General features: G+C 65.3%; 54 protein-coding genes (2 of these 54 cut by a window edge). 35 read left to right on the top strand and 19 right to left on the bottom strand.

Annotation, left to right across the window (positions count from 1 at the left end; all coding sequences use genetic code 11):
• The 11 genes from HD883_RS16805 to HD883_RS16755 all read left to right on the top strand — a co-directional run.
• Positions 1-831, top strand: partial view of a fumarylacetoacetate hydrolase family protein gene (locus HD883_RS16805; RefSeq protein ID WP_179583453.1) — the 3' portion only. The gene continues 27 nt to the left of window position 1, outside the view; 831 of the gene's 858 nt are visible here — the last part of the coding sequence; its start codon lies beyond the left edge, outside the window; its stop codon occupies positions 829-831.
• A gap of 1 nt (position 832) precedes the next feature.
• Positions 833-1,681, top strand: coding sequence for a polysaccharide deacetylase family protein (locus tag HD883_RS16800; protein ID WP_179583455.1), 849 nt, complete (start codon positions 833-835; stop codon positions 1,679-1,681).
• Between the two features lie 115 nt (positions 1,682-1,796).
• Complete coding sequence (locus tag HD883_RS16795) at positions 1,797-2,768, top strand: tripartite tricarboxylate transporter substrate binding protein (RefSeq protein WP_179583457.1); 972 nt, start codon at positions 1,797-1,799, stop codon at positions 2,766-2,768.
• Positions 2,765-3,745 (top strand): Bug family tripartite tricarboxylate transporter substrate binding protein, encoded by a 981-nt coding sequence (locus HD883_RS16790; protein ID WP_179583458.1) that lies wholly within the window; start codon positions 2,765-2,767, stop codon positions 3,743-3,745. The genes HD883_RS16795 and HD883_RS16790 overlap by 4 nt, the downstream gene beginning before the upstream one ends.
• 44 nt (positions 3,746-3,789) lie before the next feature.
• The gene (locus tag HD883_RS16785) at positions 3,790-5,499 is read left to right on the top strand and encodes a CocE/NonD family hydrolase (RefSeq protein ID WP_257022264.1); all 1,710 of its coding nucleotides are present in this window, start codon (positions 3,790-3,792) and stop codon (positions 5,497-5,499) included.
• 26 nt (positions 5,500-5,525) lie between these two features.
• Entirely contained in the window at positions 5,526-6,320 is a 795-nt protein-coding gene (locus tag HD883_RS16780; RefSeq protein WP_179583459.1) for a helix-turn-helix transcriptional regulator, read from the top strand.
• A gap of 201 nt (positions 6,321-6,521) precedes the next feature.
• Positions 6,522-7,772 carry an aminotransferase class V-fold PLP-dependent enzyme gene (locus HD883_RS16775; protein WP_179583460.1) on the top strand — a complete coding sequence of 417 codons (1,251 nt, stop codon included), beginning with the start codon at positions 6,522-6,524 and terminating at the stop codon, positions 7,770-7,772.
• A gap of 22 nt (positions 7,773-7,794) precedes the next feature.
• Positions 7,795-8,268 (top strand): RidA family protein, encoded by a 474-nt coding sequence (locus tag HD883_RS16770; RefSeq protein WP_179583461.1) that lies wholly within the window; start codon positions 7,795-7,797, stop codon positions 8,266-8,268.
• An 80-nt stretch (positions 8,269-8,348) separates the two neighbouring features.
• Positions 8,349-9,344 carry a Bug family tripartite tricarboxylate transporter substrate binding protein gene (locus tag HD883_RS16765; protein WP_373563390.1) on the top strand — a complete coding sequence of 332 codons (996 nt, stop codon included), beginning with the start codon at positions 8,349-8,351 and terminating at the stop codon, positions 9,342-9,344.
• Between the two features lie 34 nt (positions 9,345-9,378).
• Positions 9,379-10,227 (top strand): transporter substrate-binding domain-containing protein, encoded by an 849-nt coding sequence (locus HD883_RS16760; RefSeq protein ID WP_257022263.1) that lies wholly within the window; start codon positions 9,379-9,381, stop codon positions 10,225-10,227.
• Positions 10,228-10,287: 60 nt separating this feature from the next.
• On the top strand, positions 10,288-10,809 hold the full coding sequence (locus HD883_RS16755) for a cupin domain-containing protein (RefSeq protein WP_179583463.1): 522 nt from the start codon (positions 10,288-10,290) through the stop codon (positions 10,807-10,809).
• Positions 10,810-10,815: 6 nt separating this feature from the next.
• Here HD883_RS16755 and HD883_RS16750 read toward each other — a convergent pair whose 3' ends face one another.
• Entirely contained in the window at positions 10,816-11,916 is a 1,101-nt protein-coding gene (locus HD883_RS16750; RefSeq protein WP_179583464.1) for a DNA alkylation repair protein, read from the bottom strand.
• Positions 11,917-12,075: 159 nt separating this feature from the next.
• Here HD883_RS16750 and HD883_RS16745 point away from each other — a divergent pair, with 159 nt between their 5' ends.
• Positions 12,076-12,450, top strand: coding sequence for a glutaredoxin family protein (locus HD883_RS16745; protein ID WP_179583465.1), 375 nt, complete (start codon positions 12,076-12,078; stop codon positions 12,448-12,450).
• Positions 12,451-12,603: 153 nt separating this feature from the next.
• Here HD883_RS16745 and HD883_RS16740 read toward each other — a convergent pair whose 3' ends face one another.
• The gene (locus HD883_RS16740; RefSeq protein ID WP_218863117.1) at positions 12,604-14,268 is read right to left on the bottom strand and encodes a carboxylesterase/lipase family protein; all 1,665 of its coding nucleotides are present in this window, start codon (positions 14,266-14,268) and stop codon (positions 12,604-12,606) included.
• A 135-nt stretch (positions 14,269-14,403) separates the two neighbouring features.
• Positions 14,404-15,357 (bottom strand): LysR family transcriptional regulator, encoded by a 954-nt coding sequence (locus tag HD883_RS16735; RefSeq protein ID WP_179583466.1) that lies wholly within the window; start codon positions 15,355-15,357, stop codon positions 14,404-14,406.
• Between the two features lie 231 nt (positions 15,358-15,588).
• Here HD883_RS16735 and HD883_RS16730 point away from each other — a divergent pair, with 231 nt between their 5' ends.
• Positions 15,589-16,929 (top strand): MFS transporter, encoded by a 1,341-nt coding sequence (locus tag HD883_RS16730; protein WP_373563389.1) that lies wholly within the window; start codon positions 15,589-15,591, stop codon positions 16,927-16,929.
• 75 nt (positions 16,930-17,004) lie between these two features.
• Positions 17,005-19,020, top strand: coding sequence for an AsmA family protein (locus HD883_RS16725; RefSeq protein ID WP_179583468.1), 2,016 nt, complete (start codon positions 17,005-17,007; stop codon positions 19,018-19,020).
• 67 nt (positions 19,021-19,087) lie between these two features.
• On the opposite strand, the gene HD883_RS16720 is transcribed toward HD883_RS16725, so the two are convergent.
• The 6 genes from HD883_RS16720 to HD883_RS16695 form a co-directional block, all read right to left on the bottom strand.
• Positions 19,088-20,068: a Bug family tripartite tricarboxylate transporter substrate binding protein gene (locus tag HD883_RS16720; protein WP_179583469.1), complete on the bottom strand. Its 981-nt coding sequence runs from the start codon at positions 20,066-20,068 to the stop codon at positions 19,088-19,090.
• Between the two features lie 38 nt (positions 20,069-20,106).
• Positions 20,107-21,309 (bottom strand): FAD-dependent monooxygenase, encoded by a 1,203-nt coding sequence (locus tag HD883_RS16715; RefSeq protein ID WP_179583470.1) that lies wholly within the window; start codon positions 21,307-21,309, stop codon positions 20,107-20,109.
• A 10-nt stretch (positions 21,310-21,319) separates the two neighbouring features.
• Complete coding sequence (locus tag HD883_RS16710) at positions 21,320-23,035, bottom strand: AMP-binding protein (RefSeq protein WP_179583471.1); 1,716 nt, start codon at positions 23,033-23,035, stop codon at positions 21,320-21,322.
• A 25-nt stretch (positions 23,036-23,060) separates the two neighbouring features.
• Positions 23,061-23,951, bottom strand: coding sequence for a VOC family protein (locus tag HD883_RS16705; RefSeq protein WP_373563388.1), 891 nt, complete (start codon positions 23,949-23,951; stop codon positions 23,061-23,063).
• A 22-nt stretch (positions 23,952-23,973) separates the two neighbouring features.
• Positions 23,974-25,251: an alpha/beta hydrolase gene (locus tag HD883_RS16700; protein WP_179583472.1), complete on the bottom strand. Its 1,278-nt coding sequence runs from the start codon at positions 25,249-25,251 to the stop codon at positions 23,974-23,976.
• Positions 25,252-25,409: 158 nt separating this feature from the next.
• Positions 25,410-26,165 carry a TetR/AcrR family transcriptional regulator gene (locus tag HD883_RS16695; RefSeq protein ID WP_179583473.1) on the bottom strand — a complete coding sequence of 252 codons (756 nt, stop codon included), beginning with the start codon at positions 26,163-26,165 and terminating at the stop codon, positions 25,410-25,412.
• 272 nt (positions 26,166-26,437) lie between these two features.
• Between HD883_RS16695 and HD883_RS16690 the strand changes: the two genes are divergently transcribed.
• The 14 genes from HD883_RS16690 (at position 26,438) to HD883_RS16625 (ending at position 39,341) form a co-directional block, all read left to right on the top strand.
• Positions 26,438-27,640 (top strand): ABC transporter substrate-binding protein, encoded by a 1,203-nt coding sequence (locus HD883_RS16690; RefSeq protein WP_179583474.1) that lies wholly within the window; start codon positions 26,438-26,440, stop codon positions 27,638-27,640.
• 42 nt (positions 27,641-27,682) lie between these two features.
• On the top strand, positions 27,683-28,555 hold the full coding sequence (locus tag HD883_RS16685; RefSeq protein ID WP_257022262.1) for a branched-chain amino acid ABC transporter permease: 873 nt from the start codon (positions 27,683-27,685) through the stop codon (positions 28,553-28,555).
• Positions 28,552-29,541, top strand: a complete 990-nt coding sequence (locus tag HD883_RS16680; RefSeq protein ID WP_179583476.1) for a branched-chain amino acid ABC transporter permease — start codon at positions 28,552-28,554, stop codon at positions 29,539-29,541. Before HD883_RS16685 ends, HD883_RS16680 begins: the two co-directional genes overlap by 4 nt.
• A complete protein-coding gene (locus HD883_RS16675; protein WP_179583477.1) occupies positions 29,538-30,293 on the top strand; it encodes an ABC transporter ATP-binding protein in 756 nt (251 codons plus the stop codon). Before HD883_RS16680 ends, HD883_RS16675 begins: the two co-directional genes overlap by 4 nt.
• Positions 30,286-31,014, top strand: a complete 729-nt coding sequence (locus HD883_RS16670) for an ABC transporter ATP-binding protein (RefSeq protein WP_179583478.1) — start codon at positions 30,286-30,288, stop codon at positions 31,012-31,014. The genes HD883_RS16675 and HD883_RS16670 overlap by 8 nt, the downstream gene beginning before the upstream one ends.
• A gap of 143 nt (positions 31,015-31,157) precedes the next feature.
• Entirely contained in the window at positions 31,158-32,627 is a 1,470-nt protein-coding gene (locus HD883_RS16665; RefSeq protein ID WP_179583479.1) for a 4-hydroxyphenylacetate 3-hydroxylase family protein, read from the top strand.
• 30 nt (positions 32,628-32,657) lie between these two features.
• Positions 32,658-33,194 carry a flavin reductase family protein gene (locus HD883_RS16660; RefSeq protein WP_179583481.1) on the top strand — a complete coding sequence of 179 codons (537 nt, stop codon included), beginning with the start codon at positions 32,658-32,660 and terminating at the stop codon, positions 33,192-33,194.
• 1 nt (position 33,195) lies between these two features.
• Positions 33,196-33,585 (top strand): cupin domain-containing protein, encoded by a 390-nt coding sequence (locus HD883_RS16655; RefSeq protein ID WP_179583482.1) that lies wholly within the window; start codon positions 33,196-33,198, stop codon positions 33,583-33,585.
• A gap of 63 nt (positions 33,586-33,648) precedes the next feature.
• Positions 33,649-34,281: a MarR family winged helix-turn-helix transcriptional regulator gene (locus HD883_RS16650; RefSeq protein ID WP_179583483.1), complete on the top strand. Its 633-nt coding sequence runs from the start codon at positions 33,649-33,651 to the stop codon at positions 34,279-34,281.
• A 74-nt stretch (positions 34,282-34,355) separates the two neighbouring features.
• Positions 34,356-35,081 (top strand): DUF2848 domain-containing protein, encoded by a 726-nt coding sequence (locus tag HD883_RS16645; RefSeq protein WP_179583484.1) that lies wholly within the window; start codon positions 34,356-34,358, stop codon positions 35,079-35,081.
• Between the two features lie 37 nt (positions 35,082-35,118).
• On the top strand, positions 35,119-36,459 hold the full coding sequence (locus tag HD883_RS16640; protein ID WP_179583486.1) for an amidase: 1,341 nt from the start codon (positions 35,119-35,121) through the stop codon (positions 36,457-36,459).
• 74 nt (positions 36,460-36,533) lie between these two features.
• Positions 36,534-37,001 (top strand): DUF4126 family protein, encoded by a 468-nt coding sequence (locus HD883_RS16635; RefSeq protein WP_257022261.1) that lies wholly within the window; start codon positions 36,534-36,536, stop codon positions 36,999-37,001.
• Positions 36,998-38,374, top strand: a complete 1,377-nt coding sequence (locus tag HD883_RS16630) for an FAD-containing oxidoreductase (RefSeq protein WP_179583487.1) — start codon at positions 36,998-37,000, stop codon at positions 38,372-38,374. Before HD883_RS16635 ends, HD883_RS16630 begins: the two co-directional genes overlap by 4 nt.
• A gap of 7 nt (positions 38,375-38,381) precedes the next feature.
• Positions 38,382-39,341: a LysR family transcriptional regulator gene (locus HD883_RS16625; protein WP_179583488.1), complete on the top strand. Its 960-nt coding sequence runs from the start codon at positions 38,382-38,384 to the stop codon at positions 39,339-39,341.
• Between the two features lie 49 nt (positions 39,342-39,390).
• On the opposite strand, the gene HD883_RS16620 is transcribed toward HD883_RS16625, so the two are convergent.
• The 4 genes from HD883_RS16620 to HD883_RS16605 all read right to left on the bottom strand — a co-directional run bounded on the left by HD883_RS16620 (position 39,391) and on the right by HD883_RS16605 (position 42,483).
• A complete protein-coding gene (locus HD883_RS16620) occupies positions 39,391-39,603 on the bottom strand; it encodes a hypothetical protein (protein ID WP_179583489.1) in 213 nt (70 codons plus the stop codon).
• 3 nt (positions 39,604-39,606) lie between these two features.
• Positions 39,607-40,587, bottom strand: coding sequence for a Bug family tripartite tricarboxylate transporter substrate binding protein (locus HD883_RS16615; protein WP_179583490.1), 981 nt, complete (start codon positions 40,585-40,587; stop codon positions 39,607-39,609).
• 104 nt (positions 40,588-40,691) lie between these two features.
• On the bottom strand, positions 40,692-41,570 hold the full coding sequence (locus tag HD883_RS16610) for a PhzF family phenazine biosynthesis protein (protein ID WP_179588513.1): 879 nt from the start codon (positions 41,568-41,570) through the stop codon (positions 40,692-40,694).
• Position 41,571: 1 nt separating this feature from the next.
• The gene (locus tag HD883_RS16605; RefSeq protein WP_373563386.1) at positions 41,572-42,483 is read right to left on the bottom strand and encodes a Bug family tripartite tricarboxylate transporter substrate binding protein; all 912 of its coding nucleotides are present in this window, start codon (positions 42,481-42,483) and stop codon (positions 41,572-41,574) included.
• Between the two features lie 301 nt (positions 42,484-42,784).
• Between HD883_RS16605 and HD883_RS16600 the strand changes: the two genes are divergently transcribed.
• Positions 42,785-43,594 (top strand): helix-turn-helix domain-containing protein, encoded by an 810-nt coding sequence (locus tag HD883_RS16600; RefSeq protein WP_257022260.1) that lies wholly within the window; start codon positions 42,785-42,787, stop codon positions 43,592-43,594.
• On the opposite strand, the gene HD883_RS16595 is transcribed toward HD883_RS16600, so the two are convergent.
• A complete protein-coding gene (locus HD883_RS16595; protein ID WP_179583493.1) occupies positions 43,591-44,400 on the bottom strand; it encodes an IclR family transcriptional regulator in 810 nt (269 codons plus the stop codon). The genes HD883_RS16600 and HD883_RS16595 overlap by 4 nt on opposite strands.
• A gap of 171 nt (positions 44,401-44,571) precedes the next feature.
• On the opposite strand from HD883_RS16595, the gene HD883_RS16590 reads away from it, so the two are divergent.
• From HD883_RS16590 to HD883_RS16570, 5 genes are all read left to right on the top strand, one after another.
• Complete coding sequence (locus HD883_RS16590; RefSeq protein ID WP_179583494.1) at positions 44,572-45,816, top strand: cytochrome P450; 1,245 nt, start codon at positions 44,572-44,574, stop codon at positions 45,814-45,816.
• A gap of 202 nt (positions 45,817-46,018) precedes the next feature.
• Positions 46,019-47,302 carry a homogentisate 1,2-dioxygenase gene (hmgA, locus tag HD883_RS16585; RefSeq protein WP_257022539.1) on the top strand — a complete coding sequence of 428 codons (1,284 nt, stop codon included), beginning with the start codon at positions 46,019-46,021 and terminating at the stop codon, positions 47,300-47,302.
• Entirely contained in the window at positions 47,299-48,588 is a 1,290-nt protein-coding gene (fahA, locus tag HD883_RS16580; protein WP_179583497.1) for a fumarylacetoacetase, read from the top strand. Before hmgA ends, fahA begins: the two co-directional genes overlap by 4 nt.
• Positions 48,589-48,618: 30 nt before the next feature.
• Positions 48,619-49,599 carry a Bug family tripartite tricarboxylate transporter substrate binding protein gene (locus tag HD883_RS16575; RefSeq protein ID WP_179583499.1) on the top strand — a complete coding sequence of 327 codons (981 nt, stop codon included), beginning with the start codon at positions 48,619-48,621 and terminating at the stop codon, positions 49,597-49,599.
• A gap of 149 nt (positions 49,600-49,748) precedes the next feature.
• A complete protein-coding gene (locus tag HD883_RS16570; RefSeq protein ID WP_218863119.1) occupies positions 49,749-50,405 on the top strand; it encodes a DUF4893 domain-containing protein in 657 nt (218 codons plus the stop codon).
• 30 nt (positions 50,406-50,435) lie between these two features.
• Here the strand turns inward: HD883_RS16570 and HD883_RS16565 are convergent, their stop codons facing one another.
• Positions 50,436-51,056: a TetR/AcrR family transcriptional regulator gene (locus HD883_RS16565; protein ID WP_179583501.1), complete on the bottom strand. Its 621-nt coding sequence runs from the start codon at positions 51,054-51,056 to the stop codon at positions 50,436-50,438.
• A 214-nt stretch (positions 51,057-51,270) separates the two neighbouring features.
• Between HD883_RS16565 and HD883_RS16560 the strand changes: the two genes are divergently transcribed.
• Positions 51,271-52,287: an MBL fold metallo-hydrolase gene (locus HD883_RS16560; protein WP_179583503.1), complete on the top strand. Its 1,017-nt coding sequence runs from the start codon at positions 51,271-51,273 to the stop codon at positions 52,285-52,287.
• A gap of 114 nt (positions 52,288-52,401) precedes the next feature.
• Here the strand turns inward: HD883_RS16560 and HD883_RS16555 are convergent, their stop codons facing one another.
• The 4 genes in view from HD883_RS16555 to HD883_RS16540 are tightly spaced (at most 12 nt apart) and all read right to left on the bottom strand, a layout consistent with a single transcriptional unit that may run on beyond the window.
• Positions 52,402-52,740, bottom strand: coding sequence for a DUF3325 domain-containing protein (locus HD883_RS16555; RefSeq protein WP_179583505.1), 339 nt, complete (start codon positions 52,738-52,740; stop codon positions 52,402-52,404).
• Positions 52,737-54,587 (bottom strand): PepSY-associated TM helix domain-containing protein, encoded by a 1,851-nt coding sequence (locus HD883_RS16550; RefSeq protein WP_179583507.1) that lies wholly within the window; start codon positions 54,585-54,587, stop codon positions 52,737-52,739. Before HD883_RS16550 ends, HD883_RS16555 begins: the two co-directional genes overlap by 4 nt.
• Positions 54,588-54,599: 12 nt before the next feature.
• Complete coding sequence (locus tag HD883_RS27725) at positions 54,600-54,995, bottom strand: iron transporter (RefSeq protein WP_257022259.1); 396 nt, start codon at positions 54,993-54,995, stop codon at positions 54,600-54,602.
• A 1-nt stretch (position 54,996) separates the two neighbouring features.
• Positions 54,997-55,774, bottom strand: the 3' portion of a protein-coding gene (locus tag HD883_RS16540; protein ID WP_179583509.1) for a TonB-dependent receptor domain-containing protein. It continues 1,337 nt past the right edge of the window; 778 of the gene's 2,115 nt are visible here — the last part of the coding sequence; its start codon lies beyond the right edge, outside the window; it ends in the stop codon at positions 54,997-54,999.

The raw sequence follows: 55,774 nt of genomic DNA, 5'->3' as shown, positions 1-55,774 counted from the left end.
GCAGGAGGTAAACCCCAGTGGGCGGTTGAACACAATGGCGAGTTGCGTGGGCTGGGAGACCACATTCCGGCGGGCACGCATGACACCGCCTGGGTTGACCTGATCACGCAGCCACTGAACGACACGTTGCTGTCCAAAACTACGCCACTGGACCGGAACGCGGTCCGTTGGGAAATGCCTGTTGCGCGTCCCGGCAAGATCATTTGCCTGGGCCTGAACTACGCGGCCCATGCGGCGGAAGGTGGCAACGCCGCGCCGGAATACCCAAGCTTCTTCTTTCGCGGCGCCACGTCCTTGATCGCGCACAACGCGCCGCTGATTCGCCCGCCGGTGTCCGACAAGCTGGACTTCGAGGCCGAACTGGCCGTGGTCATCGGCCGCAAGGCGCATCGGCTGACCGAGGCCAACGCGCTGGATGCCGTGGCCGGATACGCCTGCTTCAACGATGGCACCTTGCGCGACTATCAGCGCAAGACCAGCCAATGGACCATCGGCAAGAACTTCGATGGCACCGGCGCGTTGGGTCCGTGGCTGGTGCCGGCATCGGCATTGCCGCCGGGCGCACACGGGCTGAAGATCGAGTCGCGCCTGAATGGCGAGGTCATGCAGAGCGACAACACCGCCCACATGATCGTGACCGTGGCGCAAGCCCTGGTGCTGCTGTCCGAAGTCCTGACCCTGGAACCCGGCGACGTGATCGCGATGGGTACGCCCTCCGGTGTCGGCTATGCGCGCAAGCCGCCGGTGTGGATGAAGCCTGGCGATCGGATCGAGATCGATATCGAAGGCGTAGGTGTGCTGTCCAACCCGATCCAGGATGAGGAGGCCTGACATGGAACCCGTGATCACCCGTTTGCCCGACGACTTCCGCTGGCCCGGTGGCAAGCGCCTGGCTGTCATCTTCAACATTGCCTATGAAGCGTGGTCGGACGGCCAGGCCCCTGGCATCGGCCCGATGGGCAACGTGCTCAAGCCCGGCTTCTTCGATACCAATGCGCATTCGTGGGCGTCGTTCGGCCTGGTCCGCGGCATCCATCGCCTGCAGGCCATTGCCGACAAGCACGGCGTGCGCACCAGCGTCATGGTCAATGGCGTCATCTGCGAGCGCGACCCCGCCACCGTGCGGCGGCTGGCCGACGCCGGGCACGAGATCATCAATCATTCCTGGGGCATGGACGTCATCCCCGTGTATTTCGATGAAGCGGGCGAACTGGCCAACCTCAAACGCAATCACGATCTGCTGACCGAGACGGCAGGCGTCACACCCAGCGGCTGGATCAGCCCGCGCGGCACCGGCAGTCCGATCAGTTCGCGCTTGCTGGCCGAAGCCGGCTATCTGCACCATGGCGACGTCAACGATGACGACCGGCCCTACGTGATGGACTTTGGCGGCAAGCGGATCGTCGGCATCCCGCTCACCATGGACGTCAACGACCTGCCCACCTGCATCCGCTATGGCCAGGGTCCGCGCCACATGCTGGACACCTTTGAAGACACCTTTGCCGCCATGCGTGCCGAAGACGCCCCCCTGATGCTGGACGTGACCGCGCATACCCATGTGATGGGCCGGCCGTCGGGCGCTTGGGTGTACGAGGCCATCATGGCGCGCGTGAAGGAATCCGACGACGTGTGGATCTGCACGCGTGAAGAGATGGCGCGGCACGTGCTGGAATCGATCTGAGTTGGCCGGATCGTTCGACAGGTCGACCCGTCATGACGTTGACCCTTTGATGTAGCTGTTCCAGGCAGGGCCGCCACCAGAGCGGCCCGCCCATTCATAAAAAATGGAGACAAGCATGCCTCGCCGTTTATTGCCGTGCGTGACGATGGCTGCCGCCCTGGCGGCCGTTCCGCTGACCGGCTCTGCTCAGGATAGTTGGCCCAGACAACCGGTTCGTTTCGTGGTCGCCTTCGCGCCGGCGGGGCCGGCCGACATCATCGCGCGCCTGGTCGCGCAACGCCTGACCACCAGCCTGGGCCAGAGCGTGGTGGTCGAAAACAAACCTGGCGCCGGCGGCAGCATTGCGTCCGCCTACGTGGCACGGGCCGACCCCGATGGCTACACGCTGATGGTCAACACCAGTTCGTACGCCGTGAACCCCTACATGCAGCGCAACCTGGGCTTCGATTCGGCCAAGGACCTGACACTGGCCGCGCTGGTGGCCTCCAGCCCCAACCTGATCGTGACCGCGCCCAACCTGAAGGCGCATACGGTCAAGGAAGTCATGGCCGATGCCAAAAACGGATCCTACAACTACGGCACCGCCGGCGCCGGCACGACGCCGCACCTGACCGCGGAATACCTGTTCAAGGTGCTGGGCAAGGTGCCCGTCACCCACATCCCGTTCCAGGGCGCCGGCCCCGCGTTGAACGCGGTGATGGCGGGGCAGACGCAACTGGCCAGCGTCGCCTTGCCTGCGGCAGTCGAGCTGGTGAAGGCCGGCCGCGTGCGCGGCCTGGCCGTCACGGCCAGCGAACGTTCGTCCGCGCTGCCCGATGTACCCACGGTGGCCGAGTCCGGTTTTCCGGGCTTTGAAGACGTGACCTGGGTCGGCATCTTTGCGCCGTCCCGCACGCCCAACGCGATCCTGGAACGCATCAACACCGAGATCACACGCCTGCAGAAGGATCCGGATTTCCTGGCCAAGCTGTCCGCCGCCGGCTTCGAGCCGCTGGGTGGCAGCGTCGCGCAGGCCAAGGACTATCTGGGTAAGGAACTGGTCAAGTGGGAACGGGTGGTCAAGGAAACAGGAGCGCAACATCCATGATCTCTCGCAGACACTTCCTGACAGCTGCTGGCGCCCTGGCCGGCAGCCATGCACTGCCCGCCATCGGGCAATCCGACTTTCCCACTCGCCCCATCAAGCTGCTCGTGCCGTTTTCGGCCGGCGGATCGCCTGATGTGCTGGCCCGCGTGATCGGCGCCCAGGCCGGCAAACAAATGGGGCAAAGCATGGTGATCGAGAACCGGCTGGGCGCCAATGGCATCGTCGCTGCCGAGGCCGTGGCCCGCGCGACGCCCGACGGCTACACCTTGCTGGTGACCACCGGATCGCAGGCCATCAATCCGGGCATCTACAAAAGCCTGCCCTACGACACGCTGGCCGACTTTGCGCCGGTGGCGTTGTTCACGGTGGCACCCGCGCTGACGCTGGTCGTGCATCCGGACTCGCCGTTGACGACCTTCCAGCAGTTCCTGGACCAGGCCCGCAAGCCCGACGGCAACGTCAGCTTCGGTTCGCCAGGCACCGGCAACACGTTGCATCTGGCGGGCGAGTTGCTCAATGCCACGGCGGGCACCCGCATGTTGCATGTGCCGTACAAGGGTGCGGCGCCCGCCTTGGTCGCCGTCATGGGCAAGGAAGTCACTGCCTGCTTCCTGAGCACGACGGCGGCGGTCATGGCGGTCAAGGCCGGGCAGGTGCGGCCGATCGCGGTGACGAGCGCCAAGCGGATCGCAGCCTTCCCGGATGTGCCGACAATGGCTGAAAGTGGCGTGCCCGACATGGACTACAACGGCGGATGGGTGGGCGTGTTCGCTCCGGGCAAGACGCCGCCGGCCATCGTCAACAAACTGTCTGGCGAGATCAACAAGGCCATGCAGACGACGGAAGTGAAAGACAAGATGCTGGCCTGGGACAGTCCGCCCATGAACGTGACGCCTGATGAATTTGGCCGCTTCTTTCGCCAGGAAATGGAAAAGTTCGCGCGCATCACGAAGCTTGCGAACGTGCAGGCGACATGATGGCGGGCATGCAGATGGGCAGCACGACCTTACAGGACAACAAGATGATTTCGACAACTACCACCGTGGAAGACGGCATGGTGTTCGAGCGCGACGTCGCGCTGACCCTGTCGGATGGGGCCGTGTTGCGCGCCAACGTGTTTCGCCCCGAGTCGCCAGGGCAGTACCCGGTCGTCATGGCCATGGGCGCGTACGGCAAGGACGTGCATTTCGAAGATGCCTTCAATCCGCAGTGGCAGGTCTTGAAACGCATCTATCCGGAACTGGACAGCAACGGGTCCACCGGACGTTTCCTGCGATGGGAAGTCGTCGATCCCGAACGCTGGGTACCCGACGGCTTCGTCGTGATCCAGATCGATTCGCGCGGCACGGGCCGGTCCGAGGGCTATCTGGATCCCTTCGGTCCGGTCGAGACGCGCGACTACTACGAGTGGATCGAATGGGCCGGCATCCAGCCATGGAGCAATGGCAAGGTCGGCCTGATCGGCGTGTCGTACCTGGCGATCAAGCAGTGGCAGGTGGCGGCGCTGAATCCGCCGCATCTTGCCGCCATCGTGCCGTGGGAAGGATCCAGCGAATTCTTTCGGAACGGCGGCCATCACGGCGGCATCCTCAGCAACAGCTTTACGTTCGAATGGTGGCCGCGCCAGGTGCTGGCCAACCAGTACGGCAGCGGCGACAGCAAACATAGAGATCGAATCACGGGCGAGCGCACGACCGGGCCATCCCTCTCGTCCGAGATCCTTGAAGGCAGTCGCGCCGACCATCCGAACGACCGTCTGACGCATTCGCTCGACGATGCCTGGAACCAGGCGCGCGCGGCGAACCTGCCCGCGATCACGGTGCCGCTGCTGTCGGCCGCCAACTGGGGCGGGGCGGGCATGCATCTGCGCGGCAACTTTGAAGGCTTCCTGAGGACCGGATCCGCGCAGAAGTGGTTGTTCGCGCATATCGGCACGCACTACGAAAGTTTCTATCTGCCGCACTACGTGGCGATCCAGAAACGTTTCTTCAACCACTTCTTGCGCGGGGACGACAACGGCTGGGACCGCGAGCCCCCGGTGCAGCTGGCGATCCGCCATGCGGATGGCACGGCCGCGATCCGCAAGGAACAGGCGTGGCCGCTGGCGCGAACCCAGCGCGTGCCCTTGTACCTAAACGCGCGTGAAGGCGGGTTGCAGTCGACCGCGCCGTCCGCATCGGGCAGCGTGGACTTCCAGGCCATGAAGGGGGCCGTCAGCTTTACCACTGCGCCTTTTGACGCCGCCACGGAATTCACCGGGCCGGTCACGCTCACACTGTGGATCAGTTCCACGACACGCGATGCCGACATCTTCGCCGTGCTGCGGGTGCTCGATCCGGCGGGCGAAGAGGTCACGTATGTCGGCGCGCATGAACGCGTGCCGATGGCACAGGGCTGGTTGCGCGCGTCGCGCCGCAAGACGGATCCGGAACGCAGCACCGAGTGGCGTCCCTGGCATACCCATGATGACGTGCAGAAGCTGGAGCCGGGCCAGGTCTATCCGCTGGATGTCGAAATCTGGCCTACATCCATGGTGTTTCCCAAGGGATGGCGGCTGTCGTTGACCGTGCAGGGACACGACTACATCGTGACCGCGCCGGGCCGCATGCGGCACGATCATCCGGAGGATCGGCCCGCCGGGGAATTCGGCGGGGTGACGACGGTGCACACGGGCGGCGAGCATGCGAGCCATCTGGTGATGCCGTTGATTGCCCGGGAGCAGGAAGCCTGATCGTCAGTCACCCGTAGAATGCGTGGATGAGTCCACGCACCGACACCCCCCAAGCTGTTGCCGACGAGCCCCCACTGGCCACGAATGATCCTGCGCGCCTGGCGCACGAGCGCGCAATCATCCGTACCGCGATCACGGCGACCTTGCCGGCCATTGGCGCGATGGTCGGCAAGTTTGTCGAAGTCGTGCTGCATGATCTGGAGCGGCCCGATGCGTCGGTCGTTTACATCGTCAACGGTCATGTGACGGGCCGCCGGGTGGGCGACTCGCTGCTGGACGGGCCGAAAGATGACAAGGCCTTCCTGGCCGCGCGCAAGGAACTGGATCTCGTTGCTCCTCAGCCGCATTCCGTCATCGTCGGATATCCGACCGTGTCGCCGCAAGGCGTGCTGCTGCGATCGGCGACGGTGGTGTTTCGAGATGCCAGCGGCGCGCCGTTCCTGGCCTTGTGCATGAACGCGGATGTCAGCTTCCCGCAAGCGGCGTTGAGCTGGTTCGCCGGTTTTTTGGGCGACGATGCCGGCGCGGGGGAAACGGCGGTGCCTGCCCCTGCGCCCTCCGTGCCGGCCGCACGAGACATGCCGCAGACCGCGGACCTGGATGGCCTGGTCGACAGCATCATCCGCGATGCCATCGTGCGCCATGGCAAGCCGGTGCGCGAGATGACGCGCGAAGAAAAGCTGGACGCGCTGGAAGTGATGGCCGGGCGCGGGGTGCTGATGGTGCGCGGCGGCGTGGCCAAGGTCGCGCAGGCGCTGAGCGTGTCCCGCTACACCATCTACAACTACCTGGAACGGCTGCGGCAGCGCGAGGGTTTGTAAGGGGCCACAGGCTACGCCTGATGACGTTTCCCTTAAAGATCAACTTTTTGTTGAAATATTGCACGATGCTTGCATAATTGGAGCCGGTGCCTGGCTGCGCACGCCTCCGAAGACAGCCTTTAGCCGTCGGCGGCATGCGGCGCAACCCGGCACGCGCACGTCCATCAATTAAACAAAAAGTTGAAACCTCCGGGGGGTTCCATGGATATCGCACGTCGTGATTTCTTCAAACGGGCAGGGACGGCGACCGTTGCGTCCGCCTTCGCGTCGCAGCTGGCAGGCTGCAATGGCGGGGGCATGTCGGATGCCGTTGCATCCACCATCCTGCCGGCCAAGGCCATGTTCCCAGGCGTGGCGAACAAGGTCTTCCTGAACGGCGCGGCCGATCATCCGTGGAACCAGTACGCGGTGGATGCCATGAAAAACTATGCCGAGGCCAAGCTGTCGCTGGGCAGCGGCTCGGTCACCGCCACGGGCAAGTTCGCGACCCTGATTAATGCCGATGCCGACGAAGTCACGTATGTGCCGTCGACGTCGATGGGCGAGTATCTGGTCACCCAGGCGCTCGGGTTGCCGGAGTCGGGCGGGCGGGTCGTGACGGACGCCTTGCACTTCGTGGGCTCGTTCTACATGTACGAGCAGTACCGCAAGCAGGGCCTGGACGTCGTGACGGTGCCGATGGACAGCGACTACAAGATTTCGATGGCCGCGATGGATGCGGCGATCGTGCCTGGCACCAAGCTGGTGGCGGTGTCGCATGTGTCGCTCTACAACGGCTTTGAACATGACATGAAGGCGCTGTGTGACCTGGCGCATTCGCGGGGCGCCCTGGTGTTTGTCGACATCATCCAGTCGGCCGGCACGGTGCCGGTGGATGTGAAGGCGTGGGGCGTCGACTTCGCGGCGTGTGGCACCTACAAGTGGTTGATGGGGGACTTCGGCTTTGCGTTCCTGTACGTGCGCAAGAGCTTGCTGCCGCAACTGAAGCGGCCCTGGTATGGCTATCGGCAGACCCGCAATTTTGCCGCGCCTATCCTGCATGTGTACCCGCTCGATCCGGCCGGGACCGTGCCGTATGAAAGCGTGCAGATCGACAGCGTGGCGGGCTACTTCATGGGGTCCTTTCCCGCGGCCGCGATCGAGACGGCGTGCGCGGCGTCGATCGACTGGATCATGGGCGTGGGCGTGGCGGCGATCCAGGAGTATCGGCAGCCCATGCTGCAGGCCTTGCAGACCGGCCTGCGCGGGAAGGGCTTCCGGGTCGTGACACCCGCCAATTCGCGTACGCCGATCGTGACGGTGGCCTATGCGAACGCGGCCAGCCTGCAGCCCCGGCTTGCCGCGGCCAAGGTCGAGATCACGCTGCGCGCCAACCACGCGCGCGTGTCGCCGTCGGTCTTCAACGACATGAACGACATCAACGTCTTTCTCAACGCCATCGGCAATCCTTGATCCCTTACGCGGAGTTTCAACCATGCACGTCACTCTTTCCAAGCTGACCCTGGCCGTCCTGATTGCTGCGGGCGTGTCGGCCTGCGCCGGTCCGTCGATGGCGCCCGAGTACAAGAATTCCGGCAAGATCCTGCCCACGACGCTGCCCTTTTCCGAAGCGGTGCAAGTCGGTGGCCTGTTGCTGATGTCGGGCCAGATCGGCAATCTGCCGGGCACCTTGACCCTGGCTTCGGGCGGCATGCCTGCCGAAGCCACGCAGGTCATGGAGAACATCAAGACCACGCTGGAAGCGCATGGCTACAGCATGAACGACGTGGTCAAGTGCACGGCGATGCTGGCCGACATGAAAGAGTGGGGCGCCTTCAATCAGGTCTACGAAAAGTATTTCCAGAAGGGGCGCTACCCGGCACGCAGCGCGTTCGGCACGTCGGGGCTGGCGTTCAATGCGCGGGTCGAAGTCGAATGCATTGCGGCAAAGTCGTCACCCGCGACATAACTGCTATATCGGCGGCGCGGGGTGCGCCGTGGCCAGCGTGACTAGAATGGGTTCAACAAGAACACCCTCTGGAGACCATTGTGACCATCCGCCTTTCCCGCCGTGCTTTCACCACCACCTTTGCGGCCGCCGTGTCGGCGTCGCTGGTGGCCGGCCTGCCGCTGACCGCCCTGGCTCAGGCCTATCCTTCCAGGCCCATCTCCGTTGTCGTGCCCTATGCGGCCGGCGGCGGCGTGGATATCGTGACCCGCGTGGTCGCGCAGGACCTGGGCACCGCGCTGGGGCAGACCGTTGTCGTTGACAACAAACCGGGCGCATCGACCAACATCGGCATGGCGGCCGTGGCGAAAGCCGCGCCGGATGGCTACACGCTGCTGACCGCGTCGCCGACCCTGGCCAGCAATGGCGCGCTCTTCAAGCAGTTGGGCTTCGATCCCGCATCGGACTTCACGCCCATCGGCAAGATCGGCTATTCGCCGCTGGTGATCGTGGTCCCGGCCAATTCGCGCTTCAAGACGCTCAAGGAACTGATCGACTACAGCAAGGCGCATCCGGAAGAACTGTCGTACGGGTCGGCCGGCAGCGGCAGTTCGGGTCATCTGGCCAGCGCCCTGCTGATCCAGGAAACGGGTGCAAAGGCGATCCACGTGCCGTACAAGGGCGGCAGCCCGGCCATTACCGATCTGATCGGTGGCCGTCTGTCCTTCATGTCGATCAATCCGCTGGAAGTGCTGGCGCATGTGCAGGCCGGCAAGCTGCGCGCGCTGGCGGTCTATGGCACCAAGCCGACCGATGCCTTGCCGGAATTGCCGACGACCGCGTCGCTGGGCTGGCCCAAGCTGGATGCGACGGTGTGGTGGGGCTTGATGGGCCCGAAGGGCATGCCGAAAGACGTCGTGCAGCGGTTGAACAGCGACCTGCAGAAGACGCTGGCGCGCAAGGACGTGCAGGAAAAGCTGGCGGCGCGCGGCGCGATTGTCGAGACCGGGACGCCCGAGCAATTTGCGGCATTCAATACCGCCGAGATCACCAAGTGGCACAAAGTGATCAAGGACGCCGGCATCCAGGCCGACTGATGTCCACCTTGCGCAACGCGGTCAGGAGAAAAACATGAAGCGGCATCTGTGGGTGGTGGGGCTGGTCGGGACGGTGTTGGCCGGCTGCGGTCAGGCTCCGATGGGATCGGTTGGGCCGGGCGCGCAGCGCAGCGCGGCCGGTGCGGTCGGTGCAGTCCGTGCGCCGTCGTCATTGGCCGGCGAGCGGGCGACGTTGGCGCCCACCGGCGCCTTGCGGGTGGGCGTGTACCGCGGCAGCCCGACGTCCTTGCTGGTCGACAGCGCGGGGCAACGCACCGGTGTGTCGTATGAACTGGGCCAGTTGCTCGGGCAGCGTCTGCAGGTGCCGGTGCAGGTGGTGGAGTACAGCCGCGTGGCCGAAGTCATCGATGGCCTGAAGGCCAATCAGGTCGACTTCACGGTGACCAATGCGTCGGCTGCGCGTGCGCAGATCGTGGACTTCAGCAAGCCGCTGATCAATCTGGAGCTGGGCTACCTGGTGCCGGCCAAAAGCCGGGTGCAGGCGGTGGCCGATGTCGACGGATCGGGCATCCGGGTCGGCGTGACCGAAGGCAGTTCGTCGCAAGGCGTGCTCGGACGACAGTTCAAGAACGCGCGGGTGGTGCCGGTGCCGTCGCTGAAGGTGGCGGCCGACATGCTGCAATCCGGTCAGCTGGATGCGTTTGCGACCAACAAGGCGATCCTGAACGAACTGGCCGACACGGTGCCGGGCGCGCGGATCCTGGACGGCCGATGGGGGCTGGAGCACATGGCGATCGCGATCCCGAAGGGCCGCGAAGGCAGCCTGCCGCAGCTCGATACGTTCGCGCAGCAATTGCAGATGGACGGCACGCTGGCGGCAGTGATCCGGCGGGCGGGGTTGCGGGGGACGGCGGCGCCTTGAGGGTGGCGGCGGGCATGACGCTTGCGGCCGGTACGGCATGCCTTTGATTCCGGACCTGCCATGACTTCCCCCGACGCCTTCCTGCTTGCCGCCAACGATTGGGTGCCCAACAACGCGCGGCTGCCCGTGCTGCTGTATCGCGCTGCCATCGAACCCGATGCTGACGATCCCGCCGCGGCGTTTGAACGCGCGTTTGCCGCCAACGGCTGGCCGCCCGAATGGCGCGATGGCATCTTCGACTATCACCACTTCCATTCCACCGCGCACGAAGTCCTGGGCGTGTCGAAAGGCCGGGCCACCGTGATCCTGGGCGGGCCGGATGGCCGCAAGGTCGATATCGCGGCAGGGGATGTGATGGTGCTGCCCGCAGGAACCGGCCATTGCCTGGACCATGCGGACGGTGACTTCGAGGTGGTGGGCGCGTATCCCGCCGGGCAGAAGTGGGACATCTGCCGCCATGCGCTGACGCCCGATGCCCTGCGCAAGATGCTTGCATTGCCCATCCCCGATCAGGACCCGGTGGTCGGCAAGGGCGGTCCGCTGTGCAAGGCGTGGGACGAGCCGGGCAAGCAGATGTTGTGAGCCCCCTTATTTTTCCGTGAGTTCAAACCCTTCACGCGCCAGGCTTTCGCCGTTCACCAGCAGTTCCAGTTCGTGCCGTCCCGGCTGGTGCGTGCGGGTCGACAGGTTGCGGAAGGCCTGCTTGCGGGTGATTCGGATGGATCCATGGGCCGGCAAGGACAGGGACTTGAGCTTGAATACCTTGCCCGATGCCACGCCGGATTTCTTGACGTAGTGAACGCGGTAGTCGATCACCAGCGTCTGCGGCCGGTCCACCTGTGACGTCAACGTGAAGTCCATGACGACGGTGCCGCCAACGGCAATGGTGGATGGCGTCAACGAAAAATCGTGCACGACGACTTCGGGTGCGTCGCCCGCGCCGATCACCGCCAAGGCTCGCCTGTCACCTTGTTTAATCAGCGTGCGCAGCGCATGGCGTGCGATCCATGCCGTGCGGGCATCGTCCAGCGGCCAGCTTTCGATCCGGTCCAGCACCCAGGTAGGGTGCAGCTTGGTGACGTCGTTCAGATGATTGGCCACCGACTTGCGCACGTACAGGCTGTCATCCGCACGCAGCGTGTCCAGGATGGGGGCAGCTAGTTCCGGATCGTTGACGATTGCATCCAACCGGAATGACCACGGCAGGCGCGGGCGGCAGCCTTCGCTCGCCAGGCGCCGGACGTGCGCATTGGCGTCATGGGCCCAGGTCTCCATGATGGCCAGGGCACGTTGCGGGTCCGCGCGCAAGAATGGACGGATGCCGAATTCCGATGACCCGAAGGGTGTGAAGAAACGCAGTGCTTCCATGGACGCATCGAAGTGATCGAGGCCGTGACACGCCACGTAGTCCGGCAGGATCATCGAGACAAAGGCATGGTCGATGCGCGGCGCGACCGCTTTGAGGATCTTCAGCGCACTGAGGAAATCCTGCGGCAGGGTGGTATGCAGGCTGGTCGTTGTCTGCCGCAACCTTTCCATCAGGCTGAGCGCGTCCAGGTCCGTCGTGGCCAGGGCCAGGAAGCGCGCGGTATCGAAGCGCGGGTACACCGCCTTGACCTGCGCCGCGATGTGCTCGAGGCGGGCCTGATCGAACATGGCTTTGAGGGCAGGTGCGGGCGCGTCGGACATGGAATGGACCCAGGCAAGTCAGCGTGGAATGGCAGGATTTGAAACCAGCCAGTGCGAACAGCCACTGCCAGTCGGCCCTGCAGTGTAGACGCGGGTTATCCATGAGGCCGCCCGCAGCGGGTAGACTGGCGACCTTTCCGTGCTTTAGAGGTCGCCATCATGTTTGTCAAAGCCTTGCGTGTCGGTCTGGGTCAGTTGATCGTTCTTGGTGACGCGCTGTCGCGTCCGCGCCCCCAGAAGCGCTCGGCGCAGGGCCAGGCGCAGGTGGAAGCCGAAGCGGCCCGGCTGTCCTTGTACCAATTGCACGCCTGCCCGTTCTGCGTCAAGACGCGGCGCGCCGCGCATCGACTGAATGTGCCGCTGACCTTGCGCGATGTGAAGCGTGATCCGCAAGCGCGCCAGGAACTGCAGGCGGGCGGCGGCAAGATCAAAAGTCCGTGCCTGCGCATCGACGATGCCAAGGGCACGCGCTGGATGTACGAGTCCAAGGACATCATCGCGTACCTGGACCAGCGGTTCGGCCAGATCGCCTGATGGACGCAGCCGGCGCAACCTGCGCCGCGACTGCGCCGTCCTAGTCCCGTCCCAGCCGGGTCCCAACCGCGTCCTAGCTGCGTCCCACCCCCTCCTTTTTTCCTGCGTCCTAGTCGCGTCCCAGCGTAGTCCCAGACTCGTCCTACCCGCGTCCTACCCCAGGATGCCGGTCCACACCTGCAGCTGCGCCACCTTGGGCACTTCGGCCGTCACGACGTCAGCCGTGTCACCCACCCCGATCTGCACTGACCGGGCCTGCGCAGGCTGGTACGCTGGCCAGGTGCTGCCCGACGCAAAGACGGGATTGCCGTCCCGCGCGAAGCTGACCAGCGACGCCATCATGCGCTGCGACAACGTGGCTTCGGCGGCGCCAGCCCCCACCTTGGTCCGATAGAAGTCCAGCCCATAGGTGCCAAAGATCATCGGCAATTCCGCGCAGTGCGGCACGCCCCGGGCCGGCGCCTTGATGGCATGCGCATAGGTGCCGTAACGCACGTTCCGGCCGGCGGCGGCCAGCTGGTTGGCGTAGCGATAGCCGTCGTAGCGCAGCAGGCCATCGCCGTAGATCTCGACATACAGGTCACCCGGAAGGGTGGACCGGCCTTCCGCCGCGGCAGCCGTTTCGTACGCGGCCATGACCCGTTCGGCATTGGCGGGCGAACCGGCCAGCCCGGTGATGGCGGTCAGCACCGCGGCGCGGGTCGTGGGCAATTCAGCGGTGGCGCGGGTGTTGGTCAACACGTTGAACAGATCAACGAAGAAGGTGCCTTCGGTCAGCGTGTTCATGATCAGCACTGGCGTGGACGCGGGCCAGTCATTGCGGGTCCAGTCTGTCAGGTAGCTTTTGCCGTCGATGATCGGTCCGGCCTTGGCCCCGCGGCCTGAGGTGAAAGTGGTTGGCAATGGCAACTGGTTCAGTTCGGATTCGCCTTGCTGCACGGTGGCCGCGGGCAAGGATGCCAGGCCGGCCACCGTCGTGCCCAGCCGGGCCGCGAGCAGTTCGGTATAGGCGGCGGCGTCCGTCAGGGTAAAGGCGCTGGGGCTGGCGGACCGGGCCGGGCTGAGCAGCACGGCTTTCCTGACCAGGCTGCGGGTGGTCGGGTGCTGCGCCAGGATGGCTGCGCTGGTGCCGCCCGCCGACTGGCCGGCCAGGCAGATGTTGGCCGCGTCGCCGCCGAACTGTGCAATGTTGGCGCCGACCCATTGCAGCGCCGCCATCTGGTCCTGCAGCTGCCAGTTGGCCTGCATGCCGGTGTCGGGATCGGTAAAGGCCGGGTGGCTGAGTGTGGCCAGTCCGCCCAGGCGAAAGGTGACAGTGACCACGACACACCCCATCGATGCCAGCGCCTGGCCGTCGACCAAGGGCAAGGCCGACGACCCGGTGCGCCATGCCCCGCCGTGCAGGAACACCAGCACTGGCAGCTTGCCGCCTTTGTCGGGCGTCCAGACGTTCAGGGTCAGGCAGTCTTCGCTCATGGCTTGCGGCGGCGTGTAGATCCACTGCACATAGGGCGGCAGCGTCTGCAGGCTGGAGGGGCCGAATTGCGTGGCATCGGTGATGCCGGCAACGGGCCGCACGGCCTTCGGCGACTTGAAGCGCAAGGCGCCCACCGGTGCCTGCGCATACGGAATGCCCTTGAAGGACAGCACGCCTGCCTGGGACGATCCCCGGAAGCTGCCGGAGGTCGTATCGGCCACACGGTCATCATCGCTGTCCGATCCGCAGCCGGTCAGGGGAAGGGCGACCAGCAGGCCGGCCATCTGCACGAAGCGCCGGCGGGACACGGCGGGAAAGGAAGGATCGCTGGGCAAGGACATGCGGACTCCGTCGAAGAACGTTCCGGGGTGGAACGGTGCGACGTCGATGATAGGTTCGCGTGGCGCGGCGTGAACGTCCCGCTGGGACAACGCAACGTCCCGGAAAGGCAACGTATCGGACCCTGCCGGACCTGGCTAGGTCCCCGTCGGAATGTCGATCGACACGACGCGGCCGGGCCGGCCGTATGACTGCAGCCGCTGATGCAGCGCGTCGATGAAGAGCCGTCCGCCCGGCGTCAGATGCCGGCGCGACGGATAGATCGCGTACATGCCGATGGCCGGCGGCGTCCAGGCCTCCAGTACACGGCACAGGGCTCCGGTGGCCAGGTGGGAGATGCATGCGCCGGCCGGCAACTGCGCAATGCCCAGGCTGCGCAAGGCGGCATCGGCCACCAGCGCCAGGCTGTCGGCCTTGAAGCGGATATCGACGCGCGTGTGCGCCGTCTCGCCAGTGGCATTTTCAAACGACCATTGCTCGGGCGCATCGTGAAAGGTCCACCCGATGGCGGGCGCGCCATCCAGATCGTGCGGTGACGTCGCGTGGCGATAGGCCTCGGCAATGGCCGGGGCCGCCACCAGAATGTACGGAAAGTCGACCAGCTTGCGCGCGACGAAGCCCGCGTCCTTGAGCGGCCCGATGGCGGGCAGGATGACGATGTCGGCCGAGGCCTGCTGCGCCTCGGGACGGCCGCTGTAGGTCGACAGCGAAATATGCAGGCGCGGGTGCAGCGCCGCCAGTTCGATCGCCAGCGGGCCGACTTCGGCCACGGCCAGCGCGATGGGACAGGACACCTGCAAGGTACCGCCTGGCGATTCCAGGCTGTGCGCCGCGAAGGCAAAGGCGGCCTGCGCCTCGGCGCGGATCGCGCGGGCATGTTCGACCAGGCGTTGGCCCACCGCGGTCACGTCAAAGCGCCGCGAATTGCGCACCAGCAGGCTGACGCCCAGGCGTTCTTCCAGCGCCTGCACGCGCCGGCTCATGACGGATTTCGACCTTCCGGGGTTGCGGCTGGCGGCGCTGAATCCGCCGGCTTCGACCACTTCCAGCAGGATCATCAGATCGTCAATATGCTCGACGGGTGGGGTCATGGGCGGCTCGTGATGGAAGGGGCGAAGTGCACGCGTCGGATCACGGCAGAGTATCGGGTGGCGCGGGCTTTGTCCAAATCCGCAAGGTGCCCGGCATGAAATCCATTCATGGACAACCTCAACGAATGTCGTTTGCGGCGCTCAGCCGCGGCTCGCACACTTCGACCTGCATGCTCGCTGACAGGACCGCAGAGCCAGTTCACTGGCCGGTCCGGTGCGCAAGGAATTGCCGTGCAATCCGCAACCATCTCCCCGCCCGTGGACACGCCCTGGTATCGGGCATTGAGCAAGAAGCAGTGGCAGATTTTGATCGCATCCAACCTGGGCTGGATGTTCGATGGCTTCGAGAATTACGCCCTTATCCTGACCGCCGGTACGGTCATGCTGCAGCTGCTGCCGCCCGAACAGCACGCCTCGCTCTCGCTTTACGTGGGCGCGGCCATCGGCATCAATCTGCTGGGATGGGGGGTCGGCGGCATGCTGGGTGGCATCCTTGCGGACTACATCGGTCGCAAGCGCATGATGGTCATCGCCATCCTGGCCTATTCGGTGATGACGGGGCTATCTGCGTTCGCCTGGAACTTCTGGTCGTTTGTCGTGCTGCGGTTTCTGGTCGGTGTGGCGGTCGGATCGGAGTGGGCGACTGGCAGCTCGATGATGGCCGAGCTGTGGCCCGACCGCGCGCGGGGCAAAGGCGCGGGATTGATGCAATGCGGCCTGGGGCTTGGATTCTTCGTGGCCGCCCTGGCATGGTTGTTCATTGCCCCCATTGGCGAACATGCCTGGCGCGCCATGTATCTGCTGGGTGTGCTGCCGGCGCTGTTGACGCTGTGGATACGCCGCGCAATTCCTGAATCGGCGTTGTGGGAGGCCGTGAAGGCCAAGCGCGATGCGGCCCGTGAACGCCTGCGTAGCGGCAGTGCGCTGTCGACGTCCGACGAACAATTGACCCGCTTCACGCTGACCGATCTGTTTACCGACACGACGGTGCGGCGGCGCACGATCCTGGTGTTCCTGATGTCGCTGGCCACCACGGTGGGCTTCTGGAGCGTGTCGACCTGGGTGCCGCCCTTTATTGCGTCGGTGGCCGGACGGGCCGGACTGCCGGCAGCCAAGTGGGCAAGCTATGCCGGTATGGCGTACACGCTGGGGTCGATCACGGGCTACGTGCTGCTGGGCTTCCTGGCCGATGCATTGGGCAGGAAGCCGGTCACCATCGCCTTCTTTGTGCTGGCTTTCGTGATGACGCCCATCCTGTTTTTCACCACGACCAATCCCTATTGGCTGTTGATGCTGGCGTTCGTCAGCGCCATCTTTTCCAATGGCCAGTACACCTGGATGCCGGTCTGGCTGCCGGAGCTGTACCCGACCCGCATGCGGGCCACGGCCCTGGCGTTCGCCTTCAATGCGCCGCGCTTTTTGGCCTTTCTGGGACCCTTGCTGGCGGGGGCCATGATCGTGTCCTTCGGGGGCTACGGGCAGGCGGCAATGGTGCTGGTGTCGGTCTATGCGCTGGGCATTCTGGCCGCACCCTTTCTGCCAGAAACAAAGGGCAAGCCGCTGCCCGAATAACGCGCGCCACGGTTGTCGTGGCAGTTCGGCATGTTTGTTGCTACAAGCAATAAAAAACTGCGAGGCTGGACTGTCATGACGACCGCTGTATCCCGCTCGCTGAAGCGGCACCCCATCGCCTTGGGCGTGCTGCTGTTCCTGATCCTGCTGGTGCTGCTGTTTGACTGGAACTGGCTGCGCCATCCGGTCGAACGCTACATCTCGAACAAGACCGAGCGCACCTTTACCCTTGGCCATCTGGACGTCGACCTGGGCTTTCCCACGGTTGTGCGGCTGACCGACGTGTACTTCAGCAATGCGGACTGGGGCCGCAAGGAACCGATGGGCAAGGCTGGTCAGGTCGAATTTTCGGTGTCCCTGCCCAGCCTGCTGAGCGACAAGATCTTCATTCCGCGGCTGGCCGTGTCCGACGCGGAAGTGGTGATGGAACTGGCCAAGGATGGCCGGCGCAACTGGCGGCTGTCCGAGCCCGATGACACCAGCCCGGGCCGCGCCCGCATCGGGTCGCTGGCCGTGAACGACACGCGGCTGCGCTTCTACCACTACGGCAAGAACCTGGAAGTGGCGGTGGATGTGGACACCTTCGATCCGAAGGCGCAGGTCGAAACCCGGGATGCCGATGCCAAGCCCGAGAACGCGTCGTTCACCACTCGCTATGCGATCCACGGCAAGTACAACGATGCGGACTTTGCGGGCGAAGCGATCGCCGGCGACACGCTGACCTTCCAGGAATCCGGCACGCCGTTCCCGCTCAAGGGCTATCTGGAAGCTGGCACCACCCGCTTCGATGTGGACGGGCAGATCGCCGACGTGGTGAACCTGTCGGCCATCGATGCGCGCATGAAGATCCGCGGCGAGACCCTGGCCAATCTGTATCCCTTCATCCTGCTGCCGCTGCCCGCGTCGCCTCCGTATGCGCTGGAAGGCCATCTGAAGATGGACGGCAATCGCTACACGATGGACGAGCTGCGCGGCAAGATCGGATCGTCGGACGTGACCGGGAGCGGCACCTATGAGAAACGCGAACCACGTCCGTTATTGACGGCCAACCTGAACAGTGACCTGCTGGACGTGACCGACCTGGGGCCCCTGATCGGCGTGAGCAAGAAGCACGACGGCGCGACGCCGCCTGTCAGCCAGTCCGACACGCAGACCCGCGCGACCGCCAAGGCCAAGGACAAGGCAACCCAGACGCGGCTGCTGCCCACGCAGCAGTTCCAGCCCGAACGCTTCAAGGCGATCGACGCCGCCTTCGATCTGAATGCCAGCAAGCTGGAAGTGCCGGGCAAGCTGCCACTGGATAGCCTGAAGGTGTCGTTGCGCCTGAAAGACGGCGTGCTCAAGCTGGAGCCTTTCAACGTCGGGCTGGGGGATGGTGCGGTGATCGCGCGCATTACGCTGGACGCCAGTGGCGAGCCAATCAAGGCGGACGCCGTGATCGATGTCAAACAGGTCCGCCTGTCGCGTCTGCTGCCGGCATCGGACAAGGTCGCGCCAAGCACGGGAACGTTGGGGGGACGGATCAGCCTGCGGGGCACGGGCAGTTCGGTTGCCGAATTTGCTGCCAAGGCCGATGGCCAGATCAGCGCGGCCGTATCAAGAGGACGCGTGTCCAACCTGATCGACGCGGCCAGTGGCCTGAACGGCGGCAAGGTCATTGCCCTGTTGGCCGGCGGGGATGAGCAGATCACCTTGCGGTGTGGCGCGGCCCTGTTCGATGTGAAGCAGGGCAAGGGCACATCCACGTTGTTCGTGGTCGATACGGAAGAGACGCAAGTGCTGGGCGATGGCGGCTTCGACCTGGCGGCCGAGCGCATCAACTTCACGCTGGCGCCGGAACCCAAGAACCCGGGTTTCCTGTCGGCCCGCACGCCGCTGAATATCCACGGCAGCTTTCTGTCGCCGCAGTTCGACCTGGAAAAGAAACCGCTGGTGGCGCGTGCCGTGGGCGCCGCGGCGTTGGCGGTGATTGCCGCGCCCCTGGCGGCGTTGATCCCTTTCATTGAGACCGGACCGGGCGAAGACACCGATTGCAGCAAGGTGTGGAGCAAGGTGCCCGCCGCCCGTGCGGGGACGACAGGCGGGAAGTGATGCGGGGAAAGGCCTGACGCCCGTCACGCGGCAGACTTGCCGCATGCCGGCGTCTGCCTGAGCGTGCTCAATCCAGCGTGATGCCCGATTCCGCCACGATCTTTGCAAAACGGGTCGAGTCCGCGGCGGCTGCCTTGGTGATGTCGGCCGGGGTGCCGCGCCAGGATTCAAAGCCGAAGTTGGCCATCCGCGCCAGCACGTCCGGCTCGGCCAGCGCCTGGTTCACGCCGGCGTTGATCTTGTCGACCGCCGCCTTCGGCATGCCGCGCGGGCCGAACAACGCCACCCAGGTTTTCAGTTCGAAGTTGGCCGGGCCGCCGGCTTCGCTGACGGTCGGGATGTCGCCATACTCGGCCAGCCGCTTGGGCGCAGCCAGGGCCAGCAGCTTGACCTTCTTGGCCTTGTACAGCGGCCCCGCCGTGGCGGCGCTGCCGAAGGCCCAACCCACTTCCCCATTGGCCACCGCGGTGTAGAGCTGCGGCAGTTCCTTGAATGGCACGTGCGTCATCCGTGCGCCGGTGGCCGTTTCCAGCATGGCGCTGCCCACGTGCGCCACGCTGCCGATGCCCCAGGTGCCATAGGTCATTTTGCCTGGACTGGCCTTGGCGGCGGCGACCAGGTCCGCCACCGAATTCCACGGTGAATTGGCGGGGACCACGATAAAGAAATGCGTCCAGTACAGCGGCGCCACGGGTTCGAAATCTTTCGCGGGATCAAAGGGCAACTGCTTGTACAGATGCGGCTGCAAGGCCATGTGGGTGTTGTCCACTTCAAGCAGGGTGTAGCCGTCGGCTGCCGCCCGTTTCACCGATTCGATCGCCAGCCAGCCATTGGCGCCAGGCTTGTTTTCGATCACCACTTGCATGCCCGCCGACTGGCTGAGCTTTTCGCCGACATGGCGCAGCACCGCATCGGGACCGCTGCCGGCCGAGTACGGCAGGACAGCGCGAATGGAACGGCTGGGGTAGGCCTGCTGGGCGGCGGCGGGTTGCAGTCCCGACGCGACAAGCAGGCAGGCGGCGGCAAGGCCGCGCAGGCTGAAGGTCATGGTGGTCTCCGGAATTATTGTGGTGTGGGGTAGGACGATCAGGACACCGGCAGGGCGTCCGCAGGAGCGGCCGTGGCAGGTGCGGTCGGTGCGGCAGGTACGGCGGGCATGTCGCCGGCCTGGGCTTCCCAGGCGCGGGTAAAGTGGGGATCGCGCTGGCGCAGATCATCGTGACTGACCTGCCCGGTGCGGCGCATGTAGTCGTAGGCGAAAGCCACCGGGTCCAGCGGCAACTTGTCGGCCACGTTTTCGTACCAGTCCAGGCTGCGTGCGGCCGCCTGCTGGAAGCTGGATGACGCCGGGCGGCGGGTCGCCTCGAAGGCCGCAAAGGCGGCGGGCACGTCACCCGGATGCGCCACCAGCCCGCGATGCAGGGCGATCGCATCCTGCATGGCCATGCGCGTACCGGACCCGAGCGAGAAGTGCACGGTGCGCAGGGCATCGCCCAACAGCACGATGTTGCGATGGGTCCAGCGTTCATTGCGCACGATGTTCGCCTCGAACCAGAGCGAACGGTTGGTCAGCAGTTCGTTGCTGCCCAGGTCGGCGCGGAACACGTCCGCGCAATAGTCGCGGCTGGCCTCTTCACTGGCCTGGTCGAGCCCTGCCCGGCGCCACGTATCGGGGTCGACCTCGACCAGAAACGTGCTCAGGTCCGGACTGTATTGGTAGGCATGGGCGATGAAGACGCCCGCCGGGGTGTCGCGAAAGATGAGCGATACCGGATGAAAGCGCTGATGCGTGCCGTACCACGCGAACTTGTTGCGGCGCTTGTCGAAGGTCGGCTGGAAATGATCCGCATACTGAGTACGCACCGCGCTGTTGCCCCCGTCGCTGGCGATCAGCAGGTCGCAGTCGGCCGCCAGCGCATCCACGTCGGTGATCCGTTTGCCATACTCGATGCGCACCCCTTCAGCTTCGCAGGCCTGCGACAGCACGTTGAGCATGTCGATGCGCGCGGTGCGCGAGAAGTGGTTGCCGTGCAATTGCACATGCGTGCCCCGGTGCACCACTTCCATGTAGTCGCACCGTTCGTGGCGGGCAATGAAGTGTTCGAAGAACACGGGGTCGGCGTCCTTCAGGAAAGCCAGGCCGACGTCCGAGAACACGACGCCCCACCCGTAGGTCGCGCCGCGCGCATTCTGCTCGAAGATCCGGATGTCGTGCGACGGGTCGTGTTTCTTGGCGAGCAGGGCAAAGTACAGGCCGGCCGGGCCGGCGCCGATGATGGTGATTTTCATGCGGGCACCTTCAGGTCGTGAGTGCGGTGGGGGGAGCGGCCACCGGGACGGCGGCGGCGGATGACGAGGCCGTTTCCGATTCCAGCAACGCTGCAATGCGGGCCTTGAGCGCGGGCTTGTCCACCTTGCCAACGCGGGTCAGCGGAAAGGCATCAATGATCTCGATGCGTTCGGGGCATTTGTATCTGGCCAGCCCCTGCGCGACCAGGAAGGCGCCCAGTGTCTTGACGTCGGGCGCCGCGTGGCCCGGCCGCAGCACGACATAGACGCAGCCCTTTTCGCCGTAGAAGGCGTCCGGCATGGGCACCAGCTTGGCGTCGGCAATGGCGGGGTGCATGCTGACGAAGCCTTCGACTTCTTCGCAGCCGATCTTTTCGCCACCGCGATTGACGTTGTCGCGCAGGCGGCCTTCGAACGCGTAATAGGTGACGCCGTCAACGATATGGGCGGTCATCATGTCGCCGGTGCGGTAGTAGCCGTCGGACGTGAATGCCTTGGCGTTGGCCTCGGGCGCCTTGTAGAAACCCGGAATGGCCGACGGGCCCTTGAAGCACAGCTCGCCCATCTGCCCGGGTTCGACCGGCGTTTCGGTATCGGGCACGAGCAGGCGCAGGTCATCCAGCGGGCAGCCCGACGCACCTTGCGTGTGGTGGCGCGCAAAGGCGGGCGCATCCGGCCCGCTGCCCAGCAGCAGGCCTTCGGTAATGCCGAACAGGTTGGAGCAGGGCAGGCCCAGATGCGCTTCGAGTTGTTCGGACCGGCTCATGGTGGCGAACAGGCGCAGCGACGCCAGGTCATGGGTGCCCACGTCGCCATACGCCATGATCTGCGGCGCAATGGGGCCGATCGACAAGGCATGCGTCACCCGATGCGTGGCGATCAGTTCCAGCATGCGTGGCACGTCGACCTTGGGCATGAGCACGGTCGTGACCCCCAGTGCCACGGGCGGGATCAGGGCATACAGCTGGCCGGCGTTGTGCAGCAGGGGCAACGACCAGATGACGCGGCTGTCCGCCGTGATGCCATACACCTTGGCCCAGCCGACGGAATGGCCCAGGTATTCGCCATGAAAGCGGGGAATGATCTTGGGCACGCCGGTCGTGCCGCCCGACAATTGGAAGCTGAGCACGTCGCGCGGGCTCAGCCTGAGCTGCGCCAGGCGTTCGCGCGCCGCCGCCAGCGGCATGGTGTCGATCAGCGCGTCGAGCGATGTGTGGTTGCCCGGATCGTTGCCACGCGCAACGATCAGGTGCTGCAGCGACGCGTGCCGTTCGCGCATCTTGCCGGCGAACGCCACCAGGTCGAAGGTCCCGATGTCCGCTTGCACGAAGTAGCCGCGGGCGTCAGATTGTTCGGTCAATTGGCCAATTTCGACTTCGCGATGCTGCGGCACGGAACAGACCGGAATGATGCCGGCCTTGTAGCAGCCCAGCAGGGCCAGCACCGTGTCGATCGTGGTGCCCATCTGGAAGATGGCGCGATCGCCGCTGTGCAAGCCCAGGTGAAGCAGGGCGGCGGCCAGCCGATCGGTTGCCTCGTCCAGCTCGCGAAAGGTCAGGGTGCGTTCATCGCTGATGAAGGACGGTCGATCGGGATACGCGGCGGCGGTGTCGCGTAGCGCGTCGCCCACGGTGCGGCCTTGCCAGGCGCCGGCGGCGACCCAGGTTCTGGCCAACGGTTCATCGGGGTAGACGATCCCTTCAAGGGGATTCTGTATCGGCAACATGGGTGTCTCCTTCCTGATCGTTGCGTCAGGCGGCCAGCGGTACGATCCGCACGACATCGCGGTCGAAGGTTTCGATCGTGCCCTGCAGCCCGCCGGTGAACAGGCCATACCAGACGGCCGGCTTGAGCCCGAGCGCCTTGCGGCGGAATTCGACCGGGGCATCGGCTTCGATCACGGTGTAGTCCGGCCCGCGTTCGACCCGGCAGTCCGGGCGGCTTGCGGCGTCGTCCACCAGCGACGCGAACTCATCGACCCGGGGCACAAAGATGCGGACGGCCTTGCCCTGCGGCAGCGCCTGCCGTGCAGCAACCAGGTCGCCCTTGCGCGCCCAGATGTCGTCGATGTGCGTGACCCGGTCCCCGCGCTGCGCGGCCGCGTCTTCGGCCTGCATCGCGGCGTCCAGCGTCAGCGCGGCGTCCGTTGCGTCGATGGCGTCCAGCGCCCGCAGCTTGCGGGTGAACTCCACGAAGTAGCCATTCGGATCCCGCACATAGATGGACTCGATCACCTCATGCCGGGTCTCGACCGACACCGTCAGGCCATGGCTTTCCAGCCGGGTCTTCCAGGCTTGCAGGGCTTCGGCGCTATCCACCAGCCACGCGGTGTGCGTTGCGTCGGCCACATGATCTTCAGGCAAGGGCGCATGGAACTCACGGCCCGCCATCGATGCTGGCGCGTCCGATCCCAGGTAGTAGAAAAAGGCGATGGTGCTGCCGTGACCGCTATCGAAAAAGAAATGCAGGAAGTCGGGATGCGTGGCCGGCCCCCAGCCGCGCGCCGAGATCACATGCACCAGCGGCAGGCCCAGCTTGTCGCGGTAGAAGGCAATCGTTTCGCGCAGCTTCCAGGTCGGACGCGCCGTGTGGTCGACACCCTGCAACAGCAGGCGGGTCGCCGAAAGATCCATGTAGGACATGCGGAACTCCAATAAGAAGGGCTTACAACGAAGCGGGGAAGGTGGCGCGCAGCCAGTCGGCCAGCAGCCGTCCGGCCTCGAGCCGGCCCGGCGCTTCGCCTTCCTTGAGCGCTCGTCCGTGGTGGTCACCGCGGATGCGTTCATGGCGTTTGTCGTGCGAACCGATGGCATCCACGATGGCGCGCACGTCACCGGGAAAGCAGGCCTGGTCGCCCGTGTACTCGACCACCAGCACGGGCTGCGTGATGGCCGGAGCCGTCTTGGCCAGCGTGGCGTTCGAGCTGATGCCCGACCACGTCGACAGCCAGCTTTCTGGGGTGCACTGCCGCGCGAAGCCCACCGCGCCATAGTTGGACGCGTAGGGATCACGGCCCCACAGCGACCCGAAGGCGCGGTCCGACGGATCCTTGCTCAAGTCGAAACAGCGCAGGTCGCCATCGGTGCGCCACACGTTGATGATGGGCGTGTGGGCGGCCGCGCGGCGGTCCTCGGGCGACGCATCGGGGCCGGCCGCCTTGACACGCTTGCGCGCGGCCAGGCGGGTGTCGATCAACTGATGCGCCAGCTTGTCGAGCCGTTCGACGCGGCGGCGCTGCGCCACGCGATAGCGTTCGACGAAGTCATCCGTGTACTGAGTGCCTTTGGGGCCACCATAGCCATTGGCCGGCGCGAGCGGATCGAGCGACGCGTCCACCGACAGCGGATCGGCTTCATCCGCGACCGACGGATCGATGCAGTTCATGAGCAGCGCGCCCTGGCCGGGATGCGGCCCGACCAGCACCAGGCCATCCACCTGCGGCATGTCCAGTTCCGCCAGGCCCGTGGAACGGCCACCCGGCGTGCGGGTGATCCGCTCCGCACCCGGCAGGGCGGACTGCTGCGTGTACAGCGCATACAGTCCCGCGCCCCCCGAATTGCCCAGCAACACGATGCGCCGGTAGCCGCGCCGCTTCAGCTCAGCCAGCCCGGCTGCCACGTCGTGCAAGGCGATTTCGTGTTCCAGGCGCAGGTCGTTGCCCACCGACCGCGGCGACTGCGACCAGGCCGCATAGCCCGCGCCGACGATGTCCGGGATCAGGTAATGGCAGGCCATGAATTCACGCGGATGCATGACGCAGACGACGGTGTCGGTGGGTGTGTCCGGCGTGTACAGCGACCCGCCAGTGGCCGCGCCATCATCGGTGCGCAGCACGACGTTTGTGGTTGTCACGCCGTCGGGCAGACCGCGCGGATTCCAGTCAGTGTTGAGCAGGCCGGCGGTGGCCTGCGCGGCGGGGGTGGACGTGTCTTGGGAGGTCATGATCGACAGCCGGCATGCGGCGCCCGTGATTGAACTGGAGTCAATCATAGGCTCGTTTTGACACTTGTGTGAATTAATTTACGTTAGTGTCAACCCGAATAGGGCGGGTGCGGAGGCGGTCGTCCTGGCAGGCGGCCGGCCCCGTCGATCAAACGCCGTCAGCGGCGTCGCGTGCTGGCGTCCACCTGCTCGGCCAACCGGGCCAAGCCTTCCTGCAGCATCCCGATCGACTCCGCCATGGTGGCCGGTGGCGGCGGCCGCCCATCGTCTCGCAGCAGCGACCGCATCGCGAATTCCGCCAGCGACTTGGCCACGTCTTCGGCCGGCATCCCGGCATCGGGCTTGAACCACCACGCCGACCAATTGCACATGCCCAGAATCGCAAACGCCGCGACCCGCGCATCCGGCGCCCGGAAGTCGCCACTGGCCACGCCCCGTTCGATCACGTCGACAAAGTGTTCGAGCAACGCGCGCCGCGCCGCCTGGGCCGCAGCCCGCCGTTCCGCCGGCAGGTCCTTTTCGCTGCGCTCCACCACGCGGAACTGCAGGGTATGCGTCAGGATCAGCGTGGCGTGCTGGATGACCAGCTGGCGCAGCGCTGCTTCGGGCGGCATGCCATCGCGCACCGACACCGAACTGGCCAGCGCGCTCGCCGCCTCGGTCACGTCCTCGGTCAGTGCTTCAAGGATCGCTTCCTTGCTGCGGAAGTAGTAGTAGAGCGCCGTGCGGCTGACACCCAGCACATCGGCAATGTCATTCAGGTTGGTGCCGCCGAACCCCTTCTCGATGAAGAGGCGCGAGGCGGCATCCAGGATGGATTGGCGCTGCAGTTCACTGCGGGGGCTGGCGCGGCGCGCGGTGGGTTCACGTTTCGGTCCCGACGTCGGGGGTGGCGCAGGGGTATGTGGGCTCATGGTCTGAACAAGCGAAATGACAGGACGGAACAGGCACGCGGCAGCGTACCCGGCACAGAGCTTACGCCATGTCGTCCGTCGCGAAAGCGCGGATGCGCCGGGACCTTGTCGAGCTCTCAGTGCTTTCCCTGAAAACCGGCGATCCGGTCGAATTCTTCTGGCACGAAAATAGCTTTGTCACTAAGCTTTCTACGTAAATTAGAACGCTATGGTGCATCCCTGTGGATGCGCTGCTCTCGAATGAACCAACCTAGTGCATGAGGAGTGCGGAAATGTCTAAATGGTCACGATTGGGATTCGTTTTTGGTGCAGGCGTGCTGAGCCTCGCGGCGACGGCTTCCAGCATGGCGGCGGACAAGACGGTCAAGGTCGGATTGGTCGTCGGTCTGACGGGAGCGGGTGCAGACATCGGGGAAAGCATGGCGCGTGGCGCTGACCTGTACGTCGCGCTTCACAAGAAGGATCTTCCGGCGGGTGTGAATGTGGAGTTGATCAAGCGTGACGACGGCAGCAATCCCGACCGCACCAAGCGGCTGGCGCAGGAACTGGTGGTGCGGGACAAAGTGCAGTTGCTGGCTGGCGTCACGCTGAGTCCCCAGGCATTGACGATCGCTCCGATTTCTACCGAAGCCAAAGTGCCGACCATCATCATGAACGCGACCACGGGGTCCTTGACCCGGTCATCGCCGTACTTCGTCAGAATGTCGTATGCCAATTGGCAGATGGCCTACACGGTGGGCGCCTGGGCCGCCAAGAACAACATCAACAGTGCGTACACCCTGGTCGCGGATTACGCGGCTGGCCACGACATGGAGGCGGGTTTCAAGCGCGGCTTCGAAGACAACGGCGGCAAGCTGGTCGGCTCGGACCGCACGCCCATGGCAACGACCGACTACCTGCCCGCGATGGCGCGCATCAAGGCCGCCGCGCCGAAGTCGCTTTTCGTGTTCACCTTGAGCGGCGCACCGAGCATCGCGACCATGAAGGCGTTCCGCGACTCGGGACTGCAGGACGCTGGCGTGCAGTTGCTCAGCACCGCGCAGAACGTGTCTGACCAGCAGTTGCCGCAAACCGGTCCGTCGTCCGTCGGCATGATCAACAGCGCCGTCTACATCGCTACGGATTCCCGCCCAAGCGCCCAGGCATTCCTGAGCGCCTTCAAGAAGGCCTACGGCCAGGACGCCTACCCGGACCTGCCCGCCGTTGCGGCCTGGAACGGCATGGAAGCCGTCTACGGAATCATCAAGAAGCATGGCGCGACGTTCACGTCCGAGCAAGCCATGGACGTGCTCAAGAACTGGAAGTCTTCCAACACGCCGGCAGGATCGATCTCGATCGATCCGGAAACGCGTGACATCGTCCATGACGTCAGCATGGCGCGCATCCAGAAGGTGGGCGACCGGTACGAGAACGTGGTGTTCGACGTGGTCAAGGACGTCAAGGATCCGTGGAAAGCCGTGAATCCGGAGAAGTGAAGGTCAACGCCTGATTCCCTGCATCGATAAAAGGACGAGAGCTTGGACGCCTTAACTATCTTGGTCAGTATCGCTTTCAGCGGCACGGCCTACGCCATGGTGCTCTATATGACGTCGGTCGGCCTGTCGGTCACGATGGGATTGCTGGGTGTCGCCAACCTGGCGCACGGTGCGTTCGCCGTTGCCGGCGGCTACTTCCTGGTGATGATCATGGACCGCCTGTCGGTGCCGTTCGGGTTCGCGGTCATCCTGGCGTGCCTGGCGGTCGGCGTGGTCAGTCTCGTCCTGGAGCGCCTGCTGTACACACGCATCTATCGCGCGACAGAGCTGGACCAGGTGGTGCTCAGCATGGGGTTGATCTTCATCACGACGGCGGTCGCCCATCTGGCCTTTGGGGCGCAGCCCGTCAGGGTCATGGTCCCCGCCGCAATATCGGGCCAGCTCTCCCCAGGCGCGGGCTTTTCGTTCCCGATCTATCGGATCTTTCTGATCCTGACCGGAGGCCTGGTGTTTGCCGCACTGTGGCTGACGATCGAAAAGACGCTTGTTGGCGCGCGTATCCGGGCCGCGGTGGATAACCGGGCCATGGCCGAGGCCATCGGCGTGAACAGCAAGCAGCTGTTTGCCGTCGTGTTCGTTCTGGGCAGCGTGCTGGCGGCGCTTGGCGGCGCGCTGGGCGCCGATGTGCTGGCGATCGAGCCGGAATACCCGCTCAAGCATCTCGTCTACTTCCTTATCGTCGTTGCCGTGGGCGGCCTGGGATCGGTCAAAGGCCCGTTCCTGGCTGCGCTGCTGCTTGGTATTGGCGACTCGGCCTGCAAGATCCTGGCACCCGAGTTCGGCGGCATCTTCATCTATGTCGCGTTGTTCCTCATTCTTCTGGCACGGCCTGGCGGCCTCTTCGGGCGCATATGACTCCTCAATCCGCAATCGATCAACTGTTGTCGGCCCGGCGCTTGCGGCCGATCGAAGCCTTGCCCTGGCTGCTTGCGCTGGCAGCGTATGCCTTGCTGCCGCAATACCTTCAGCTGGGTTCGCAGATTCTCATCATGGTGCTGTATGTCCTGTCGTTCGATCTGCTGCTGGGATACGGCGGCATCGTGACGCTGGGCCACGCGGCGTACTTTGGCGCCGGCGCCTACACGGCCGGCCTCCTTGCCCGGTACGGATGGAGCGAGCCGCTGACAGGCCTGCTTGCTGCCGGGCTGGTCGCCGGCCTGCTGGGCACCGTCGCAGGCGCGGTGATCCTGCGGACCAAGGGCCTGGCCTTGCTGATGCTTGGCATGGCCGTCTCGCTGCTATTGCTGGAACTGGCGAACCATGCCACCGGGATCACCGGCGGGGCGGACGGCCTCCAGGGGATGGTGGTCTCGCCCGTGCTGGGGCACTTCGATTTCGACATGTTCGGCAAGACCGCCTATGTGTACAGCCTCGTCGTGCTGGCCCTGGGCTGGATGCTGGTGCGTCACCTGATCAACGCACCCTTTGGCCGGTCGCTGGTCGGCATCCGGCAGAACCCGGCGCGCATGCAGGCCTTGGGCGTGTCGGTGTGGGGACGCCGGCTGACCGCATTCACGATCAGCAGCGCGCTGGCCGGCGTGGCAGGTGCGTTGTCGGCACAGACCAATCAATTCGTGTCGCTGTCCGTGTTCAGCCTTGAGCTGTCCGGCACCGCCATCGTCATGCTGGTGATGGGCGGCGTCGGCCGGATCTATGGAGCCTTTGTGGGCGTGGTCGTCTACATGGTGGCGCAGGACACGTTGTCGAAAGACCAGCCGGCATTCTGGCTGTTCTGGATCGGCCTGCTGCTGCTCGTGCTGGTGCTGTTCAACCGCGGCGGCCTGCTGGGAATGTGCGATGCGGTGCGGCGGCGCATCGCGCGCAAGGGAGACGTGTCATGACCGATGCCGTCATCGAGACACGCGGCTTGTGCCGTCAGTACGGCGCGTTCGTGGCCACCGATCACGTGGACTTTGCGATGAAGGCCGGCGACCGGCGCGCATTGATCGGACCCAACGGGGCAGGCAAGACGACGTTCCTCAATCTGCTGACCGGGCAGGTCATGCCGACCTCGGGAACCGTCTGGTTGAACGGCGAAGACGTCAGCCAGGTGCCCATGCATCGCCGGGTGAAGCGGGGCATTGCCCGCACCTTTCAGCTCAATACCCTGCTCCGCGAGTCGACGGTGCTCGAGAACGTGCAGCTTGCCGTCCTGGAGCATCGCGGGCAAGGCGGAAAGTTGTTCGGTGGCGCCCGCGCCCAGCGCGATGCCGCCGAATCCGCCATGGAGATCCTGGGCAGGCTGGCAATGACGGAACATGCCGGCCGCCGCGTGTCGGAGCTTGCCTATGGCCGTCAGCGTCTTGTCGAAATCGCCATTGCGCTCGCCTTGCAGCCGAAGGTCCTGTTGCTGGACGAGCCCGCGGCGGGCGTGCCGCCTGCCGACTCCCATCTCGTGCTGGATGTCATTGCCGCGCTGCCGGACGCTATCGCCATCCTTATCATCGAACACGACATGAAGCTGGTCTTCCGTTTCGCAGAGCGGATCAATGTGCTGGTGCAAGGGCGGATGTTGATGGAAGGAACGCCTGCCGACATTTCTTCGGACCCCAGGGTTCGCGAGGTGTATTTGGGGAAATCACATCATGGCTGAAGCGATACTCGAGATCCGTGATCTGTCCTCGGGATGGGGCGACACGCAGGTCTTGTCCGGGGTGTCCCTCTCGCTGGCTCACGGCGATGTGCTCGCGATTCTTGGGCGCAATGGGGTAGGAAAAAGTACCTTGCTGTCGACGGTGGTCGGACGGGCCACGCACCGCTCCGGCACGGTCACGCTGGCAGGCCACGGCATCGAAAAGCTGGCCGTCTACGAACGGGCCAAGCGGGGCATAGGCCTCGTGCCGCAGGAGCGCGAAATCTTTCCGTCTTTGTCGGTGCGAGAAAATCTTCTGGTCGCCGCCAAGCCTGCCGCCCACGAGGCCGCGCAGCCTTGGACGCTTGATCGGGTGATCGACCTGATGCCGAGGCTGGGCGAGCGAATCAACAATGGCGGCTCGCAACTGTCGGGGGGCGAGCAGCAGATGCTGAGTATCGGCCGCGCGCTGATGGGGAATCCTTCGCTGCTGCTGCTGGACGAGCCGATGGAGGGCCTGGCCCCCGTGATCATCGATGGCCTGGTCGCCGCCTTGCATCGCCTGCGGGCGGAAAGCAGGCTGGCCATCCTGCTCGTGGAGCAGCACGTTTCGCTTGCCCTGGAATTCACGGACAGGGTGCTGGTGCTGGATCGTGGCATGACGGTCTACGACAACTCGGACGGTCGTTCAAAGCCCGATCGCGAACGCATCGACGCGTTGACCGGCGTCTCGGAAAACTGAAAAAAAACCGAACCGATACCTGCACCGAAAATTTTTCTAAAAAGCTTACCAACTTAGCTAACTTGATAATACACTTGCGATGTGGGGCATCCCCCTTCCGGGCCGCGTCAGACCGCGCATTGCAATCCTCTGGAGTATCCAACATGTTGAAAACTGGTGCCGAGCATCTTGAGTCTTTGCGCGACGGTCGTACGATCTATGTGGGTAACGAGCGGGTGACGGATGTCACGACGCATCCGGCCTTCCGTCAGGGCGCACAATCCATTGCGTCGATCTACGACATGAAGTGCGCGCCCGAGAACCGCGACCGCATGACGTTCGAAGAGGACGGCGAACGCTACAGCGGGTATTTCCTGCGGGCCCGCAACCGGGCCGATCTCGAGTTCCGGCATGGCGTCCATCGTGCGATCGCCGACAAGACCTATGGCATGTTCGGCCGATCGCCCGACCATGTGTCGAGCTTCGTCACCGGCATGAGTCTGAACCCGGGCGTGTTCGGCAAATACGCCAGCAATCTGCTGGCCTATTACGAACACATGCGCAAGACCGACAGCTATGCCGTGTACGCGGTGGTGCCGCCCCAGGCCGCCCGCAACCCCGAGATCTACCAGAAGCTCAATCTGCCGGTGCCCACCTTGCGTGTCGTCCGCGAGGACGACGACGGTGTGGTGATCTCCGGCACGAAGATGCTCGCGACGGGCGCCGCGTACGCCAATGAAATCTGGATCGGCAACCTGATCCCGCTTGCGCCCGACCAGTCCAAGCAGTCCATCACGTGCGTGATTCCGTGCAATGCACCCGGACTGCAACTGTGGTCTCGCAAGCCGCTTGGCCGCGAAGCGACGTCGGATTTTGAAAATCCCCTCAGCTACCGGTTTGACGAGTCCGACAGCATGGTGCTGTGCGACGAGGTCAAGGTGCCTTGGGAAAAGGTCTTCGTTCACGATGATCCTTTGCTGGCGCGCCAGATCTACGTCGACACGGCAGGTCACACCTACGGCAACCATCAGTCGAATGTGCGCTTCCTGTCCAAGCTGCAGCTGATTGTCGGCCTGGCCAGCAAGATCACGAAAGCCTCTGGCGCCGATCAGGTCCCGGCCGTACGCGAGACGCTGGGCAAGCTGGCCGCGTGGGAGGCCACGTTGAGCGGGGTCATCATGGGCCAGATCCAGTCTGCCGAATCCTGGCCCACGGAAGGACATGTCTGCTTCAACCGCCGCTATGTCTATGCCGCGTTGAATTGGTGCACCGAAAACCATTCGGCGATCGTGGATCAACTGCGCGAACTGTGCGGTGGCAGCGTGTTCCAGATGCCGGCCGACATTTCCGTCATGGCCGATCCCGGATTGCGCAACTCGTTCGAGCAGTACTGGGCTACCCCCCAGCTCGCCGCCGTGGATCGCATGAAACTCTACAAGCTGGCGTGGGATCTGACCGGGTCGGAATTTGCCGGCCGCCACCAGCAATACGAAAAGTTCTATGCGGGCGCCTCGTTCGTCGTGCGGAACTACACCTTCATGCATACCGACTGGAAGTTCCTGGAAGGCGTGGCCGACCGGCTTCTGTCGAGTTATGGCGTGCCGGATGCGTACGCAGAGACGCAGGCGAGCTGAGTCATGCAACCCCTTCCTGGAGACGCCATCATGGATAGCCTGTCAGCGCCGCTTCCTCCGATCGATCGCAAAGAGTTCCGGTCTGCCCTGGGGCTGTTTCCCACGGGCGTTGCCGTGGTGACGGCCAATGCGCCAGATGGACTCTCGCGTATCGGCATGACGATCACCTCGTTCAATTCGGTATCCCTTGATCCGCCGCTGGTGCTGTTCTCTATCGGCAAGACGGCGTACAGCCTGCCGACGCTGTGCGACGCGGCGATGTACAGCATCAACATCCTGGGCGCCGAACACCAGCACATCTCTGCCCGGTTTGCGACGTCCAACGGCGACAAGTGGACCGGGACCGACGTCGAACACCACGACGGGCTGCCATTCACGCTGGCCCATTCGATCGTGGCGTTCCAGTGCGTGCCTTACGCACAGCACGATGCGGGCGATCACGTCATCTTCGTCGGCCGGGTCGTCCGTATCCAGCGACGGGGCGGCACGGCGCCGCTCGTGTTCTTTGGGGGGAGCTACGCCGCGCTTCAACCTTCCACCCCGATTTCCAACCATCAGGAGAAATGAAATGGCTGTGACCAAACTCCATCACGAATTCCACAAGATCGACCTGAATGCCCCGGGCTGGCAACTGCCTGAAGGCTACGCGCCGGATTCCGGCGCCCTCGAACTGATCATATCGGGGTCGCTCGACACCGATAACAAGCAAGGCAGCCGCACCCGCATCCTGCGGTTTCCTCCGGGCTTTGCGACGTTCAAGCCGATCGTCCACGACTACTGGGAAGAAGTCTTCATGCTCGAAGGCGACATGACAGTGGGCGCCGATGAAAACGGCGAAGGCGGCAGTTCGTTCGAAGGCTATACCTACGCGGTGCGTCCGCCCGGCGCCTGGCACGGTCCGTTCCGTTCGGTGAATGGCTGCTACCTGCTCGAGTCCCATTACTACGACCCGGCCTGAGTCCATGAAGGCAACGTGAATGAGCGACAATCCGGGACTCATTACCGCCGTCCGGAGTCTTGCATGAATCGTCGCGCAGCCAAGTCTGCCTCCACCGCCACCGCGAAATCGAAGGCGCTCGCACCGAGCGTCTCGTTGCCCGCACTGCTCGACAAGGGGCCCGAACCCGACGGAACGTTTCGCCAGTTGCTCTACGACATCTCCGTGGTCGCCACGCATCTTGAGTCGGCGCGGCAATACCTGGCGGAACGTCTTGGCGTGACCTCGCCGCAATACAACATCGTGATGGTGGTTGCGCGGATGGGAGGGGAAACCGGGGTCAGTGTGAGCGACGTGGCGGCGCGGCTGAACGTGACGGGGGCCTTCGTCACCAATGAGGTGAAGAAGCTCGTCAAGGCGCAACTGATCGTCAAGAAGTCCAATCCGGATGATGGGCGAGGTGTGTTGTTGAGCCTGAGCCCCCACGGGCATGAACAGGTGCGGGCCCTGGAGCCTGACTTGTTGATGGTCAATGACCGCTTGTTCAGCACGGTCTCGCGCGAGGACTTCCTGCACCTGGCCCGGACGGTGGGGTCGCTGATCGACGTGTTCGGTCAAACCGTTGCCGTATTGAAAGCGCTGTCCACCACTGCAAGCGGGTCCATCCCGCTCGCACCAAGCACGCCGCGAAAGGCGCGTGCGACACGACGCAGCTAGCGCCGTCGACTCGTGCGCCGAAGGGACGAATCAACGGCCACGCTGTTGATTTGCACTTCTCTGAAAGGGTAACCATGACCGCCACTCTGCATTTTTCCTGCGAATCCCTGGCATCCGACGGCACGCGCACCAATCGGCTGGTGTCGCTCGAACCCAAACGTTTCGTCATCGCCGGCTGGACCGGCCGCAACGCGGCTGCCATCGAACATCACATCGAAGAACTGGCTGCGCTGGGCGTTCCCCGGCCGTCGACCGTCCCGTTGTATTACCGCGCCGGCAAGGAATCGCTCAGCCAGGCGGCGTCGATTGAAGTGCTTGGGCCGGACAGTTCCGGCGAAGCGGAACCCGTGCTGTTCTTCGCCGAAGGCGAGTGGTGGCTGACCGTGGGTTCCGACCATACCGACCGCCAGGTGGAAAGCTATTCGGTCGCCGTGTCCAAGCAGATGTGCCCGAAGCCCATCGCCACGTCGGCCTGGCGTTGGAGCGACATCCAGGATCGCCAGGACGAGATCGTGCTGGAATCGCGCATTCTGGAAGACGGCGAGTGGGTGGTCTACCAGCAGGGCACGCTGGCTTCGATCCGGCCGCTGGCCTCGCTGCGCGACGGGTTCTTCACCCAGCCCGGGTGCCAGGCCGAAGCCGGCCACTTCCTGTCGTGCGGCACCCTCGGCGCCATTCCCAACGCGGCGGGGCAGGCCATCCGTCCGGCGCAGGCGACAGAACTGACCTTGCGGGATCCGGTGCTGGGCCGGGCCATCACGCATCGGTATGCCGTCGACATTCTTCCCGTGATCGCCTGATCGCACCCCCTTGTTACTTGCCAACCGGACGGACCGCATGGGCGACACCATTGCATCACTCCGCGCGCGCCTTGCGCGTGGAGACACCACTTGCACGCAACTCGTAGGCTCGGTACTGGAGCGGGCGCAAGAGGATTCGGCACGACACGTTTTTACAAGGACCTACGCCGCGGCGGCGCGTGCCGCGGCCGAGCACGCGGATGCCTGCAGGAAAGCAGGCATCGTGCTGCCTGCCCTTGCCGGACTGCCCGTGACGATCAAGGATCTGTATGACGTTGCCGGCGAGCCGACTCAGGCCGGCAGCATCGTCTGCGCGGACGACGCTGCGCCAGCCGACGACGCCGTGGCAGTCGCCAGGTTGCGCGCCAATCATGCGGCCATTATTGGCAAGACCAATATGACCGAGTTCGCGTTTTCCGGGGTCGGCATCAACCCGCACTTCGGAACGCCGCGCAATCCGGCAGACCCGGTCGTTGCACGCATCCCGGGTGGGTCGTCGTCGGGCGGCGCCGTCGCCGTGGCGTTGGGGTTGTCGGTGGCGGGGCTGGGTTCGGATACGGGCGGGTCGATTCGGATTCCCGCAGCCCTGTGCGGCCTGGTCGGCTTCAAGAGCACGCAGTCGCGCGTGCCTCGCACTGGCGCGTTCGAACTTGCGCGTACCCTGGACACGGTGTGTTCGATGACCCGTAGCGTCGCGGATTGCATCACGGTCGATGCGGCCATCGCCGATGTTCCGTTGTCCGTGAAGGCAAGACCGCTGGCCGGGATGCGGTTTGCCATCCCGCAGACCTTGATGTTCGACGGCATCGAGCCGGCGGTGGCCCGTGCATTTGACCGGGCGGTCACGCGGCTGTCCGCGGCAGGCGCCCTGATCGATACGCTTGCCTTTACGGAACTGGCGCAGATCCAGGTCCTTAACGCGCCGGGCGGGTTTTCGGCGGTCGAGGCGTTTGCCGTGCACCACCAGCGCCTGGCCCAGCGGCGGGATGCCTTCGACGCGCGCGTGGCCCAACGCATCGCCACCGGCGCCGTCGCGACAGCCGCCGACTATCTGCGCATGCACGACGCCCGGCAGGACTGGATCCGGCGAGCCGAGGCGGTCCTGCAGTCCTATGACGCCCTGTTGTGCCCGACCGTCCCGATCGTCGCGCCGCCGATCGACGACCTCGTCGCGAGTGATGAGGCCTTTTTCAAGGCCAATGGGCTGTTGCTACGCAATACGTTCGCGATCAATTACCTGGACGGGTGCGCGTTCAGCCTTCCTTGCCACGCACAGGGCGACCTGCCAGTCGGTCTCATGCTATCCGCAGCCCGCGGGTCCGATGACCGATTGGCGGCGGTTGCGCTTGCTGTCGAGCAGGCGTTGCAGGACGCCTGACCGCTCCTCAGGCCGATGGCCGCTCCTTCGATAATCGGCTAATGTCGTGGTTACCCCTTATTCGCGGAGCAGGCATGTTGAATATCTATGTGCTGGCCGGGCTGATCGGCATCGTGTGCGGTCTTCGCGCGATGACGGGTCCGGCCGTGGTCAGCTGGGCGGCCTATCTGGGCCTGCTGCCGGTGGCGGACACCTGGCTCGACTTTCTGAGCTATCCCGCAACGCCCTACATCCTGACCGCGCTGGCCGTGCTCGAGCTGATTGCCGACCAGTTGCCGCAGACGCCGCCGCGCATCGTGCCGGTGCAGTTCGGCACCCGCATCCTGACGGGCGCGGTGTGCGGCGCGGCGCTGGCGTTCGGCGTGGCGCCGATTACCGGCCTGGTGCTGGGCGCGGTGGGCGCGATCATCGGCACGCTGGTGGGCTATACCGTGCGGCGCAAGCTGGTCGCCGCCAATGGCGGGCGCGATTTTCCGGTCGCGCTGGCTGAAGATGTCATTGCGATCGCGGCGGCGATCGGCATCGTGGTGATGGCATCATGAGCCGCGCCTTTGACGCCATCATCATCGGGGCGGGGCAGGCGGGGCCGCCGCTGGCCGGCCGGCTCAGCGCGGCAGGGATGACCGTGGCGGTGGTCGAACGTCACTTGGTGGGCGGCACGTGCGTCAATGATGGCTGCATGCCGACCAAGGCGCTGGTGGCCAGCGCGTATGCCGCCCACATGGCGCGGCGCGCGGCGGACTTTGGCGTGGCGGTCGATGGCGACGTGTCGGTGGACATGACGCGCATTCGCGCGCGCCGCGAGACGATCTCGGGCAACGCCCGCAATGGTGTCGAGAAGTGGCTGGCGGGCATGGAGCACTGCACGCTGTTTCGCGGCCATGCGCGCTTCGAGTCGCCCACGTCGGTACGTGTGGACGATGAGCTGCTGACGTCGGATCGCATCTTCATCAATGTGGGCGCGCGGGCATTGGTGCCGGACATGCCGGGCGTGCATGACGTGCCCACGCTCAACAACACCGGCATCCTGGACCTGGATGTGCTGCCGCCGCATCTGGTGGTGATCGGCGGGAGCTATATCGGGCTGGAATTCGCGCAGATGTATCGCCGCTTCGGCAGCCAGGTGACGGTGGTCGAAAAAGGGCCGCGCCTGGTATCGCGCGAAGACCCGGATGTGTCGGACGCGATCCGCGGCATTCTCGAGGCCGAAGGCATCGACGTGCGCACCGAGGCCGAGTGCATCCATTTCACGCCGCAGGGTGACCAGGTTGAAGTGGGCCTGCATTGCGGGAACGATCCGGCGCTGATGGCCACGCACGTGCTGCTGGCCGTGGGGCGCGTGCCGAATACCGATGACCTCGGGCTGGACGCCGCCGGCATCACTGTCGACAAGCGCGGCTACATCGAGGTCGATGACCAGCTGCGCACCAACGTGCCGGGCATCTGGGCGATGGGCGATTGCAATGGCAAGGGCGCGTTCACGCACACGTCCTACAACGACTTCGAGATCGTGGCCGCCAATCTGCTGGACAACGATCCCCGCAAGGTCAGCGATCGGCTGTCGGTCTATGCCTTGTATATCGATCCGCCGCTGGGCCGCGTGGGCATGAGCGAGACGCAGGCGCGCGCATCGGGCCGCAAGGTGCTGGTCGGCAAACGCCCCATGACACGGGTGGGACGCGCGGTGGAAAAGTCCGAGACCCAGGGCTTCATGAAGGTGGTGGTGGATGCCGAGACGAAGTCCATTCTTGGCGCCGCGATCCTGGGTACAGGTGGGGACGAAGCCATCCACGGCATCATCGACATCATGTCGGCCGGCGCGCCGTACACGACGCTGCAGCGCACGGTGCACATTCATCCCACGGTCTCGGAACTGATCCCGACCGTGCTAGGCGACCTCAAACCGCTGGAGTGATACGCGCATGGCCATCGTCGACGCGCACAAGCTGGACCTGAATCTGCTGCTGGTGTTCGAGGCGCTGTACCTTGAACGCAATGTGACGCGCGCCGGACAGCGCGTCGGGCTGTCGCAGCCATCGATGAGCAATGCGCTGGTCCGCTTGCGCGCGCAGTGCGGCGACGCGCTGTTCGTGCGCACGCCGTCGGGCATGGAGCCCACGCCGTACGCCACGGCGCTGTCGGGCAATGTGCTGCGGGCGCTCGATCTGATGCGCGCCACGTTCGAACAGTCGGCCGCCTTTGATCCGGCCACCGCGCGGCGTACGTTCACGCTGCTGATGTCGGACTTCTCCCAGTTTTTGGTGTTGCCACCGCTGATGGCGCGGCTCAAGCAGGTCGCGCCGCGTGTGCGGCTGGATGTGAGCGCGATGGATCGTGACCAGTACCGCGCCGCGCTGGAAAGCGGCGAAGCCGATCTGGCGGTGGGCCACCTGCAGGAATTGCAGAGCGGCTTCTACCAGACCGGCTTGTTCGTGGACCAGCACGTGTGCGTGATGGGACGCGATTTCCGGATGGCCGGCGACGCCATCACGATGGATGAATATCTGGCCGCCAACCATCTGGTTGTCACCAACAACAAAACCGACCTGCAGATCGACCGCGACCTGGCGCGGCAGGGCCACCGGCGCCGGGTGGCGTTGAGCGTGCCGCGTTACCTGGTGCTGCCGCCGCTGCTGGCGCAGACGGATTTCATCGTGACCGTGACCGAGGCGATTGCCCAGGCGATCGATGATGCGATCGGCGTGCGCTGGTGCCCCTTGCCGTTCCCCACGCCGCTGACGCGTATCCGCCAGTTCTGGCATGCCCGCTATCACCACGACCCGGGCAATAGTTGGCTGCGTCAACAGATTGCCGAACTGCAGATCGGGGCGACCCTGCGCAAGATCGGCAGCCCCTGTCCGCGCTCGGAGCCGGTGTCATGAAGCTGGTGTCATGACCTAGCGCCTTGCCCTAGGTGGGACGACCTTGTCATCATTCCTCCGCCAGCCCCACGATGTCCTGGGCGAACACCGGCTGTTCGACCTCGGATACCGAGTCCGGGTCCGCGGCGTTTTCCAGGGTCTTGCAGATGAGCCACACGCCATCGCGCGGATTTTCCACCAGTTCGACCACGGCGCCTTCGTTGGTTCTAAGGCGGGTACCCGGCGTCAGGTCCACCACGTTCAATGCATTGTGTCCGCTCATCGTTCAGCTTTCCGGTTGGATGTTGGCGCGCCGGGCCACGTCTTTCCAGCGCGTGAGTTCGTCTCGATTGAAGTCCGCATAGGCGGCGCTGTCCTTGACGGCCAGCTGGAAGCCGGCCGTTTCCAGGCGCTGCACGTTCTCGGGCAACTGCGCGCCCTTGACGATGACATCACCCAGTTTTTTCACGATGTCGGGTGGCGTGCCGACCGGCGCGTACGCACCCAGCCAGCTGGTCACCACGAATTCCGGCAGCCCCGATTCGACCATGGTCGGCACGTTGGGCAACGCCTTGCTGCGCTGCGCACTGGTCACCGCCAGCGCGCGCAGCGTGCCGCCCTGCACCAGCGTGTTCACGGTCGGCGCATTGGCAAAGGCAATATGGACGTCGCCATTGCGCAGGCCGGAAATGATCTCGCCACTGGATCGGTAGGGGATGTGCACGAACTGCGTGCCGGCCTGCAGGTTCAGCAGTTCCGACGTGAAGTGGGCCGAGGTGCCCACGCCATTGGTTGCGTAATTCAACTTTCCGGGCCGCGACCTGGCGTACTCGATCAGTTCGGCCACGCTTTGTGCCTTGATGTCCTTGCCCACCACCAGCACGTTCACGAATTCGGCCAGCTGCGCGACCGGAACAAAGTTGGTCTGCGGATTCACCGGCAGGTTCGGGTTCAGGATCACGGGCAGCACCTGCCCGCCGAGGCCGCCCGACAGCAGCACATGGCCATCGTGCGGCTGCTGCAGGATGTACTGCTGCGCCACGGTGCCGGTGCCACCGCCCTTGTTTTCGACGATGGCCGGCTTGCCGTATTCCTTGGTCAGGATCTCGGCAATCAGGCGGGCCGCCAAGTCGGTTACGCCGCCTGGCGGATAGGCCACCACCACCTTCATCATCTTGTTCGGAAAGGCGTCTTGCGCGCCTGCCTTCCCCGCCAGCCCCAAGGCCGAACAGGCAATCCCAAAACGCAATACCTCTCGACGATCCATGCTCGTGACTCCCGGTGCGGTGAGGAGTCTTCAAGGTAGGATTTCGCGCCCTGCGCTGTCCATCCTTTCCCAGCCATACCGGATATGGCTGGTGCGCATGATGGCTACCGCATCCACTCCACGTCGCCACTGAGCCAGCAGCCTGGCGCATCGCCGCGAGTGCGGACCTGGATGGCCGACGGCGCGCCCATCGCCACGCCTTGCCGCACCGTGAAGAGCGCGTCGCTTGCCGAGGTCACGGGCCGGTCGGCATGGGCATGCAGATAGCCCCACAATGCCGCCGCGGCAATGCCGGTGGCGGCGTCTTCGGGGTAGCCGGACTTTTTGGGAAACTGCCGCGCGGTGGCGCCGGTGGCTTCAAGGGCGTAAGGGTACAGGCCCGTCGACCCGATGGCGTCGCACAGCGCTTCGACCGCGCCAAGATCCGGCACGATGGCGTCGAGCGTCGCCGCGTCGGGCACCCGCACCAGGGTCTTGACGCGGCTGGTGCTGGCGTTGACGACGTGCAGACCGGGCAGGGCAGGGTCAATGTTCAGTACACGTGCAATCGCGTCGCGTTGGTCGTCGTTCAGGGCCTGCACCGTGGCCGCGGGTTGCGACACCCAGGCCCAGCCACGAGCCGCGTCCCACGAGACGTCCACGCTGCCGCTCAGGGTCTGCACGCGGGCTTGCGGCGTCGTCCATCGTCCCCATTGGCGCAGCGCCCACAAGGTGCCGACGGTGGCGTGGCCGCACATTTCCATTTCGTGGCCCGGCACAAAAAAGCGCAGGCGCCAGTCGTGCGCGGCGGGGTCTTCGGGCGGCAGCACAAACGACGATTCATGACCCTGCCGCGCGGCCAGCTCGCGCATCGCGTCGGCGCTCATGCCGGTGGCGTCCAGCACCAGGGGCACGGGGTTGCCGCCCCGGCCGCCTTCGCCGCTTTGCGCAGGGTCCACAAAAACGCGAAGCAGGGCGGCTTCGCCTGCGCGGGGTTCGGGCATATCAGTCAAGCTGGACTCCAATCGATCGGACGAGTTTGCCCCAGAAGGGGACGTCATGGGCCACGGCGGTCGTCAGCGCGTCGGGCGTGTCGGCGCGCACGGCCACGCCCTTGGCGGCCAGATCCTGCGCCACCGCCGGATCGTTCAGCACGGCATTCAACGCGGCGTTGGTGCGCGTCACGATATCGGCCGGCGTGCCTTTCGGGAAGGCCAGACCGTACCAGAGTTGCTGCGTGTAGGCGGGCATGCCTTGCTGCGCAAAGGTCGGCACATCGGGCAGGATGGGCGTGGGCGCCGTGGTGGCCAGCGCCGTCATTTTGCCGCTGCGCACGAAGGGGGCGAGCCCGACGGGATTGTCGAACAGGATGTCGACCTGGTTGCCGATCAGATCGGTGTAAGCCGGCGCCGCGCCGCGATAGGGGATGTGGGTCAGGGTCAGTCCGCCGTCTTTCGCGAACATTTCGCCCAGCAGATGCGACACGGTGCCCGCGCCGACCGACGCGTAGCTGCCGCTGCCTTTGGCCTTCAGCACCTTAGCCAGATCCGCCACCGTGCTTGCTTTCAAGGTTGTGTTGGCCACCAGCACATAGGGCGACGTGCCGATGAAGCCGGCATAGCTGAAGTCCGACACCGGGTCGTAGGGCAGCTGTTTGTACAGGCTGGCCGCCACGGCATGCGTGCTGGTCGTGACGGCCAGGGCGGTGTAGCCGTCCGGGCGCGCGCGGGCGGCCTGGGCCGACCCGATGGTGCCCCCCGCGCCGCCGACGTTGGTGATGACCACGGTCTGGCCCAGCCGCTGGCTCAGGCCGGCCTGCAGGGACCGCACCACCAGGTCGGTGCCGCCGCCGGGCGGGAAGGGCACGATCAGCGTGATGGGTTTGTCGGGCCACGCGGCGCGGGCCTGGAGGGGCACGGCTGCCAGAACAAAGGTGGCGGCCAGGGCTATGGCGAGCGTTGGAAGGAACGTGGGATTGGCCCGGGATGCTGGCGCGGATATCGGGGCAGACAGTCGGCTGGACGTTCGGCCGGGCGGGGAAGCTTGGGGCGACTGTAGGGGCGAACTGCAAAGCATGTGGACCTCCTGTTCGATGACCTCATCCTAGGTGTCCCCGCCTTGGCCGGCCAACCCGGACGCGACATCCGGCGATCCCGAACGCGACACGGCGGCCGTTCTTGCACGAATCCCCCCGCGCGCCGATACTGGACCGATGACGATGCTTTCTTCCAAGCTCGACCTGATTGCTCGCGATGGCTATGCGCTCGCGGCCAGCCGGCAGCCGGGCTACGCCTTCCGGTGGCACACGCACGACTGCGCGATGCTGCTGTGGCCGCGCGCGGGTGCGCTGCTGACGGCGTGGGGCGGACCCGTCACCCTGCAGGACCGCCTCGTCAAAGGCCAGGCCTTGCTGCTGCCCGCGCATGTCGCGCATCGCACGCGATCGGACAGCGCCTTGCAGCAGCATGGCGAGCTGTATCTGGCGCCCGAGTGGGTGCAGGGATGGGAAGCCGGGGGCGTGCTGCAACTGGATGGTGCGGCACAGGCCATGCTCGATGCGCTGTGGATGCCTGCCCTGTCGGCCGAGGCCGCGCCCGGGCTGGTGCATGCACTGATCGCGCAGCTGTCGGGCAGCCGCGTCAGGCCTGCCCCGGCCGCACCGCCTGCGGGGCTGGCGCAGCGATGGCGGGCCCTGCTGGAGACCCGGCTGGCCGATGGCGCAGCGTTGCCCACCGTGGCCGAGTCGGCATCCTGGCTGGGGGTGACGATGCGCACCTTGCAGCGCGCCTGCCTGGCCGAATTCGGCCAGACGCCGGTGACCCTGCGGCGCTCATTGCTTGCCGCCGCCGCCCGCGCGCACCTGGCCGCCGGCGCGTCGCTGGCGCAGGTCAGCGCCGAATTGGGGTTTGCCAACAGCGGGCACCTGGGACGCTTGCTGCGGGACGTGCCGGTGGCGCCGGCGCAAGCGCCCGATGTGCCCCATGCACCCGACACAGCCGGACGCCCGTCCGCCTCTTCGCCGGACTAAGCGTCCGGCAACACCCCATGCCCCAGCCGATCCGACAGGGTCCGCGCCGCCTGCCGCACGGCATCGGCAATCGGACCCGCCGGGTCGGCGTCGAACACGGCATCATTACCCAGCGCGGTAATGGCCAGCACCAGGCGGCCGTCATGATCGAACACCGGTGCGCTGACCGAATTGATGCCAGGCACCAGATCCCCGACCACCACCCCGACATGGCTGTCGCGCACTGTACGCACCAATTCCTTCACGTCCTTGGCCGTGTCAGGAAAACGTTTCAGCCGCGCGGCCTTGCGTTCCTTCAGTTCATCGGCAATCAGCGACGCTGTCAGGGCGGGGTCCAGGAACGCGGCAAAGACGCGGCCCGTGGCCGACGCGAGCAAGGGCATGACGGACCCGGGCCGCACATTGACGGTGACCGGGTGAGGCGAGTCGCGCCACTGCACCACGGTCGGCCCACGATTGCCCCAGACTGCCGCCAGCACCGTTTCGCCGACCGTGATGCTCAGTTCATCCAGCAGCGGCGTGACCAGCCGGATCGCATCGACCTGCGCCAGCCCGGCCAGCCCCATGCGCAGGGCATTGCGGCCCAGGCTGTAGCGGCCATGCGCGTCCTGCTCCACATAGCCGAACTTGATGAAGCTGACCAGATAGCGGTGCGCCTTGGCCGGATGCATGGACGCAGCATGGGCAATGTCCTTGAGCATGGCCGGGCGAACGAAACCGGCAAAGGCGTCGAGCACGGACAGGCCCGTTTCCAGGGCTTGCACGCCGCCCGCGCCGCGCAGTTCGGTGCTGGTGTCGGAGGTCATGGATCGCTCTTGTTGATTACGTCTGGCGTAACTCTAGCACGCCATGCGTAATGCGGCTTGACGCGACAACAGGTCTGAAATTACTCTTGCCGTAAACCGATTACGTCAGAAGTAACCTGCTGCCAGACAGCGGCGCACCCATCGACGAACACCAGGACGTGGTGACGAGACATGCACAGCAATTCCCCCAGCCTGGCCGCGGATCCGCGCGCTCTGGCCGACAGCTTCGACCTGGCCCATTTGCCGGCCGAGTTCTACGACGATCCCTTCCCGACCTATCACGCGCTGCGCGAGCACGCGCCGGTCAAGCAGTTGCCAGGCGGCGGCGTTTTCCTGACGCGTTACGCCGATCTGATCGCGGCCTACAAAAGCACACGGGTCTACAGCAGCGACAAGAAGGTCGAGTTCAAACCCAAGTTTGGCGATTCGCTGCTGTTCGAGCATCACACCACCAGCCTGGTCTTTAACGACCCGCCGCTGCACACCCGCGTGCGCCGGCTGATCGCGGGTGCCCTGACACCGCGCGCCATAGCAGGGATGGAGCCGGGTTTGATCCGCCTGGTCGACACGTTGCTGGACCGCATGGCGGACAAGGGCGAGGTCGATCTGATCGAAGATTTTGCCGCGGCGATTCCCGTCGAGGTGATCGGCAATCTGCTTGACGTGCCGCACGACGAACGCGAGCCGCTGCGCGAATGGTCCCTGGCGATCCTGGGCGCGCTGGAACCGGTGGTGACGCCGGCTGCGGCGCAGGAAGGCAACGCGGCCTTGCGCCAGTTCCTGGATTACCTGGACGGGCTGATCGCGCAGCGCCGCGCATCGCCCGGCGATCCCGAGCATGACGTGCTGACGCGTCTGCTGCAGGGCGAGCCCGATGGCGAACGGCTCACGTCCGCCGAGCTGCTGCACAACTGTGTGTTCCTGCTCAACGCCGGCCATGAAACCACCACCAATCTGATCGGCAACGGGCTGGTCGCGCTGGCGCAGTATCCGGACCAGAAGGCGCGGCTGATTGCCGAGCCGGACCTGATCAAGCCCGCGATCGAAGAAGTGCTGCGCTTCGAAAGCTCGAATCAGCTGGGCAACCGGATGACGACCGAGACGGTGGAGATCGGCGGCGTGACGCTGCCGCCCGGCACGTCGGTCACGCTCTGTATCGGCGCGGCCAACCGCGACCCCGAACAGTTCCCCGATCCCGACCGCTTCGATATTGCGCGGTCACCCAACCGGCACCTGGCCTTCGGCAGCGGCATTCATCAGTGTGCTGGCATGTCGCTGGCGCGGCTGGAAGGCGCGATTGCGATCTCGCGTTTCCTGGCGCGCTTTCCGGATTACACGTTGACGGCGCCCCCGGTACGCGGCGGCCGCGCGCGCTTTCGCGGCTTCCTGCATGTGCCGGCGCGGGTGCATGGGTGATCGGGGATATCGTCAACCATTGCAAATGGCCGTGCCCGCGGCGGCGCACGCGAACGGGGCGACGGCTGTCATGGTTGCCTCGACCGCCCCGGATGCCGTTGCACCGCGCCGCCTTTCACCAAGGATGCCTATGAACTCGCCCGCCTCCACGACCCCTTCGCCCCGCCAGCCTGCAGCCGGCTTTGCGTCCGACGCCGGCTACATGTCGGGCTTCGCGAACGAATTCGCGACCGAAGCCTTGCCAGGCGCGCTGCCCGTGGGCCGCAACTCGCCCCAACGCGCGCCATATGGCCTGTACGCCGAGCAGCTGTCCGGCACCGCCTTCACGGCGCCGCGCAGCCACAACCGGCGGTCCTGGCTGTACCGGATCCGGCCCGCCGCCGTGCATTTGCCCTTCGAGCCCTTGCCTGACGATGGCCGCCTGGTCAGCGATTTTGGCCGCGTGCCGCCCACCCCGCCCAATCAGTTGCGCTGGGATCCGCTCCCCATGCCGGATGCGCCCACGGACTTCGTGGACGGCCTGCTCACCATGGCGGGCAACGGGTCGGCCGATGCGATGGACGGCTGCGCCATCCACCTGTACGCCGCCAACCAATCCATGACGCGCTTCTTTTACAGCGCCGACGGCGAACTGCTGATCGTGCCGCAACAGGGGCGGCTGGTGCTGGATACCGAGATGGGCCGCATCACGATCGAGCCGCAGGAAATTGCCGTGATCCCGCGCGGCTGCCGCTTCCGGGTGACGCTGCCCGATGGCGAAGCGTGCGGCTATGTGTGCGAGAACTTTGGCGCCTTGTTGCGTCTGCCCGACCTGGGCGTGATCGGGTCCAACGGCCTGGCCAATCCCCGTGACTTCCTGACGCCCAACGCCGCGTATGAAGACGTGGAAGGCGAGTTCGATCTGGTCGCGAAATTTGGTGGCGCCCTGTGGCGTGCGCGTATCGGCCATTCGCCGCTGGACGTGGTCGCCTGGCATGGCAACTACGCGCCCTACAAGTACGACCTGCGCCGCTTCAATGCGGTCGGCTCGATCACCTACGACCATCCGGATCCGTCGATCTTCCTGGTGTTGCATGCCCCGACCGATACCCCTGGCGTCGACAGCCTGGACTTCGTGATCTTCCCGCCGCGCTGGCTGACGGCTGAAGATACCTTCCGGCCGCCCTGGTTCCACCGCAACGTGGCCAGTGAATTCATGGGTCTGGTCCATGGCGCCTACGACGCCAAGGCCGAAGGTTTCGTGCCGGGCGGCGCCAGCCTGCACAACTGCATGTCGGGCCATGGTCCGGACGCCGGCACGTTCGAAAAAGCATCGAATGCCGACACCCGCTCGCCCCACAAGATCGGCGACACCATGGCCTTCATGTTCGAGACCCGCACTATCATCAAGCCGACCCAGCGCGCGCTGGCGTCGTCGCAATTGCAAGCCAACTATTTCCAGTGCTGGCAGGACCTGGCACGGCACTTTACTCCGGAGACCCCATGAGCCCCGCCACCCCCGCGACCCCTCACAAGAGTTGGGTCCCGTCCGCCAATCGCGCGGACTCCCACTTCCCGATCCAGAATCTGCCGTTCGGCGTGTTCACCACGGCCGCGTCGGCCGACCCCCGCGTGGGCGTCGCGATCGGTGACGAGATCCTGGATCTGTCGGTGCTGGACACGCGTGGCCTGTTGAAGGTGCCAGCCGGACTGTTTGCACAGCGCACCCTCAACCCCTTCATGGCAGCCGGACGCGATGTCTGGCGCAGCGTGCGCAGCCAGCTGACGCAGCTGCTGTCCGACGACAACGCGACCCTGCGTGACGACGTGGCCTTGCGGCAGACGGCCCTGGTGCCGCAGTCGCAAGCCACTATGCATCTGCCCGTCGACATTCCCGGCTACACCGACTTCTATTCATCGCGGGAACACGCCACCAACGTGGGCGCACTGTTCCGCGATCCCAAGAACGCGCTGATGCCGAACTGGCTCGAAATTCCGATCGGCTACAACGGCCGCGCGTCGTCGGTGATCGTGAGCGGCACGCCGGTGCGCCGCCCCAATGGCCAGATCAAGAAGCCCGATCAGGAACGTCCGGTGTTCTCGCCCTGCCTGCGGCTCGACATCGAACTCGAGACCGGTTTTTTCGTGGGCGTACCCAGCGGCCTGGGCGACCCGATCGCCTGCCAGGATGCCGAGGCCCATATCTTCGGCATGGTGCTCTTGAATGACTGGAGCGCGCGCGATCTGCAGGCCTGGGAATACGTGCCGCTCGGCCCCTTCAATGCCAAGGGATTCGCCACGACGATCTCGCCCTGGGTGGTGACGATGGACGCCCTGGAACCCTTCCGCTGCGCGCAGCCGCCGCAGGATCCGGTGCCGCTGTCTTACCTGCAGCATGAAGGCCACCATGCCTTCGACCTGCACCTGGAAGCAGCGATCCGGCCGGCCAACCAGAGTACGGCCACGACCCTGTCGCGCACCAACTTCAAGTTCATGTACTGGACGATGGCGCAGCAACTGGCGCACCACACCGTGTCGGGCACCAACACCCGGGTCGGCGACCTGATGGGGTCGGGCACGATCAGCGGAGCGACGCCGGATTCCCTCGGGTCCTTGCTGGAAATGACGGCAGGCGGCAAGACACCCATCACCCTGAACGGCGGCGAGACCCGCACCTTCATTGAAGATGGTGATGAGCTGATCCTGACCGGCTGGTGCCAGGGGGACGGCTATCGCGTCGGCTTTGGCACCTGCACCGGAACGATCCTGCCTGCGCATCCCATCAAAAAATAGTTCGATCCATAACAATATCCGGAGACACCTTTGAAAACGTTCATCAAGCTGGCAGTGTCAGCGTCGGCACTTGCGGCAGGACTGGTCCTGGCAGGCAGTGCATGGGCGCAAGCCCCCAGTGGCAAACCCCTGCGCTGGATCGTGCCCTACGCCGTGGGCGGCGGGTCGGACTTCCTGGCCCGGACCATCGGCGCGCAACTGGCCGAGACCACCGGGCAGACCGTTGTCGTTGATAACCGTCCGGGCGGCAACACGGCGATCGGCGCGGTGGAAACCGTCAGGGCCGCGCACGATGGCACGACAGTACTGTCGGCCGACAACGGCACGCTGATCTTCAACCCGGCGCTGTACAAGTCGCTCAGCTATGACCCGCTGCGCGACCTGGCGCCGGTCAGCCTGATGGGCCGCTTCCCGATGATCCTGGTGGTAGGCCAGACCACCGACATCAAGGACGCCAAGGACTTCATGGCCAAGGTCAAGGCCGCGCCCGGCAAGTTCAGTTATGCATCGGCAGGGGCGGGCAGTCCGCATCACCTGGCCATGGAATTGCTGAAGGAACGCGCCGGCCTGCGCATGCTGCACATCGCCTATCGCGGCGCCGCACCGGCCCTGGTCGATGTCGCCGGCGGGCAATTGGCCGCAATGATGACCGACCTGGCCGCTGGCAATGCATTCATCAAGGGCGGCAAGGTGCGCCCGATCGCGGTGGCCAACGCCACGCGCCTGCCGCAGTTGCCCGACGTGCCGACCTTTGCCGAACTGGGCGTGCCCAACGTCGAAGCCGCCGCGCTGGTTGGCATGGTCGCCCCGGCGGGCACCCCGCCCGAGGTGATCGCGACGCTGCAGAAGAACGTGTCCGCCGCGATCCACACCCCGGCAGTCAGCAAGAAGCTGGTGGAATTTGGCGTTGAACCCGTGGGCGGCACGCCGCAGGAATACGCCGCGCTGATTCAAAAAGAGACGGCGATCTGGCACAAGCTGATCAAGGACCTGAAGATCAGCCTGGATTGATAAGGTCGGGCTTATCTATCAAAGATAAGCTGGACCTTATGTATTCGGACGGCCGGCGGGGCAGGGTGCCCGCCGGCCGTCTGCCTTTTTGCAGATGGCGTCCGGGGCCCTTTGGTATGCTGGCCGGCACTCACTCTGCTGGAGCGCCCATGTCGACACGATATTTCCAAGGCCCGCGGCAAGGGGTCGCCTGCAAGCCGGTTGGCGCTCGGCCGCTCGGCAGGCTCGCGTCGCTGACCATCGCCATGACAGTGGTCGGTGCCTTATGTATTGCCGCCCCCGCGCAGGCGACCGGCCCCTTCCCCGACAGCCTTGAACGCGCCGACCGCCAGCGGCTGGACGCCTTTGATGCGACCCGCAAGCAGGCGATCCAGACCGCACAGACCCAGGGCGCGCCGCGCGATGTGGCCGAACTGAAAAAGGTATTGGCGGGCAAGCCAATGGCTGTGGCTCCGGCCGAGATGGCGGGCGAGTGGCGATGCCGCACCCTGAAGCTGGGCGGGCTGCTGCCGTTGACGATCTATTCCTGGTTCCGCTGCCGCATTACCGACGATTCGGCCGGGCTGCGGCTGGAAAAGCTGACGGGGTCTCAACGCACTGCGGGCACCTTCTACGACGTGGGCGGCACGCGCCTGGGCTATGCCGGCGCCAGCAGCGTGAGCGGGGAGCCGGTCCGCCGCTACGGTCCCGACACGCACCATAACGATGTGGGTTATCTGATTCCGGTGGCGCGTGATCGTCTGCGCCTGGAACTGCCGCTGCCGCCGCAAGAATCGCAATTCGACATCCTGGAGTTGCGGCGCTAAGGGAAGTTGCGGGGCTGAGACCGAGCCGCCTTACTCCCGCTCTGCCCGGTCGTACGCCGCCAGGAACATATCTGCCGTGGACGCGACGACGACCTGCTGGCGTTCGGCCGACAGCGGCGGTTCACCCATCGTGACCTGGGGCCAGAATCCGAAGGTCTTGAGCATGCCATGCAGCTGCTGCGCGGCGAATGCCGGATCGGCCCCGCGCAGCTTGCCATCGTCTTGCGCGGCACGCAGCCACACCAGCAGGCCTTCTTCCTTTTCCCCCAACCGCGCCACCATGCTCTGCGCCCGCTCGGGCGAATGAATGGCGGCCGCGATGGCGACCCGGGCCAGATCCAGCAGGTGCGTGTCATTCAGCATGCGCAGCTTGGCGGCCAGCAGTTCCTGCAATTGACCGCGCAGCGGCAGGTCGCTGCGATACGCCAGTTCCCGCTCGGGCGCACTCACATTCCACAGCTGCACCAGGATGTCGGCAAACAGCGCTTCCTTGCTCGGAAAGTGGTTGTAGACGGTGCGCTTGGACACTTCCGCCCGCAGGGCAATCCGGTCCATGCTGGTGGCCTCGAAGCCGTTCGCGCGGAACTCGGCAATAGCCGCTGCCAGGATGGCATCGCGTTTACGGTCGGTCAGGCGGGGCGCTTCGGTCATCGGGGAACGTTCGCTTCGGGGAAAAGGTCACTCACAGTCGGACCACGACACTCACAGTCGGGTCACGAATTTTACACTGGCCAGTTTACTTTTTGAGCCGCGTTCTCTACACTCAATAAACTACACCGTGCAGTGTACTTTGTGCCTGGCGGCCAGGGTCCTTCCTGGAAAGACCTGCCTGCCTGTCACACCCTATTCCGGAGCTGTCCTGTCCATGTCGAATACGCCTTCTCCCGTCGTTTCCCCGCTGGCCGCCTTGCGCGCGCGGGTCCCGCAGCGCCCGGTGCAGGCGGGGCTGTTCAATACACTCAAGCTGATGTGGAAGGTGTTCTTTGCCAAGCCGCGCACCACCCGGCCATCAGGCCGGATTCCGGTCCACACGCTGACGGCGGCGGCCTTGCTGGCCGCGCCCGATCACACCGTATACCGGCTCGGGCATTCCACGCTGCTGCTCAAGTTACGCGGCGGATTCTGGCTGACCGACCCTGTGTTTTCGAAGCGCGCGTCGCCCATTCAGTGGGCCGGCCCGAAGCGTTTCCATGCGCCGCCGATTGCGATCAAGGACCTGCCGCCGCTGCGCGGCGTGATCCTGTCGCACGACCATTACGATCACCTGGACTACGCCAGCATCCAGGCCCTGGCGCCAAAGACGGATGTGTTCCTGACGCCCCGTGGCGTGGGAGACCGGCTGATTGCGTGGGGCGTGCCGGCAGAAAAGGTGCGGCAGCTGAACTGGTGGGAAGAGACCGAGGTGGATGGCATCCGCTTCGTACCCGGTCCGGCCAAACATTTTTCCGGCCGCACGCTGCGGGATGGCAATCGTACGCAATGGGCGTCGTGGATCATCGTGGATGGCGACACGCGGGTGTTCTTCAGCGGTGACACGGGCTATTCGGCGGGCTTTCGCCAGATTGGCGAACGCTACGGGCCATTTGACCTGACGTTGATGGAGACGGGCGCCTACGATGCCCGATGGCCTGGTGTGCACATGCAGCCGGAAGAAAGCCTGCAGGCCCACCTGGACCTGCGCGGCAAGTGGATGCTGCCCATCCACAACGGCACGTTCGATCTGGCATTCCATGACTGGCACGAACCGTATGACCGGATCGTGGCGCTGGGCAAGCAGCATGGCGTGCAGGTCACCACGCCGCGGATGGGCGAGGCCGTGGCTATCGGCAAGCCGCATGCAGGCGAGGCATGGTGGGTCGGTGTGGACGCGGTGGCGGCCTGAAGGCAGGGCCAATGCCGGGCCCGTCAGGCCCCGCCCGCGGTATGGCCTGTAACGACGGTATGGCCCGCAACTACGGTACGACCTGCACCCGCCAGCTCGGTGGGATTGCCTGCATTATCCCGCGTATCCATTCAGCCAGGCCAGCACTCCCGCCCCGCCAATGACCGCCGCCGACGACAGCACGCGGCGCGGGGCATAGCTGAACATCAGGGCGCAGGCGATGCCGGCAATGCTGAGCATGCCGAGCCAGAAACTGATGCCGACCGACGTGCCTTCGGCCTGAATCGCCGCCATCAGCGCCAGCACCAGCAGCAGAGAGCCAAGCACACGCCAGCCGATCTTGCGGCGGCTATTGAGGGCAGGCAGTTCCGCCTGTTCCTGATGCCGGTCCATCGCCAACGCCAGCCCGACAAAACCCGAGTAGGACAGCAGCAGAGTCGCCAGGCCGGTCATGATGCGGCTCCCGGCAAGGGCTCTGTCCGGGCAGGGCTGCGCAGCGACGTACCTGATGCCGCTGCCGTAACGGTCCGCGCCATGGCGGGGTCACTGGCGGAAGCCGGGCCCGCGTCCGGCCGGCTTGATGAGGTACCGTCATCCGCGCCGCGTCGCGCGCCGTCAGTCTTGCGCCCCGGTGTCTTTGCCGGGACCGCGCCCTTACCGCCGCCACGCAGGCGATACGCGGCGTAGGCCAGCAAGGCGCCGATCACCAGGCATGCCGCGTCCACGCCTGCGACCGCCCACAAGCCAGCCGGGATGCTGACCGTCAGGCCCGCGCCGCCCGTGAGCGCGTTCAATATTGGAAGGAACACAAAAAGCCCCGCCGCCAGCGTCAATTGTTCGCGCCAAGCGCTGCGATGCGGACGCACGGCGGCGTGCACCAGGCAAGCCAGCCATACGATGAACAGCGTGTTGATCTCCCACGCGCTGCGCTGCGCGAAGGTGGCGTCGATCAGGCGGTTGGCGTAGAAGTAGGCGCCGATGGCCACGGGCAAGCCTGCGATGCCGGTCACGTTCAGCACTTCAACCAGCCGATGGCCGCGGGGGGTGGCGCCCAGCTTGCGGCGTTCCGGCAGGCGTTTAACGACCCACAACACCATGCCGGTTGCCACCATCAGCGTACCGATGATTCCGCCGATGAACAGCGCCCAGCGCATGGCCGGGCCTGCAAATCGGCCCAGATGCAGGCTGGTCATGACGTTGTAGGTGGCGCGGATGGCGGAGGGTGGCGGCGGTGTGTCCTGCTCGAGCAGCGTGCCGTCGCGGCCATGGAACACCAGCTTGCGGCTGCCGCCCCGTTCGGTCAGATTGCGGCCGCCGTCTTCACGCAGTTCGATGCGGGCGGTCGGCGTGCCCGGGCGAGTGACGACGATGGTGCCTACCTCGCGGTCGGGCCAGGCCGCATGGGCCTGCGCCATCAGCGGGGCGATGGGCGTCAGGGGCACCGGGCCGTCAGCCGCGGCCGCGTTGCCGCGCCGGCCGCCGCCGCTACGGCCCTCGCCGCCACCTTGGCCCCCACGTGCTTCGCCGCCACCTTGGCCCCCACCGCCTTGCCCTGCCTGCCCTTGCGCCGCCAGGGCCTGTCCACGGAACTCCGCAAAGAACGCCGCGTTGTCGCCCTTGTAGACCGCATCCTTCGGGAAAGGCATCAGCATGTTCATCAGCAACAGCAAACCGCTGAACGTGATGACGATGTGCAGGGGCAGCGCGAGCACGGCCGTGGCGTTGTGCGCATCCAGCCACGATCGCTGACCCTTGTTGCGGCGGAAGGTAAAGAAGTCGATGAAGATCTTCTTGTGCGTGACGACCCCGCTCAGGATCGCCGCGAACATGACCATGGTCGCAATGCCCACGATCCATCGTCCCCACACGCGCGGCATGGCGTGCAGTTCGAAGTGGAAGCGATACAGGAAGCTGCCGGCGCGGGTGTCGCGCACCGTGATCGGGTCGCCGGTGGCGGCGTCGAGCATGGCGCGCTCGGTGCCTGCGCGACCGGCTGCGGCGCCGGGTTTGCGCCACGATGCTTCCACCGCGTTCTGCCGTTCCGTGGGCAGGCCCAGGGTCCACGTCGTCGCGTCCGGCGCCAGCCGCGCCATGCCGTCCAGCGCGCGTTGCGCCGTGTCGGGTTGAGGCACCGACCGGTGCAGTTCGGGCCGCATCCAGGCGTTCAGTTCATCCACGAAAAAGCTCAGCGTACCGGTCAGGAAAACGGCGTACAGCAGCCATCCGAGCAGCAGGCCCGACCAGGTGTGGAACCACGACATCGCCTGCCGCAGACCTTCGGATTTACCATCGATGCGCATGGCGCGACCCTGTCAGAGAAAGTAGTGGGCGATTGCCCAGCACACGGCGGACGGCGCCAGCAGGCCCACCCACAAGCGGGTCAGGCTGGAGCAACGAAAGGCCCACATCGCGGCAACGGCGTGCACGATGAAGGCCAGCATGGTGGCGAGCAGCACGGCGTCGACGCGCGGCAGGGGCAGCACCGCGGCCAGCACGGTGGCCGTGCTGGCGCCCAGTGCGTAGCCGCCGAATATCGCGGCCGCGGCGCGCGACGCAATCTGCAGGCGGTATCGGAACACCGGCGGTGCAGGGGCCTTGGCCGGCGTGGCGCGCTTGGCGTGCGCCGCTGCCGGCGGCCCGGCATCTGCCGTGGCAGTCGCAAGCAGGGCCGGTGCAAGGCCGTCGTCGGTGGCGGTAGGCATCGTCATGTCAGAAGGTCATGTTCATGGCCAGCCACAGGCGGCGGCCGTCGATGTACTGGTTCGCGATGTCGTAGTCCAGGCGCTTGTCGCCCAGGTTGTAGATCGCGGCGCTCAAGGTCGTTGCTTTCGTCAACTTGTACGAACCGCCCAGGTCCACTTGCGCATAGCCTGGCGAGATCGTCGGCACGGCGCTGGTGCGGTTCAGCTTCATCTGCTGGTCGTAAGCCAGCAGGCGGGTCCAGCCGGTGGCGCGGTCGTTCGGCTTCCATTCCACAGTGGCGCTCAGCACCTGCTTGGGGGTGCCCGCCAGTTGCAGACCGGTCTGCCCATTGACCGGATCGTCGGTGATCTTGGACCGGATGAAGGTGTACGTGCCCCGCAAGGACACGGTGCGCGTCACCGGCCATTTCAGGTTGGCTTCGACGCCGCGCATCACGGCGGCGCCGACGTTGACGCGCGAACGGATGGTGGCGCCCGGGAAGTTCGGATCGACCACGCCGGGCAGCGTCATCTCGGTAATCTTGTTCTTGAAGTCGTTGTTGAACAGCGTGACGCCGCCCGAGATGCCGCCGCGCTTGCCGTACTGCAGGCCGATTTCCTGGTTGATGCTGGTCTCGGGTTGCAGGTCGGGGTTGGACCGGATTACGATGGACCCCCCGCCATTGCCGCCGCCGGACGACAGCGCATAGCCCGGCAGGATGTCGCGCGCGGAAGGCGCCTTGTAGCCCTTCGAGACGCCGCCCTTCACGGTCCATTCGTCGTTCAGGTTGTAGACCGCATAGGCC

The organism is Pigmentiphaga litoralis (assembly GCF_013408655.1).
In the GTDB taxonomy this organism is placed as follows: Bacteria; Pseudomonadota; Gammaproteobacteria; order Burkholderiales; family Burkholderiaceae_B; genus Pigmentiphaga; species Pigmentiphaga litoralis_A.
Note: the sequence above shows the minus strand (reverse complement) of the source record. Positions and strands in the feature narration are given on the sequence as shown.

What these genes read in the sequence shown, in the direction of transcription:
- HD883_RS16800 (WP_179583455.1), top strand. Translation starts at nt 833, where the DNA reads ATGGAACCCGTGATCACCCGTTTGCCCGACGACTTCCGCTGGCCCGGT.
- HD883_RS16795 (WP_179583457.1), top strand. Translation starts at nt 1,797, where the DNA reads ATGCCTCGCCGTTTATTGCCGTGCGTGACGATGGCTGCCGCCCTGGCG.
- HD883_RS16790 (WP_179583458.1), top strand. Translation starts at nt 2,765, where the DNA reads ATGATCTCTCGCAGACACTTCCTGACAGCTGCTGGCGCCCTGGCCGGC.
- HD883_RS16785 (WP_257022264.1), top strand. Translation starts at nt 3,790, where the DNA reads ATGATTTCGACAACTACCACCGTGGAAGACGGCATGGTGTTCGAGCGC.
- HD883_RS16780 (WP_179583459.1), top strand. Translation starts at nt 5,526, where the DNA reads ATGAGTCCACGCACCGACACCCCCCAAGCTGTTGCCGACGAGCCCCCA.
- HD883_RS16775 (WP_179583460.1), top strand. Translation starts at nt 6,522, where the DNA reads ATGGATATCGCACGTCGTGATTTCTTCAAACGGGCAGGGACGGCGACC.
- HD883_RS16770 (WP_179583461.1), top strand. Translation starts at nt 7,795, where the DNA reads ATGCACGTCACTCTTTCCAAGCTGACCCTGGCCGTCCTGATTGCTGCG.
- HD883_RS16760 (WP_257022263.1), top strand. Translation starts at nt 9,379, where the DNA reads ATGAAGCGGCATCTGTGGGTGGTGGGGCTGGTCGGGACGGTGTTGGCC.
- HD883_RS16755 (WP_179583463.1), top strand. Translation starts at nt 10,288, where the DNA reads ATGACTTCCCCCGACGCCTTCCTGCTTGCCGCCAACGATTGGGTGCCC.
- HD883_RS16750 (WP_179583464.1), bottom strand. Translation starts at nt 11,916, where the DNA reads ATGTCCGACGCGCCCGCACCTGCCCTCAAAGCCATGTTCGATCAGGCC.
- HD883_RS16745 (WP_179583465.1), top strand. Translation starts at nt 12,076, where the DNA reads ATGTTTGTCAAAGCCTTGCGTGTCGGTCTGGGTCAGTTGATCGTTCTT.
- HD883_RS16740 (WP_218863117.1), bottom strand. Translation starts at nt 14,268, where the DNA reads ATGTCCTTGCCCAGCGATCCTTCCTTTCCCGCCGTGTCCCGCCGGCGC.
- HD883_RS16735 (WP_179583466.1), bottom strand. Translation starts at nt 15,357, where the DNA reads ATGACCCCACCCGTCGAGCATATTGACGATCTGATGATCCTGCTGGAA.
- HD883_RS16725 (WP_179583468.1), top strand. Translation starts at nt 17,005, where the DNA reads ATGACGACCGCTGTATCCCGCTCGCTGAAGCGGCACCCCATCGCCTTG.
- HD883_RS16720 (WP_179583469.1), bottom strand. Translation starts at nt 20,068, where the DNA reads ATGACCTTCAGCCTGCGCGGCCTTGCCGCCGCCTGCCTGCTTGTCGCG.
- HD883_RS16715 (WP_179583470.1), bottom strand. Translation starts at nt 21,309, where the DNA reads ATGAAAATCACCATCATCGGCGCCGGCCCGGCCGGCCTGTACTTTGCC.
- HD883_RS16710 (WP_179583471.1), bottom strand. Translation starts at nt 23,035, where the DNA reads ATGTTGCCGATACAGAATCCCCTTGAAGGGATCGTCTACCCCGATGAA.
- HD883_RS16705 (WP_373563388.1), bottom strand. Translation starts at nt 23,951, where the DNA reads ATGTCCTACATGGATCTTTCGGCGACCCGCCTGCTGTTGCAGGGTGTC.
- HD883_RS16700 (WP_179583472.1), bottom strand. Translation starts at nt 25,251, where the DNA reads ATGACCTCCCAAGACACGTCCACCCCCGCCGCGCAGGCCACCGCCGGC.
- HD883_RS16695 (WP_179583473.1), bottom strand. Translation starts at nt 26,165, where the DNA reads ATGAGCCCACATACCCCTGCGCCACCCCCGACGTCGGGACCGAAACGT.
- HD883_RS16690 (WP_179583474.1), top strand. Translation starts at nt 26,438, where the DNA reads ATGTCTAAATGGTCACGATTGGGATTCGTTTTTGGTGCAGGCGTGCTG.
- HD883_RS16680 (WP_179583476.1), top strand. Translation starts at nt 28,552, where the DNA reads ATGACTCCTCAATCCGCAATCGATCAACTGTTGTCGGCCCGGCGCTTG.
- HD883_RS16675 (WP_179583477.1), top strand. Translation starts at nt 29,538, where the DNA reads ATGACCGATGCCGTCATCGAGACACGCGGCTTGTGCCGTCAGTACGGC.
- HD883_RS16670 (WP_179583478.1), top strand. Translation starts at nt 30,286, where the DNA reads ATGGCTGAAGCGATACTCGAGATCCGTGATCTGTCCTCGGGATGGGGC.
- HD883_RS16665 (WP_179583479.1), top strand. Translation starts at nt 31,158, where the DNA reads ATGTTGAAAACTGGTGCCGAGCATCTTGAGTCTTTGCGCGACGGTCGT.
- HD883_RS16660 (WP_179583481.1), top strand. Translation starts at nt 32,658, where the DNA reads ATGGATAGCCTGTCAGCGCCGCTTCCTCCGATCGATCGCAAAGAGTTC.
- HD883_RS16655 (WP_179583482.1), top strand. Translation starts at nt 33,196, where the DNA reads ATGGCTGTGACCAAACTCCATCACGAATTCCACAAGATCGACCTGAAT.
- HD883_RS16650 (WP_179583483.1), top strand. Translation starts at nt 33,649, where the DNA reads ATGAATCGTCGCGCAGCCAAGTCTGCCTCCACCGCCACCGCGAAATCG.
- HD883_RS16645 (WP_179583484.1), top strand. Translation starts at nt 34,356, where the DNA reads ATGACCGCCACTCTGCATTTTTCCTGCGAATCCCTGGCATCCGACGGC.
- HD883_RS16640 (WP_179583486.1), top strand. Translation starts at nt 35,119, where the DNA reads ATGGGCGACACCATTGCATCACTCCGCGCGCGCCTTGCGCGTGGAGAC.
- HD883_RS16635 (WP_257022261.1), top strand. Translation starts at nt 36,534, where the DNA reads ATGTTGAATATCTATGTGCTGGCCGGGCTGATCGGCATCGTGTGCGGT.
- HD883_RS16630 (WP_179583487.1), top strand. Translation starts at nt 36,998, where the DNA reads ATGAGCCGCGCCTTTGACGCCATCATCATCGGGGCGGGGCAGGCGGGG.
- HD883_RS16625 (WP_179583488.1), top strand. Translation starts at nt 38,382, where the DNA reads ATGGCCATCGTCGACGCGCACAAGCTGGACCTGAATCTGCTGCTGGTG.
- HD883_RS16620 (WP_179583489.1), bottom strand. Translation starts at nt 39,603, where the DNA reads ATGAGCGGACACAATGCATTGAACGTGGTGGACCTGACGCCGGGTACC.
- HD883_RS16615 (WP_179583490.1), bottom strand. Translation starts at nt 40,587, where the DNA reads ATGGATCGTCGAGAGGTATTGCGTTTTGGGATTGCCTGTTCGGCCTTG.
- HD883_RS16610 (WP_179588513.1), bottom strand. Translation starts at nt 41,570, where the DNA reads ATGCCCGAACCCCGCGCAGGCGAAGCCGCCCTGCTTCGCGTTTTTGTG.
- HD883_RS16600 (WP_257022260.1), top strand. Translation starts at nt 42,785, where the DNA reads ATGCTTTCTTCCAAGCTCGACCTGATTGCTCGCGATGGCTATGCGCTC.
- HD883_RS16595 (WP_179583493.1), bottom strand. Translation starts at nt 44,400, where the DNA reads ATGACCTCCGACACCAGCACCGAACTGCGCGGCGCGGGCGGCGTGCAA.
- HD883_RS16590 (WP_179583494.1), top strand. Translation starts at nt 44,572, where the DNA reads ATGCACAGCAATTCCCCCAGCCTGGCCGCGGATCCGCGCGCTCTGGCC.
- hmgA (WP_257022539.1), top strand. Translation starts at nt 46,019, where the DNA reads ATGTCGGGCTTCGCGAACGAATTCGCGACCGAAGCCTTGCCAGGCGCG.
- fahA (WP_179583497.1), top strand. Translation starts at nt 47,299, where the DNA reads ATGAGCCCCGCCACCCCCGCGACCCCTCACAAGAGTTGGGTCCCGTCC.
- HD883_RS16570 (WP_218863119.1), top strand. Translation starts at nt 49,749, where the DNA reads ATGTCGACACGATATTTCCAAGGCCCGCGGCAAGGGGTCGCCTGCAAG.
- HD883_RS16565 (WP_179583501.1), bottom strand. Translation starts at nt 51,056, where the DNA reads ATGACCGAAGCGCCCCGCCTGACCGACCGTAAACGCGATGCCATCCTG.
- HD883_RS16560 (WP_179583503.1), top strand. Translation starts at nt 51,271, where the DNA reads ATGTCGAATACGCCTTCTCCCGTCGTTTCCCCGCTGGCCGCCTTGCGC.
- HD883_RS16555 (WP_179583505.1), bottom strand. Translation starts at nt 52,740, where the DNA reads ATGACCGGCCTGGCGACTCTGCTGCTGTCCTACTCGGGTTTTGTCGGG.
- HD883_RS16550 (WP_179583507.1), bottom strand. Translation starts at nt 54,587, where the DNA reads ATGCGCATCGATGGTAAATCCGAAGGTCTGCGGCAGGCGATGTCGTGG.
- HD883_RS27725 (WP_257022259.1), bottom strand. Translation starts at nt 54,995, where the DNA reads ATGACGATGCCTACCGCCACCGACGACGGCCTTGCACCGGCCCTGCTT.